This window comes from Viridibacillus sp. FSL R5-0888, assembly GCF_038009105.1.
GTDB classification, from domain to species: Bacteria; Bacillota; Bacilli; order Bacillales_A; family Planococcaceae; genus Viridibacillus; species Viridibacillus arenosi.
This window is the reverse complement of record NZ_JBBPAU010000001.1, coordinates 1-57,671: the sequence shown is the minus strand read 5'-3', so window position 1 is coordinate 57,671 and position 57,671 is coordinate 1. Positions and strand designations below refer to the sequence as shown.

Sequence of the window (57,671 nt, the reverse complement as noted above, 5' to 3'; positions counted from 1 at the left end):
TCTGTTAAAATATCTGTGTAGCTGTAAGAAACTCGCTCAAAAGCGTTTTCATCTTGATCAAGATCAACTACAAATACTGCGCGATATGTTTCACGTAATATTCCAGCGCGCTCAACCGTTTTCTTGCGACCACCGTTTGCTTTTAATTGCAAACGTCTACCCAAATGACAATCTAACGACTTCTTAATGTCGGCTAAAGTTTTTGGCATTTTCGCTTACACCTCACTATAAACCATTATACACGAGGACATTTAATTCGTCAAGTTAAATAAATTATTTTATCAATCCATCATAGTGATGTCAATTGTTTTTTATTCGAAAATCTATATTTTTTTTACGAGTGTGCTAAGAATGTAACAGAAACGTTTATTGACGGAAGGTAGGATAAAGTGCATCTGCCAATTGACCAAACTCAATAATAGATAAAGTTTCGCCTCGGCGCGTTGGGTCAATACCACATTCAGCTAGTGCCGCTAGAATTTGTTCTTTCTTTTCTTTACCTCTTGGCAACTGAGATTGTAAGTTATTTAAAATTGTTTTACGACGTTGTGCAAAGGAACTTCTTGATACTTCAAATAAGAATTCTTCGTCAATTACATGCACTGGTGGCTCTGCATGTCGAGTTAGCCGAATAACGGCTGAATCTACATTTGGCTGTGGCATGAAGACAGTTTTTGGTACAGTCATCACTACTTCAGCCTTCATGTAATATTGGATAGCTATTGAAAGTGAGCCATAAGCTTTTGTACCAGGTTTGGCAGAAATACGATCTGCTACTTCTTTTTGCATCATTACTACCATACCGCGTATAGGTAATTTCTCCATTAATAATTTTAGTAAAATAGGAGTCGTTACATAATAAGGTAAATTTGCAACTACCATGATGTCTTTATACTTCGCAAATTCCGAACTTAACTCCTCAGCTACATTCGCTTTTAAAATATCCGAATGAACAACTTTTACATTATCATATGGGCTTAATGTGTCTTCTAGAACAGGTAATAAACGTTGATCGATCTCAAATGATACAACTTGCCCTGCAGAGCGAGCTAAATGCTCCGTTAAGGCACCTATACCTGGACCAACCTCAATCGCCACACTATCTTCTGTTAAATCGGCATAACTTACTATGTTACGAAGAATATTAGGGTCAATTAAAAAATTTTGCCCTAAACTTTTTTTGAATGAAAAACCATATTTCTTTAAAATCTCTTGCGTGCGTAAAGGTGTTGCAATATCTTTATGCATTTTGTTCCTCCTGATTTATCTGTGCAATCGCTTCACCGAATTGCTCTAAAGTTATTTGAAACATTTGTAATCGCTTGTGCAATTGTTTACCGTTTGTTGAACCTATATTTAATAACTCACCTAAACGTTCTCTACGTACTTTCGCATTAGGATGTGATAGTAGCTGAGCTACGATTAAATCATCTAATGTGATAATCTGCACATCCTCTGATGCCACTCTAGGTGTATATACGTTTGAGAGGGCATAACGGATATCTTCATCTTTTGCATGTTCTATACCAAGACTTTTACCGTTTTTAGCAATTGTTTTCTTTTTCGGTAAAAACGCATGTTTTACATCTGGCACTCTTTCTTCAATAATAGCTCGAATACGTCTCCCTGGGTAATCTGGATCCGTAAAGACAATGACACCTCGTTTTACTTGGGCATGTTGAATTCGTCGTAGAACTTCCTCTGAAATAGCAGAACCGTTCGTTTCGATTGTATCTGCATGAACAGCTCGTTTAATTGCTGTTGTATCGTCTTTTCCTTCTACCACAATAAATTCTTTTATTTCCACGGATACTTTATCCTCTTTTCTAAAATGTCCTTTGACCATTTTACTGCTATATTACTTATATTGTACAGTAGCTTAAGCAAGAAGGCTCGTTTTCAATCAGTATGACTGCTCCCTATAAAAAAAGCTTTCCTTACAACTGTAAGGAAAGCTTTTCATATCTATATGTTAAACGAGATGTATTAGTTTAATACTTTTATTTTAACTCTTTTGCGTCCCCAATTATAAACAGATTGCTTATTTGAAATAAAGACATCGATTTTGTTTCCTTTAATCGCGCCGCCAGTATCCCCAGCAACCGCATAACCATAATCTTCTACCCAAACTTTAGAACCTAATTTAATAACCCTTGGATCAACCGCAATTACTTTTAAATTTGGATTCTTTCGTAAGTCGATACCAGTAGCTGTTTTACCCGAACAACCATTACAAAAAGCAGTGTAAGCTGTAGCTGTTACATACATAGTTCGACCACTAGACGGCTCATCTGAACGAGATGGTGTCTTAGATTTTGAAACTTTTTTAATTGATGTTAAATATTTTGATGAAACATAACCCGTTTTACTTTTATATTTCACCTTATACCAAGAGCCCTTTTTACCTTTGTACGTCACTTTTTTACCTTTTGGAATTGTCAGAAGCACTTTATATTTTGTGCTTGCACCTTTTCGTAAATTAAGACGACCTTTAGTTTTATAGGTTTTGGCTTTGCTAACTTGTGTAATTTTCTTGTTGCTAACGTCAGTTGTGGAGCCTTTAGAGCCTTCCACCACATCGGTGACTTTTTGTACTCGAACATCATCAAAAGCCGTTGTGTTAGGTGTTTTAGCTAGCGCCTTAGTGTCTGGTTGAGCGCGTTCTATCTCGCCTGACTCAACTATTGGTTGCTTTAAAAAGTCAGCGACCGTAGTCGAAGTGGATCCTGCTATCTTGTTGCTACCATCACCTTGGATGGTTAAATTTAATGCCTGTTCATACGAATTTGTATTATTATTTTTAAAATTCGTATTCACTGAGGTTTGTATTTTATCATTGTCAGATGTTTTAACTCCAACAATATTGTTTTGTGCTGTAACTTCTTGATAATCACCGTTTACCACGGCTGTGTTTGTACTTTCGAATAAATTCGAAGCTACGAAAGCAATTACTAGTGCGATTGATAATACCATCATCACTGCTTGCTTATTCCTCAATGATCTTGAAAACAGGTTTTTCATGGAATTTTTTGTCATGAAAAACGCCTCCTTATCACTCGTTGGATTATATAGACCTTCTTTTTAGCTGTCAACACCTAAGGTTTTTACCTAATTTTGACAACCAGGCAAGTTTTCCTATCCGAAGTAAGGGAGGCGACCTTGCATTTTATTTCGTAATTTTATAAAAACGGTGGGCATTGGCAGTTGTTGCCGATGCTACTTCATCTACCGATATTTCCTTTAGGCGCGCTATTTCTTCCGCAACTAACGGTACTAAAGATGGCTCATTTCTTTTACCTCGATGTGGATGAGGTGCCAAGTAAGGAGCATCTGTTTCAATCATCAAATACTCAAGCGGAATTTCTGTTGCAACTTCTTTTGGTTTTTTTGCATTTTTAAACGTAACAGGGCCACCTAGGCTGATCATGAAGTTCATGTTGATGCACTCTTTTGCAATCTCTACGCTACCGCTATAACAGTGCATAACTCCACCAGTAATTTCCGCATGTTCTTCTTTCAAAATCCGTACACAATCTTCTGTTGCATCACGATTATGAATGACAATTGGTAAATCTAACTTTTGTGCCAACCGAATTTGTTTACGCAATAATTCCTGTTGGATTTCTTTTGGAGATTTATCCCAATAATAATCAAGTCCTGTTTCACCGATTGCTACTACCTTTGGATGAGCTGCTAATTCCTCAATCCATTGTAAATCCGCTTCTGTGCAGTCAATTGCATCGACGGGATGCCAACCTATTGCTGCATACAAAAATGGATATTCATCAATCAATTTCATCGCTTTTTCAATTGTTGGTCTGTCGAAACCTACGACAACCATTTCTTTTACATCAGCGTCTAATGCGCGTTGGATCACTTCTTGCAAATCCTCTTCGTATTGGTCAGCATTTAAATGCACGTGTGTATCGATAAACATCGTCATTCTCCTCACAGTAATTTATTTTAGACAAAGAACAGATTTCAGAGTTGTCATTCATATTACATTTTAATTACAAAGACCCCTCTAATTATTTCACAACCATATAAAGGGATATTTATAGGTGCAAAAAAACAAAATATGATATTTTTATACTAAGGTCACATTCACAAAATACAATTCAGCAAAAAAATATCATATCCATAAATAGAACCAAGAGCCTACTATGTCATGTAGTAGGCTCTTGGTTTTTTTATACAAACTTAAGAAAAAACGCGATTTTTGAGGAATTCTAAACTTCTCCCATCATCAACAATGATTCTATAGTTGTTATTATATATTTATTTTACTTTTGCGCCGTTTTCTAGTTTTTCATCGACAGTCGCTAAAGTTAAAACACCATCTTTACTTCCTGCCAAAACCATACCTTGAGAAAGTTCGCCACGAAGTTTTACTGGTTTTAAGTTAGCAACAACAATTACTTTACGACCAATTAATTCTTCTGGTTTATAATACTCAGCAATACCTGATACAACTTGGCGTTGCTCATATCCTAGCTCTAATTGTAATTTTAATAATTTATCAGCTTTTGGCATTTTATCGCATGCAATGACGGTTGCAACACGAAGATCCACTTTCATGAAATCTTCAAAAGAAATTTCAGGAACATCTTCTTCTTTTTTAGCTAATGCATCTTTTTTAGGCTCCTCAGTAGGCTTAACTGAACCTTGCATTTGTTCGCGAATATAGCCAACTTCTACCTCATTATCTAGACGAGGGAAAATTGGCACACCTTTTTCAATGACTTTTTTACCAGATGGTATTGCACCAAATGTATCTAGCGTATCCCAAGCCAATAATTCTTCCCCTAATCCAAGCTGTTCCATAATCTGTTTTGGTGCAATTGTCATAAATGGTTGAATCATAACAGCAATTTGTCGTAAGCTTTCTGCTAAATTAGCCATTACTGTTGCTAATTGACCTTTTAACGCTTCATCTTTAGCTAAAACCCACGGTGCTGTTTCATCAATATATTTGTTTGTTCGTGAAACCAATGCCCATACGTCTGAAAGAACTACACTAAATTGCATTTTTTCCATGTTTTCTTCATATTTCATTTTTGTATCCGTAGCTTGTGCGATTAGTGCTGCATCAAATTCTGTTGGTTCTAAACCTTCAGTCGGTATATGTCCATCGAAATACTTGTTCATCATAGAAATGGTACGGTTTAATAAATTACCAAGGTCGTTTGCAAGATCAAAGTTTGTACGTTCGACAAATGATTCTGGTGAGAATACCCCATCCGATCCAAATGGTAACTCACGTAATAAGAAGTAACGTGTTGCATCTAATCCATAACGCTCAACTAACATCTCAGGATATACAACATTACCTTTAGATTTAGACATTTTACCATCTTTCATCATAATAAAACCGTGTGCAAATACTTTTTTAGGTAATGGTAAATCTAGAGCCATTAAGAAGATTGGCCAATAAATTGTATGGAAACGTACTATATCCTTACCAACTACATGTACATCTGCTGGCCAGTATTTCTTAAATAATGTATCCTCATCAGATAAATAGCCTAACGTTGTAATATAATTTGTTAAGGCATCTACCCAAACATAAATAACATGCTTTGGATCTCCAGGAACTTTAATTCCCCAGTCAAAAGATGTACGCGAAACAGATAGGTCTTCTAAACCAGGTTTGATAAAGTTATTGATCATTTCATTTTTACGAGACTCTGGTTCGATAAATTCAGCATTATCTTCGTAATATTTCAAAAGGCGATCAGCGTATTTCTTCATATTAAAGAAGTAAGATTCTTCTTTTACCTTATGAACAGGGCGACCGCAATCAGGACAGTTACCATTGTCCAATTGTGACTCAGTAAAGAATGATTCACACGGTGTACAATACCAACCTTCATATTCCCCTTTGTAAATATCACCGTTGTCTAAGAATTTTTGGAAAATCTTTTCGACAGCGTCTGTATGACGTTTTTTAGTTGTCTGGATAAAATCATCATAAGAGATGTCCATTAACTTCCAAACAGCTTTTGCTGATTCAGCAATTTCATTCACATATTGCTGTGGTTCTTTGCCAGCCTCAGCTGCTTTTTCTTGAATTTTTTGACCATGCTCGTCCATACCCGTTTGGAAACGTACGTCATATCCTCTCAAACGTTTATAGCGTGCAATCGTATCAGAAGCTACAGTTGTATATGCAGTTCCAATATGAAATTTACCACTAGGGTAATAAATAGGTGTTGTTATATAGAATGTTTTCTTTTGATTGTCCACGAAAACTTCCTCCAGTGTTCTACAGTATACTTTCTATTCTAACCAAGTACGAAAAACCTTTCAATCAAAGTTTATTAAATGGCTTTTTGACGAAAAATGTCGAATATTACTTTTCGAATTCGAGATACTTAAATATAGCAAAAAACTCATGCATTTTAAGCATTTTCGAGGAAATTAATCAAATTCGTATGTAAATTCTACTTAAAGAACGGAATATTTTTGAAATAAAATATCATTTTTCAAACAAAAATAATTGACGTTTATGGCATTAGTTGGTATGATAGTCAACAGACACAGAATATATGTCGAATTTTGACGAAAAATCATAATAATATAGGAGGAATTCTTGTCATGAAATCTACTGGTATCGTCCGCAAAGTTGATGAATTAGGTCGCGTGGTTATTCCTATCGAACTTCGCCGTACTCTAGGCATTGCTGAAAAAGACGCTCTTGAAATCTACGTTGATGATGATAAAATCATCTTAAAAAAATACTTACCTAATATGACTTGCGCTGTAACAGGCGAAGTGTCTGATGATAACTTCCGTCTTGCTGGTGGTAGCTTAATCCTAAGCCCTGAAGGCGCTGAAATCCTTGTAAAAGAAATCCAATCTAAATTAACTAAATAATTTAGAGGATTTAATTATATTCGAGTAACAAGTTATACAATAACAAATAGATTATTACCTATCTTGTTTTTCAAATGTGATTTCATATATAGAAAACATCCGAAATATTCGCAATTTCGGATGTTTTTTTTATTTACAGACCTTATTATTCCACATGATAGGCTTGGTACACATCTCGCTTTGCAAGACCTCTTACTTTTGCCACTTCTTTAATAGCATCTTTAGAAGATAGTTGCTGTTCTTCTATTAACTTATTTATGTGATCGACAACAGTCAACTCATCCCACCAAGCTGCTTCCTCTTCTTCATCAGCATTTACATTACCTTCTAAAACAATACAAAATTCTCCTCGAATTTCACTCTCAATTGCCCACTCTAATGCTTCATCAACTGTGCCTCTTAAAAACTCTTCAAATTTCTTCGTCAATTCGCGTGCTAAAACAATCTGACGATTACCAAGAATTGTTTGCATATCCTTTAATGTATCTTTCAAACGGTGTGGAGCTTCATAAAATAGAATCGTCTCTGGTCTCTTACTTAATTTTTCTAAAGCTTCTTTACGCTCCTTCTTTTGACGACTTAAAAATCCATAGAAGAAAAATGGTTGAGGGATTAAGCCCGATGCTATTAAAGCGGTGATAGCCGCGTTAGCACCTGGAATCGGCACTACCGCAAAGTCTTCTTCAATTGCCTTTGCAGCAATATCTGCACCTGGATCTGAAATACATGGTAGTCCTGCATCACTTACTAATGCTACTGTTTTACCTTCACGTAAATAATTAAGAAGCTTTTCACCACCATACTCTTTGTTATGATCGTGGTAACTAACAAGTGGTGTATCAATTTCAAAGTAGTTACAAAGTTTTTTAGTATTACGCGTATCTTCTGCTGCGATGACATCAGCTTCTTTTAGAATACGAATAGCTCGCATAGTCATGTCCTCTAAATTACCAATAGGTGTAGCGACTAAGTATAAGCAACTCTTATTTTCATGCATGGTACTTTTTTGTGATTTCACAATTCTTCGCTCCTTATATGATTGATCTTCTGTTTACGTGTTAATTGTTTAAATGCGTATTCAGCTCGCATCGCCTCTTGCTTTGTCTCATATTCTTCAAAATAAATGCAACGTACAGGTAAACGTGCTCTTGTATACTTGGCACCTTTTCCTTGGTTATGCACGCCGAGTCGATGTTCTAAATCATTTGTGTAACCTGTATAGTAAGTTCCATCACCACATTCTAGTACATACATGAGATGCTTATTGTTCTTTTCCATATAGCATCTCTCTCACTTCATCTGTATATTCACCATCTTCTCCATATACATAAAGTGGGGGCAAAATCTTTAAATCTGGCTTGCCATCTTTAATTCCTTCTATTAACAATGTATTCGCTTCTTTACCAGCTTTAGGATAAACAAAGCGAATACGTTTTGGCTCCAATCGATTTGCACGCATTGCCGTTATAATATCAAGTAGACGACTCGGACGATGAACAAACGCTGCCTTTCCACCTTGCTTTAACAATTTACTTGCAGAAAAAATCATTTGATCTAATGTTAAGTGGATTTCATGTCTAGCAATCGCGACATGCTCCTTCAAGTTTTTATCACTCGCTTCATGCGCAGGGAAATACGGTGGATTACATGTCACGACATCATACTTTTCCGCGCCAAGTACAGATGCAATTGTCTTCACATCACCTTGCATAATCTCAATTTGTTGTTCTAATTTATTATAATGAACACTTCTCTGAGCCATATCAACAAGACGATTTTGCAATTCTACTCCAGTAATATGCCCTTTTGTTCGAGCACTCAAGAACAACGGAATAGCTCCATTACCAGCGCATAAATCAACAAGCTTTCCCCTTTGATAAGGTACATTTACAAACTTTGCAAGTAATACTGCATCAAGAGAAAACGAAAACACCGACGGACTCTGAATAATGCGTAACTCTTCTGCTAAAAGATAATCGAGCCTCTCATCTTCTTTCAACCACTGTTCCATATAATTACCTCCAACATAGCAAAAGACTGACCTCCACTTTTTGAGAAAATGGAATCAGTCTTTGTTTAGCCGTTTTGTTTATTTAAAAATGATAGGCAGAATAAACAATCCTCGCCCTTACGTGATCCTCCGAAATGGACATGACATACATGGTATCCTTCATGATAAAGACGTGCCAAGTTATCATAACCCTCACCGACATCAATGATTTCTACTTTTTTCGCTGTAACGTCTTTGATAACCTTCCCCTCAGGTTTAGAAGAGAGTACTTCCTCTAGACGAGTGCGAAGATGACGATTCTCCATTTGGAGTGTTTGATGCTCTTCCATCATGAGTGCAACGAATTTCTTCAGTGCCTCAAATTGTTTTTGCATCGATTCTAGCTGTTGTTCGAACTCCATAACAGTATCTAAGAAATTACGGTCCTCCACTCAAGCCACCTCATTATTTCCACTATTGGACAGAACTTTTTTCGTGTTGTAAAATTTCTTCCAATGTATAATCCAAAATACGTTGTTGCTCAGAAAGCTCTACTTGTAGTACGCGCTCTAATATATTCATACCTACTACTTTTCCACTACCATCTGGTGTTGTAATTACAGCACCAATATCAGGCATTTGCTCCCTTGCTTCTTCATACTCGTCGTTTTCATATTTCAAGCAACACATTAAACGTCCACATAACCCTGAAATTTTAGAAGGGTTAAGCGATAAGTTTTGATCTTTCGCCATTTTTATAGAAACTGGCTCAAAATCACCTAAAAATGTAGAACAACATAACATTCTTCCACATGGACCTATACCACCAAGCATCTTCGCCTCATCTCTCACTCCAATTTGGCGAAGTTCGATTCGTGTGCGGAAAATAGCAGCTAAGTCTTTTACTAACTCTCTGAAATCTACTCGACCCTCCGCAGTAAAATAAAAAATAATTTTATTACGGTCAAATGTATATTCAACATCAACTAATTTCATTTCTAGTTCATGTTCTGAAATTTTTTCTGTTGCTGATTCAAAAGCACGTTTAGATTCTATAGCATTTTCGTCAACCTGGAATCGATCGCTTTCATCGGCTGGACGTACAACTTGCTTTAACGGTAGTACAACATCACTTTCGCCTACTTGTTTCATTGGAACAACAACTTTGCCATACTCAATGCCACGCGCAGTTTCGACAATTACATATTGACCCTTACTTAATAAAAATTCTCCAGGATCAAAATAATATATTTTACCCGCTTTTTTAAAGCGGACACCAACTACATTATACAAAGGATTTTCCCTCCTGCAGATTCAGCATAAGCTGCTCCATCATCAGCGTTCGGTTCATGTTGCGCTGTAATTGCTGACGAGCTTGTAATATCGCTTGTAACTGCGTCGATAAACGAGCATATGTCGTCTGCAATGCAACTTTCTTCCAATACGATAACCAATCTGGATACGTACACACTGCTTCGGGATTTGCTTTAATCGCAACAATGTCACGAAATGCAAATAGCAGTAAATCTAATGCCAACTCCATTTGCTCTTTCTCTTTAAATAGTGGCAGCCAATCTTCATGTACTGATAACATAGATTCATGCACATTAGTAAAGGTTGCCTCAACCAATTTTAACACTGTTTTTCGGGCCTGCGCAAACTCATCATCTTTTGATAGAGAAAAAGCTTCCTCTAAATCGCTTGTCACCATGCTAACCGTAGCAGCCATTGAAACCGTAATTCCCTCTGCTACAAGCTCTTTAATCATAGCGTCTTTTGATATTCCTTGAAACTTTATATGTTGGCAACGTGAACGAATAGTCGACAACATAGCATTTATATTATCTGTAATGAAGATTGCCGTCACAATACCTTCAGGCTCTTCGAGAAATTTCAATAATTTATTGGCAGATTGCGGATTCAGACGGTCGGCTTCATGAACGACATATACTTTTCGCCCTGCTTCTAAGCCTGTCTTATTCATTTCATGTAACAAGGCCTCGATGGCTGCTACTTTAATAAATTGACCATCAGGGTATATTTGGTGGAAATTTGGGTGATTTCCTGATTTTATACGCTGACAATTTCGACATGTTTCACATGGAACATTTTTTCGAGGTTCCTCACAAAACATTAATTGCACAAAGAAATGCATTATAGCTTCAGTTCCAGAGCCTTTTCCACCTTCAAATATGTAAGCATGACCAAGTCTTTTTTTATCGAAAATTGTTTGGAGCTGCTTCATCACTACGGGTTGTAATTTTAGTAGCTCTTCAGCTGTCTGCACCATCATTCATCACCTTTTCATTGTTTGAAAAAATCCCGTGCTCCGGGGTTCCGAAAGGCACGGGGTTTATTTACGTATATAAGTTGATTAACAACCCTTTAATTTCGCCTATTTTACTTAATAATTCAACGGAGTCTTTCTCCTGATTTAAAATGTCCTCTGTCAATTCGATAAGCTTTTCATCAATTGTTGATACAACCTTCAATCGTCGACCTTCACCAAAACGATTCCATGTATGCGATTGTTTAAGCTCCATACCGTAATCAACTGCCTCTTTTAAGAAGCGTTTTACAAGCATTTTAAATTTAGCTAAGTCACGTAAATTACGAGATTTGGCAATGCGATCGCCAGCTGTTGAAATATCACCTAATAGTCTTGTTAGTTGCTCTGTTTGCAATCGCTGCCCCTGCTTCACTACTACGTCACCAAAACGCGTTACGGGTTGATGATTTTGTAGCGGCTGACGTGATTGATCTAAGCCAGTTCGTAAGTCTTGATTAATTTTCAATTACCAGTCGCCTCCATTATTAGAAATGGTGGAACTGTTCAATCGGTAATACGAAAACGGTAGCTCCCCCAACCTCAACTTCTACAGGATATGGAATATACGAATCTGCATTCCCACCCATCGGTGATATTGGTGCTACCATTTGTTCACGAGCACGACAATTATCACGAATGATATCTAAAGCTTTTGGAACCAATGAATCTTCAGTACCTATAAGGAATGTTGTATTTCCTGAGCGTAGGAATCCTCCAGTACTTGCCAATTTTGTTGCACGAAACTCATTTTTCGTCAAAGCGTTTGAAAGACGGTTACTATCCTGATCTTGTACAACTGCTACAACTAATTTCATCGGCACTCACCCCTTAATTAAATAGGTTCTTTAAATAATTATAACACAAACAAGCTAATTTCTTCATTTTCTTTATAATTCATTTTTCAAAATTTCCCAAACATTCTCAACTACTTCATCTAAACTTTTACTTGCATCTACTATACGAAAACGTTCTGGATTTTGATCTGCTAATAATTTATAGGCTTCACAAACCTTTGTATGGAAAGCTAGGCTCTCTACATCTAAACGGTTAATTTCACGGTCACTATGCGCATTAATTCGTGCAAGTCCCGCCTCTGGCTCTAAATCAAATAATATCGTTAAATCAGGCATTCTATCCCCAATAGCAAACTCATTGATAGAACGAACCCCTTCCATTCCAAGACCTCTGGCATGTCCCTGATAAGCTAATGATGAATCAATAAAGCGGTCACATAAGACCGGGATACCTAAAGCTAAAGCTGGTTCTACCTTTTCCGCAAAATGCTGGCTGCGAGCAGCTGCATATAATAGAGCCTCCGTCCGTGCATCCATTGCTGTATGGGCAGGGTTTAATATGATATCGCGAATCTTTTCAGCTATTTCGTTGCCCCCTGGTTCACGTGTTGCAACGAACTCTTTCCCCTCCCTTTGTAGCCTTTCAACAACCATTTTCAATACAGTAGTTTTCCCTGCTCCCTCTGGTCCTTCAAATGTTATAAATAAATTTTTCTTCATTATTATATGTTCCTCCGATAACGGATTAGTTTCGATTTACTCTATTATACAATATCTATTCTTAAAACCCGTCACTCATGCTTAATTTCATTAATCAAAAAGTCCAATTGCATACTAAATAGTTTTTAATTACCCTATTTCAAATTATTTAACCCTACTACCTTTTACAATAATTGATATCCTGTATTTTAAAATACTTATAAATTACTACTCAATTTGAGGAGATGAAAATCTCTTACTTGATACTAGAATTAATATCAATCGATTAATCCATAATGCAGCCAGCGGGTTATTTAATGATTAAAATATTCTAATAACCATATATACATATATATAAAGTATTAAATCAACCAATTGAATTAAACAAAAGTTAATCGATTGGATAAACAGAGAAAACAACTACAGAAAAGCTCATTTTAACCATAAACGTCTAAGATCACTTAGGCTTTTATATATTTGATGTATTTTATTTTCAAAATCAATAAAAAAGCACAACTGATTAAATCAGCTGTGCTTTGATGTGCCTAGCAACGTCCTACTCTCACAGGGGGAAACCCCCAACTACCATCGGCGCTAAAGAGCTTAACTTCCGTGTTCGGCATGGGAACGGGTGTGACCTCTTTGCCATCATCACTAGACTATATTAGAGAACTTGTTCTCTCAAAACTGGATAAATTACATTGAAGTTCGTTAAGTAAAATTTGGTTAAGTCCTCGATCTATTAGTATTCGTCAGCTCCGTATGTCGCCACACTTCCACCTCGAACCTATCTACCTCATCGTCTTTGAGGGATCTTACTTACTTGCGTAATGGGAAATCTCATCTTGAGGGGGGCTTCATGCTTAGATGCTTTCAGCACTTATCCCGTCCACACATAGCTACCCAGCGATGCCCTTGGCAGAACAACTGGTACACCAGCGGTGTGTCCATCCCGGTCCTCTCGTACTAAGGACAGCTCCTCTCAAATTTCCTACGCCCACGACGGATAGGGACCGAACTGTCTCACGACGTTCTGAACCCAGCTCGCGTACCGCTTTAATGGGCGAACAGCCCAACCCTTGGGACCGACTACAGCCCCAGGATGCGATGAGCCGACATCGAGGTGCCAAACCTCCCCGTCGATGTGGACTCTTGGGGGAGATAAGCCTGTTATCCCCGGGGTAGCTTTTATCCGTTGAGCGATGGCCCTTCCATGCGGAACCACCGGATCACTAAGCCCGTCTTTCGACCCTGCTCGACTTGTAGGTCTCGCAGTCAAGCTCCCTTATGCCTTTACACTCTACGAATGATTTCCAACCATTCTGAGGGAACCTTTGGGCGCCTCCGTTACTCTTTAGGAGGCGACCGCCCCAGTCAAACTGCCCGCCTGACACTGTCTCCTACCCCGCTAAGGGGCATGGGTTAGAAGTTCAATACATCTAGGGTAGTATCCCACCAACGCCTCCTCCGAAGCTGGCGCTCCGGAATCTCTGGCTCCTACCTATCCTGTACAAGATGTATCAAAATTCAATATCAGGCTACAGTAAAGCTCCACGGGGTCTTTCCGTCCTGTCGCGGGTAACCTGCATCTTCACAGGTACTATAATTTCACCGAGTCTCTCGTTGAGACAGTGCCCAGATCGTTACGCCTTTCGTGCGGGTCGGAACTTACCCGACAAGGAATTTCGCTACCTTAGGACCGTTATAGTTACGGCCGCCGTTTACTGGGGCTTCAATTCGCACCTTCGCTTGCGCTAAGCACTCCTCTTAACCTTCCAGCACCGGGCAGGCGTCAGCCCCTATACGTCACCTTACGGTTTTGCAGAGACCTGTGTTTTTGCTAAACAGTCGCCTGGGCCTATTCACTGCGGCTCTCTCGGGCTTTCACCCTACTAGAGCACCCCTTCTCCCGAAGTTACGGGGTCATTTTGCCGAGTTCCTTAACGAGAGTTCTCTCGCACACCTTAGGATTCTCTCCTCGACTACCTGTGTCGGTTTGCGGTACGGGCACCTTTTACCTCGCTAGAGGCTTTTCTTGGCAGTGTGAAATCAGGAACTCCGGACATACGTCCTCGTCATCACAGCTCAACGTTATAGAAATGGGATTTGCCTCATTTCACGCCTCACTGCTTGAACATGCATAACCAACAGCATGCTTACCCTATCCTACTGCGTCCCCCCATTGCTCAAATGGTAAATAGGTGGTACAGGAATATCAACCTGTTGTCCATCGCCTACGCCTATCGGCCTCGGCTTAGGTCCCGACTAACCCTGAGCGGACGAGCCTTCCTCAGGAAACCTTAGTCATTCGGTGGACGGGATTCTCACCCGTCTTTCGCTACTCATACCGGCATTCTCACTTCTAAGCGCTCCACCAGTCCTTCCGGTCTGACTTCACAGCACTTAGAACGCTCTCCTACCACGGACATCTAAGATGTCCATCCACAGCTTCGGTGAATTGTTTAGCCCCGATACATTTTCGGCGCAGCGTCACTCGACCAGTGAGCTATTACGCACTCTTTAAATGATGGCTGCTTCTGAGCCAACATCCTGGTTGTCTAAGCAACGTCACATCCTTTTCCACTTAACAATTACTTTGGGACCTTAGCTGGTGGTCTGGGCTGTTTCCCTCTTGACTACGGATCTTATCACTCGCAGTCTGACTCCCGTGCATAAATCACTGGCATTCGGAGTTTGTCTGAATTCGGTAATCCGGGATGGACCCCTAGTTCAAACAGTGCTCTACCTCCAGGATTCTTTATCACGAGGCTAGCCCTAAAGCTATTTCGGAGAGAACCAGCTATCTCCAGGTTCGATTGGAATTTCTCCGCTACCCACACCTCATCCCCGCACTTTTCAACGTACGTGGGTTCGGGCCTCCAGTAAGTGTTACCTTACCTTCACCCTGGACATGGGTAGATCACCTGGTTTCGGGTCTACAACCACATACTCATTCGCCCTATTCAGACTCGCTTTCGCTGCGGCTCCGTCTTCTAAAACTTAACCTCGCATGTAATCGTAACTCGCCGGTTCATTCTACAAAAGGCACGCTATCACCCATTAACGGGCTCTAACTACTTGTAGGCACATGGTTTCAGGATCTATTTCACTCCCCTTCCGGGGTGCTTTTCACCTTTCCCTCACGGTACTGGTTCACTATCGGTCACTAGGTAGTATTTAGCCTTGGGAGATGGTCCTCCCAGATTCCGACGGAATTTCACGTGTTCCGCCGTACTCAGGATACACTCAAGAGAGAATGAACTTTCAACTACAGGGCTGTTACCTGCTCTGGCGGGCCTTTCCAGACCGCTTCGTTTAACTCATTCCTTTGTAACTCCATATAGAGTGTCCTACAACCCCAAGAGGCAAGCCTCTTGGTTTGGGCTATTCCCGTTTCGCTCGCCGCTACTCAGGGAATCGATTTTTCTTTCTCTTCCTCCAGGTACTTAGATGTTTCAGTTCCCTGGGTCTGCCATCAAGACGCTATGTATTCACGTCAAGATACTGCTCCATTACGAACAGTGGGTTCCCCCATTCGGAAATCTCCGGATCAAAGCTCACTTACAGCTCCCCGAAGCATATCGGTGTTAGTGCCGTCCTTCTTCGGCTCCTAGTGCCAAGGCATCCGCCATGCGCCCTTAATAACTTAACCTAAAAGTTAGTTATTAAGCCTAAAAAACTTAATAATAAAAAATGTGTTACTTAATTTGCTTCAATGTCGTTTTATCCAGTTTTCAAAGAACAAGGTTTTGAAGATCATTTTACAATGAGCCTTCAAAACTGAACGCAAGACGTTAATCGACAGATCCAAGATCTGTTTCCGTAATTATCCTTAGAAAGGAGGTGATCCAGCCGCACCTTCCGATACGGCTACCTTGTTACGACTTCACCCCAATCATCTATCCCACCTTCGGCGGCTGGCTCCATAAAGGTTACCTCACCGACTTCGGGTGTTACAAACTCTCGTGGTGTGACGGGCGGTGTGTACAAGGCCCGGGAACGTATTCACCGTGGCATGCTGATCCACGATTACTAGCGATTCCGGCTTCATGTAGGCGAGTTGCAGCCTACAATCCGAACTGAGAACGATTTTATGAGATTAGCATACCCTCGCGAGTTAGCGACTCTTTGTATCGTCCATTGTAGCACGTGTGTAGCCCAGGTCATAAGGGGCATGATGATTTGACGTCATCCCCACCTTCCTCCGGTTTGTCACCGGCAGTCACCTTAGAGTGCCCAACTAAATGATGGCAACTAAGATCAAGGGTTGCGCTCGTTGCGGGACTTAACCCAACATCTCACGACACGAGCTGACGACAACCATGCACCACCTGTCACCAATGTCCCCGAAGGGAAAACTCTATCTCTAGAGCGGTCATTGGGATGTCAAGACCTGGTAAGGTTCTTCGCGTTGCTTCGAATTAAACCACATGCTCCACCGCTTGTGCGGGCCCCCGTCAATTCCTTTGAGTTTCAACCTTGCGGCCGTACTCCCCAGGCGGAGTGCTTAATGCGTTAGCTGCAGCACTAAGGGGCGGAAACCCCCTAACACTTAGCACTCATCGTTTACGGCGTGGACTACCAGGGTATCTAATCCTGTTTGCTCCCCACGCTTTCGCGCCTCAGTGTCAGTTACAGACCAGAAAGTCGCCTTCGCCACTGGTGTTCCTCCAAATCTCTACGCATTTCACCGCTACACTTGGAATTCCACTTTCCTCTTCTGCACTCAAGTCTCCCAGTTTCCAATGACCCTCCACGGTTGAGCCGTGGGCTTTCACATCAGACTTAAGAAACCACCTGCGCGCGCTTTACGCCCAATAAATCCGGACAACGCTTGCCACCTACGTATTACCGCGGCTGCTGGCACGTAGTTAGCCGTGGCTTTCTAATAAGGTACCGTCAAGGTACGTTCAGTTACTAACGTACTTGTTCTTCCCTTACAACAGAGTTTTACGATCCGAAAACCTTCATCACTCACGCGGCGTTGCTCCATCAGACTTTCGTCCATTGTGGAAGATTCCCTACTGCTGCCTCCCGTAGGAGTTTGGGCCGTGTCTCAGTCCCAATGTGGCCGATCACCCTCTCAGGTCGGCTATGCATCGTTGCCTTGGTAGGCCATTACCCCACCAACTAGCTAATGCACCGCGGGCCCATCTAGTAGTGACAGCCGAAACCGCCTTTCAGCATTTTGCCATGTGACAAAATGGATTATTCGGTATTAGCCCCGGTTTCCCGGAGTTATCCCAATCTACTAGGTAGGTTGCCCACGTGTTACTCACCCGTCCGCCGCTAAATCAGAAGAAGCAAGCTTCTTCATCATTCGCTCGACTTGCATGTATTAGGCACGCCGCCAGCGTTCGTCCTGAGCCAGGATCAAACTCTCCATAAAAGTAGTTTGAAAGCTCATTAGCTTTGCTAGCGTATCATCCGAAGATGATATCTATTTTTTGTTTTGATCCACCAACAGAGTTGATGTTCAAAAACATTTATTGATTAACGTCTTGCATGTTCAGTTTTCAAGGTTCATTGTATTCGGTCGATGTCTAGTCGACTTTTAATATTATATCAGGATAACATTTCGTTGTCAATAACTTTTAAAAAATTTCTTTTTTAGTTATCGTCCTGACAAGTTGCTTAGTTTTAGTAGCAACCTTTATATTATATCAACTTCACTTCTCGTTGTCAACAACTTTTTAAGATTGTTTTTTTAGTTGATCTGTTACTTAAATTAGCAACTTAACTAATATAACACGCTTTATAAGCGTGCGCAAGTGTTTTTCAAAAAAAGTTATAGTAGATTGAAATTGCTAATACAGAGGCTACTCCTGGTATACCTAATAGTGCAACCAACAAGCTAGAGAAAAAGTTAATAGGAACAAACAATCCTGCAAAACCTAATAAATAGTGTAGTGCGAACAGTAGTACAAAAGAAAATGCTATACGAAACCAAAAAATTGATAGCCACTCAATTGCTTTACCCCAATGCTTTCTTGTTCTCATTAATAGGAAGAAAAAAAACAACACCCCTACGAAACCAACAATCGGTTTCCACATCATATATATCCCACTCCTTTTATGATAGTAGTGAAATATATGATTGGGATGCTGTTTTTAATTCATTTTCTTAATAAGATTTTTCGAATACGCGCTTCTTTAAATAGATAGAAGTGTTTACTTTCAGCAATTTTACGCTGCGCGATTGTATCTAGATCATAATCATCTAGTAAACCTTCAATCTCTTGCGTCTGCTGCCAGTCTTCTTTGGTTTCTCTCATTAGAACCACTAACTTCTCATCAAATTCTTGACGTAGCTTTTGTTTACGAAAAAACATCATGTTCGCCCCTTACTTTACAGTTCACGTCTTCCTTCTAACGCTTTTGATAAAGTTACTTCATCAGCATATTCCAAATCGCCACCTACAGGTAAACCGTGAGCTATACGAGTTGTACGTATACCCGATGGTTTTACTAGGCGCGAAATGTACATTGCAGTAGCTTCACCTTCTATAGTAGGGTTTGTAGCTAAAATTAATTCCTGTACTTGATCATCTTGTAATCTTTTCAACAATGTAGGTACATTAATATCTTCCGGGCCAATACCGTCCATTGGCGAGATTGCACCATGAAGCACGTGATATAAGCCGTGATAGTCACGCATTTTTTCCATGGCTATCACATCTTTAGGATCTTGAACAACACAGATCGTTGAAGCATCACGCTGTTTATCCTGACAAATATGACATGGATCCACATCAGTAATATGACCACAAACTGAACAATAAGTTAAGTTACGTTTAGCATCAACTAATGCTTTTGCAAATGATAGGACAGTATCTTCCTTCATTGTTAACACAAAAAACGCCAGTCGAGCCGCGGTTTTCGGCCCGATACCTGGCAATTTCATAAAACTATCAATTAATTTTGATATCGGTTCAGGATAATGCATATCAATTCCTCCTAGAACATGCCGGGAAGGTTCATACCTTTCGTGAATTGTCCCATTGTAGCATTTGTAGTTTCGTCTACTTTTTTAATCGCTTCGTTTGTAGCAATGATAATTAGATCTTGTAACATTTCGATATCTTCTGGATCTACTACTGATTCATCAAGAATTACGTCAGTCACTTTCTTCTCACCAGATATAACTACTTTCACCATACCACCACCAGCTACACCTTCAAATACCTGAACAGCTAGTTCTTCTTGAGCTTCCATCATTTTCTTTTGCATTTTTTGCATTTGTTTCATCATGTTATTCATATTTCCCATACCACGCATATTAGTTTCCTCCTCAAAATAATTAAAATTCACTCTTCTAGTATTTCTACAAAACCTTTACCAAAAAGCTCCTCTGCTTTTGCGACAAGCGGATCCTCTGAAGGAATTCGCTCCTCTACAAAAAGAGGTTCTGTCATTTCGTTTACATTATCTGCAGGTGTTTCTTCTAATGAATGCACCTGTTTGTCCAGACCATGCTGACGAATGAAGTCTGCACGTATTTTCAGCCAATTATCCTCGGGCACTACTACGATTTCATAGGCCACACCTGTTAATGGTTGTAAGATTGTAGACATCGCTGAAAATGTACCATTATTAGTACCTATCGTGCAATAAACTCCCTGCTTTAATTTTAACACAAACGCATTAGAAGATGCTGCCACAGGTTCAGCGTCTTCCAAAAGTGCTGATTGCGATTTTTGAAGTTGATTTAGCACATCAGACCACGCTGATTTTATCATTTGCAAATCTTTTTTCGTTGCTACTTTAAGTACCTCTTGGATACGACCAACATTAATTTTCATACCACTATCCACTTTTGGTCGTTGTCGTTGTTGAGCAGGTGCTGCATTACGTTGCTGTTGGCCACCTTGTTGAAGTTGCAGAACAATTTGTTCTAAAGAGGCAATTTTCGATTCAAGGTCTGCAACGTTAGGTGATTCGCCGGTAGATTGCGTCATCATTGGACTATTTTCTTGAATAGTGGCTTGAGTGATGGGTTGACCTGGAGCGAATTGCGCCATTTTCAGTAAAGCAGTCTCTAAGTAAATTTTGGAATGATGTGAAAAACGCATTTCTTGTTGCGTCTTCGAAAGGATATCAACATATCCATATAACGTATCCGTTGTAAATTGGTTGGCTAAAGTTTTGAACTTTTCATCTGACGAGGCAAGCTCAAGTAGATCCTCTAAATCAGGGGCTGTTTGAATTAGTAATAGGTCACGGAAAAATGTGATGAGATCTTCTGATAGACGCACCGCATCTTTTCCTTCACTTATTAATTTTTCTAAAAGCGCTAATACTTGTGCAATATCTTTATCTCCTAATGCTTTTGCTAAATCATAGAAGACTTCCTGACTTATAGACCCTGTCACGAATAGAGCATCCTCTAGCGTTAACTTGTCTCCACTGAAAGATACAACTTGATCCAACATACTCAATGCGTCTCGCATACCTCCGGCAGCAGATTGAGCGATGACCTTCAACGCTTGCTCATCATATTGTAGTTCTATATCTTCTAAAACGATTTTCATACGTTCCAATAAATCAATAGAAGAAAGTCGTTTAAAATCGAATCTTTGACAACGTGAAATAATAGTCGCTGGCAGCTTATGCGGCTCCGTCGTTGCCAATATAAATACAACATGCGCAGGCGGTTCTTCTAAAGTTTTAAGTAGAGCATTAAATGCACTTGTAGATAACATATGGACTTCATCGATGATATACACCTTAAATCGGGCACTTGCAGGTGCAAAACGTACTTTTTCAATAATCTCACGCATTTCCTCCACGCGAGAGTTAGATGCAGCATCAAATTCAATGACATCAGGATGTGACCCATTTGTGATACTAATGCACGTTGCACATGTATTACACGGTTCTTCAGTTGGTGCATGCTCACAATTTAATGCTTTTGCAAATATTTTCGCTGTACTTGTTTTCCCTGTACCACGAGGTCCAGAGAATAAATAAGCATGCGTAGTTTTATTGGCAAGGAGAGCATTTTGGAGGGTCCGTTTAACATGCGACTGTCCTGACATTTCTCTGAATGATTGCGGGCGATACACACGATAAAAAGCTTGATACGTCAACGTTTCCCTCTCCTTTTTTGCCGATTAGTTGAATGTATTTATTATACCATAAGAGCGCTGATTAAAGCCGCCGATACCTTTAGATAAAATAAAAAACTCATTCGCCGAAAACGACGAATGAGTTTGAAATTTGCACGATAAATGCCGTGCACCTTCCTTCGACAGCCGTACATAAGCGTTACTTTTGTCGTTAGCTCTGATTAGGCAACCCTACGGCACATGCGATAAGCCGCTTAATGCTGCTTCCTTCCGGACCTGACATGGTTCGCGGGTACGCATTGCGTAGGACCCAATCGTCAACACTACGTGCAAAAGGCAGACCAAACATACGGACAGCCTTAGAAAAGGACTTCAGTCTCGCTAGAGCGGATTGCGAGTTATAGGACACCGCTACCTTCCCACCTAGCACGGCATCTATTAGTATACGAAGAATAATGAAAAAAATCAATATAAAAGCATGAAACGAAATATTACAATTAACAAAAGAATAGTCCTAAGATCGATTAATATCTTATTTCAAGCGATTTTTCACCTTCTAATTAAAATACTTTTCACTTTAAAAAATTCTGTAAAATAGACCTTTTAAATATTAATTTAATTTTTTTATTAAAAAGTGTTGACGAGATATTTAATACATGATAAAGTATTACTTGTCAGAAAGACAACAACATACTTTCTTCGGAGGAATACCCAAGTCTGGCTGAAGGGATCGGTCTTGAAAACCGACAGGCGGGTCATACCGCGCGGGGGTTCGAATCCCTCTTCCTCCTCCATTTTATTTTTAAAAACACGCGCATAATATTGAGATTGTATTCGTTGCTAAAGTGACGAATTTTTTCTCTAATACATATAGTCAGAAATTTTAGAAACAAACATTTATGTTTGTTTCTTTTTTTATTTATCAAATTGATTAATAAATAGTAAGAGCTCTTCAGGCGAACTTACAACACCGATTTTCCTCTGCTGACTTTTTAACATGAAGCCTTCATCCACAGTATGTTGTAAATGTGCTTGAAGAAAATCATAATAAGAATTGATGTTATATAAGCATACAGCTTTCGAATGCTGGCCTACTTGAGAAAGTGTTAGTACATCAAAAAACTCATCCATTGTCCCCGCGCCACCTGGCAATGCGATAAAGGCATCTGCTAACTCCCCCATTTTAGCCTTACGCTCATACATAGTATCTACAAAAACCAATTCTGATAACCCCTGATGTGTAACCTCTTTCCATTGCATAAAAGTAGGCATAACACCAATTACTTCTCCTCCATGAGCTAATACCTCATCTGCCACTTTACCCATTAGACCTACAATTGATCCTCCATAAACAACCCCAACACCATGTATAGCCAAAAACTTACCGAGCTCTATAGCTTTCTCAGCATATATAGAATTCCTCCCCATCTTAGATCCACAGTAAATTGCTACCCTCATAAAGTGCACCCCCTCTTATTTAAAAATATAAAATAATGCACCTATATATGATTATATTCCTCCATTTCTTATAGTAATTTTAAACATATTATTTATTGCTATAAAAAAGACTGTCATTGAAATGACAGTCTTTTTTAACCGATTATTTACGACGTAAATGTGATGTCTGCTCCATAAAGTGACTAATACGTTCCACAATTACTTCTACTGTATCTGGATTTTTCATCAAATCGTAGTCGTTGATATCTAAACGTAATACCGGACATGCATTAAAACTGTCGATCCAGTTTTCATAACGTCCGTGCATTTCATACCAATAATCCTTTGGTGTTTGTTGTTCCATCGGACGACCACGTTCTTCTATACGCGATAAAATATCTTCAATTGGCCCTTCCAAGTAAATTAGCAAATCTGGATGTGGAAAATAAGGTGTCATAACCATTGCATCGAATAAGTTTTTATATGTTTCATAATCAATTTTACTCATCGTGCCTTTTTCTTCATGCATTTTAGCAAAAATTCCTGTGTCCTCATAGATTGAACGATCTTGAATAAAGCCACCACCATATTCAAAAATACGTTTTTGCTCTTTGAAACGTTCTGCTAAGAAATATATTTGTAAATGGAAGCTCCATTTTTCGAAATCATCGTAGAACTTGTCCAAGTATGGATTCGAATCGACCTTTTCAAATGACGTACGGAAATTTAATGCATTTGCTAACGCCTTTGTCATTGTCGATTTGCCGACACCTACTGTTCCCGCGATTGTAATAACTGCATTAGCAGGAATGCCGTATTTTTCTCTTAAATTCATGACTCGAAACTCCCTTTTTCTAATGTTTCTTCAACAGTTCTTAAGATTTTTTGTAAATCTGATGGATTTTTCACAAAATCAATTTCATCGCCATTTATTCGTAATACCGGAATATCTGGATTTTGTTTTTCAAATCGTTCAATAAATACATGATAATCCGTCACGAGCTGCTCCATATAGTCTCTTGAAATCATTTTTTCAAATTCGCGACCTCTCATGGCAATTCGTTTCATCAAAGTATCGACGCTTGCATGCAGATAAACCACTACATTTGGACATGGCATGTCTGCAGTTAATATCCGATATATTTCTTCATACTTGTGAAATTCAGACTCTTTTAATGTTCTTTTAGCAAAGATTAAATTTTTAAAAATGTGATAATCTGCAACTACAGCTTTCTCATGCGATAGTATATGATTCTTTATATCTGTTAATTGTTTATAGCGATTACATAAGAAAAACATCTCTGTTTGGAAACTCCACTCATCAATGTCTTCATAAAATTTATTTAAAAACGGATTTTCGTCCACGATTTCTTTCAATAAGTGAAACTGAAAAGTCTCAGCAACTATTTTAGAAAGTGACGTTTTTCCGACGCCAATTGGCCCCTCAACCGTGATAAACGGTACAGGCATCAGAAGTCCCCCTTCATCGTCTTTTTTAGTCAGTGCTTATCATTTTATCATAGTAATAAGAAAAGCAGAAGTGACTCGTTAAGTACAGGTGATTTTATAAAAAGTAACTTATACCCTAAATTTTAATATCATCAATGTGTGCAAAAAAACCCCCAGTATCAACTGAAGGTTTAAATATTACCGTTTTTTCACGTGGAACATTTCTTGTAAAAGTGCCCAGTTTTGAGGGAAGGCAAAACCCATATGCCAATAACTTATACCCCTTAACTTTAATTCCTTCAGCAAATTGAACTTCGCTTCAATAGAACGTGCATCTTCAAACCACACCACATGCTCTACCCCATCACTCCAATAATGGAAGAATGGCGCTTCAGCTATTGGATCATACGAAATCGCCGCATTTTGGTTTCTTGCCAGAGCAACAGCCTGTTGAGGGCTCAATCCTCTTGCGGGCGGATTTCCTGTTTTATATGGTAATGTCCAATCATATCCATATAAATTTTGTCCCATCATTACTTTATCAGCAGGTATTTCGGTTATAGTATATTCTAACACCTGGCGTACTGGACCAATTGGTGATACCGCCATTGGCGGACCTCCGCTATATCCCCATTCATATGTCATAATGACAACAAAATCAACCGCTTCACCTATCCCTTTATAGTCGTGCCCTTGATACCACTTTCCTGGCTGATTTGCACTTGTTTTGGGAGGGACTGCTGCCGAAATCGTTAATCCTTGAGCATGAGCTCTTTGTCTGAACCTGTTCAAAAAATCAACGTAACGTCCCTTATCCTCAGCTAACAAATACTCAAAATCTAAATGAATATCTTTTGCCCCTTTATTAGAGGCCTCTTTTAAAGCTGCTCCAATGATTAAGTCTTGTAATGTAGTATCGTTTAAAATAGTATGTGCTAATGTATCACTAAAAGCGTTATTTTCTATATTTGTTAATACGATGGCTGTTGCCGTCTGATTTGCATTCGCTATCTCTGGTATACTTCCCCAATCTAGCGGTGTAAGAGTGCCATCACGTCGTACTTCATATGAAAATGGCATCATATAAGTTAATAGTGGTGCACGTCTTCTCAGCTGAGCTATTAAACTTTCTGGAATTTCAGCTGTATACCATTCGACATAACCGTTAGTATCGATTGTAGGGCGATTTGGATTTGGCGTTTCAGGTAATACAAGCGCTTGCCCAACAACTAGAACATCTGGATCTGGAATTTCATTAAGCGCAACAATCGTCGCGACTGTCGTATTATGCGCCCTCGCGATATTATATATGTTATCGCCTTGCTTCACTACATAAATCAAGTGCAACCTCCTCTAGCATTATTTCTCCAGTAATATATGCGAATTGGGTTTAAACCGTGCTACACTATTTTGCAAGGAGCGATGAATCTATGGACGTATTAAAAAAAGATCTATACTTTATGCAATTGGCCATCGAAGAGGCAAAAAAGGCTGCATCACTAGGAGAGGTACCAATTGGGGCCATCATTGTCTACAAGGATGAAGTCATCGCCAGTGCACACAATTTACGCGAAACTTCACAGAATGCAGTTACCCACGCTGAACTCATGGCAATTCAACAAGCTTGCAACAAAATTGGTAGTTGGCGATTAGAAGAAACAACTCTCTATGTTACTTTAGAGCCTTGCCCTATGTGCGCAGGAGCGATTTTACAATCCAGAGTGCCACGCGTCGTTTATGGAGCTAGAGACAGTAAAGCGGGTTGTGTAGATTCACTCTATCATTTACTTAATGACTCACGGTTCAATCATAAGTGTGAAGTGACAGAGGGCATTTTAACAGCTGAATGTGGCCAATTATTAAGCGATTTCTTCAATAGTTTACGTAGTAAGAAAAAAGCTGAACGAGCAACTCCTGTCTCTAAAGTTATACCATTTTCCAAATTAAAATCAGACGTTGAAAATTTCTTATTCGAGTCGTTACAAGGAAAGGTCGAACTTCAATCTGCCACACATAATCAATCCCGTGATGATATACCACACATTTGGTTAACTCTAAATAAAGACCCTATTTTTAATGTAGATGATTTAGCATTTATTAACGGACAAATTCAAGGAAAGTATTGTTCTGAACTACTCTCTAAAGAATTACAAATAGCTGAACAAAATAAAATTGCTAGCTTACATTTATATGAAGCATTTACTCAATACCCTCATTTATCAATTGTAGATGCACTAGCTTCAACAAACCCAATTATCCGTGCATACTCATTACTTGATCGTCGTGTAGGGAAACGTAAATTAAAAAACATGACTGCACCACAGTCTTCATTTGAAAGAAAGTTTTATCATATCCGTTGTGAGGCAGAAGGTATTCACTATTAGATTCAAGGGAGATAACCTATGCAATTTAGCAAAATCAAAAAAAAATACGAAAGCTTTCTTTGTAAAAAGTTGCAAGGTCGCGTGAAGATTTATGCAACAACATATCGCAAAGCACATGATAACCCAGCAAGTGTTTGGCTTACATTAGATAAACAAAAAATTTTAAATGCAGATGATTTAAGTTTTATCGTTCCGAGGAACATACTGTATGCGCAACTAAAAGAACAACATATGCTAAAACCAATACCATATAATAGAGACTTCAATGTAATGTTAGGATTCCCTGAAAGACGAGCATTAGAGGATGCCTATGATTTAGCTGAAGAAACTTTAATGGAACGAGGAAATTTCGAAAGCTTTTACTTGTATGAAGCAATCATGTACTATATGCAATTATCCATTGAAGAATCATTACTATCAGAAAATGTACTCATTCAAGCCTTTGCAATGTTTGATTACCGTTTAGGAAAACGCAGATTACAAAATTTAAACATGACTGGAGTTCATCCTACTATTCAGCAATTTTATCAAATTCGCTGTGAAGCAGAGAGCATTATAAATAAAACAAAAAAAGGCTAATGCAGGAGAGCCCCCTAGCATTAGCCTTTTCGTTTATAAATTATTTAGTTGGTGCTTGAATTACTTCTTTACCGCCCATATACGGACGTAAAACTTCAGGAATAACTACAGAACCATCTGCTTGTTGATAGTTTTCAAGAAGTGCTGCAACTGTACGCCCAATTGCTAGACCACTACCATTTAATGTGTGCACATATTCAGGTTTTGCCCCTGTTTCACGACGGAAACGGATATTGGCACGACGCGCTTGGAAATCTTCAAAGTTAGAGCAAGAAGAGATTTCACGGTAAGTACCTTGAGCTGGAATCCATACTTCTAAATCGTATTTTTTCGCAGCAGTAAAGCCTAAATCTGATGTGCACATTTTTAATTTACGATATGGTAGACCTAAAAGTTGAAGAACCTTTTCAGCGTGGCCTGTTAATTTTTCCAATTCATCATAAGAATCTTCTGGTTTTACGAAACGCACAAGTTCTACTTTATTAAATTGGTGTTGGCGAATTAAACCACGCGTATCACGGCCAGCAGATCCCGCTTCAGAACGGAAAGAAGCACTATAAGCTGAAAAGCCTTTCGGTAAAATATCAGCATCTAAAATTTCATCACGGAAGAAGTTTGTTACCGGTACTTCTGCTGTTGGGATTAAGAAGTAATCTGTATCCGCTAATTTGAAGACGTCTTCTTCAAATTTTGGAAGCTGACCCGTACCTGTTAAACTATCACGATTAACGATTACAGGTGGTAACATCTCTTCATAGCCATGTTCTTCAGAATGTAAATCCATCATGAAACTCATTAAAGCACGTTCTAAACGAGCACCTAGACCACGGTAAAATACGAAACGGCTACCTGTTGTTTTTGCAGCACTTTCAAAATCGATGATGTTCAAATCTGTACCTAGATCCCAGTGTGCTTTAACCTCAAAATCAAACTCAGGAATGTCGCCCCATTTAGCTACTTCCACATTATCATCTTCCGTGTCTCCAACTGGTACACTTTCATGTGGAATATTTGGTAAACGCATCATCATATCTTGGAATTTACCTTCCACCTCACGAAGCTCTGTATCCAATGCTTTAATGTCATCGCCGACTTTACGCATATGTGCGATTTCAGCATCCGCATTTTCTTTATTACGTTTCTTTTGAGCAATTTGTTCAGAAACTTGGTTGCGCTCAGCTTTCAATACTTCTGTTTTTGCGATTAAATCACGGCGTTGTTGATCAAGAGTTTCAAATTGATCAAAGGTTCCTAAATCTTCATTACGGTGAGATAGCTTTTCTTTAATTTCCGTATAATTATCACGGATTCGTTTAATATCTAACATATGTCCATTCCTCCAGTTTTGTAAATTCGATAATAGAAATGTATCAAGGTAATCTTACAAAACAATACTTTAGGTCTAGGATATACTAAAAATAAGCAACAAAAAAGCCCTCATCCCCATGAAAGGGACGAGAGCATACCCGCGTTGCCACCCTAATTGATTGCACCTAAATGCAATCCACTTGTTTCATAACGGCTTGTTGGCCGGCCACAGCCTACTAAAGATTCAGCTGAGCAACTCCAGGACGGATTCACAAGGTTTTTTATCGACTTACACCAACCGTCGACTCTCTATAAAAAAAACTTACTTGCTACTACTTCCTATCATCGTGTTTAATTTGAATTTTATCCATACTTTACAATAGATTTCACCGTTTTGCAAGTGTGGTCAAAACACTTTTCTCAACCATCTGCACAAAGTATGCCATGATTCGTTGATCCTCTGTCAATTCCGGATGAAATGAACAGCCTAAAAACTGTCCATCTTTCGCTAAAACAACGCGTCCATTACACTGTGCTAATACTTCAACATTCGATCCCACTGATACAATATGAGGTGCACGTATAAATACTGCCGGGAAGTTTTCACCAATATTTTTTATAGAAAGGGGTATTTCAAAGCTATCAATCTGTCTACCAAATGAATTACGTTCAACAATAACATCCATTACGCCAATATGGGGCGTTTGCTGGCCAATGACATTTTTCGCTAATAATATTAATCCTGCACAAGTACCAAATATTGGTTTACCATCGTCAGCAAATTGACGAAGGGGTTTCATCATGCTGTAACGGTCAATTAGCTTCCTCATCGTTGTACTTTCACCACCCGGTAGTACAAGACCTTCTAGCTCCTTTAATTGTTCTGCATTCTTTACAACAATTGGAACAGCACCAGCTGCTTCTATAGCTTGAACATGCTCACGTACAGCACCTTGCAAACCTAAAACACCGATTTTCATCATCTTACCAGCCTCGATCTTGCATACGATCTTGTGGATTTAAGCGGGAGATTTCGATACCTTTCATCGGAACCCCAAGTTCCTTCGAAATTTCAGCGATTAATTTATAATCCTTGTAATGAGTTGTTGCTTCTACAATGGCTTTTGCAAACTTGGCAGGATTTTCAGATTTGAAGATACCTGAGCCTACAAAAACACCATCTGCTCCAAGCTCCATCATTAATGCTGCATCAGCGGGAGTTGCTACTCCACCAGCAGCAAAATTTACAACCGGTAATCGACCTAAACGGTTGATTTCTAATAAAAGTTCATAAGGTGCACCTAAAATTTTTGCCTCTGTCATTAGTTCATCTGGTGTCATGTTTGCAACTTTACGTACCTGTGCATTCACTTGACGTATATGGCGAACAGCTTCAACTATATTACCCGTTCCTGGCTCACCCTTTGTACGAAGCATCGTTGCCCCTTCAGCAATACGACGTGTTGCTTCACCTAAATCGCGACATCCACAAACAAAGGGCACTTTATAATCGCTTTTTAGCAAATGATATTCTTCATCTGCTGGTGTTAACACCTCACTTTCATCTATGTAATCTACGCCCATTGCTTCTAAAACACGAGCTTCTACAATATGGCCAATTCGCGCTTTTGCCATTACAGGTATTGATACGGCTGACATCACTTCTTCCACAATTCGAGGATCTGCCATACGCGCTACTCCACCAGCAGCTCGGATATCAGACGGTACACGCTCCAGAGCCATAACAGCAACTGCGCCCGCCTCCTCAGCAATTTTTGCTTGCTCAGCATTAATTACATCCATAATTACGCCACCCTTTTGCATTTCTGCCATTCCACGTTTTACTCGAACTGTACCTGTTAGATTTGTCATTTCCATCGCCTCCATTTTCTTGTATGATGTTAGTATAATGAAAATTGACCATATAAAAAGATTCAGTTTACACGTAAATCATATGGTCAGAAGAGGTGATATGATGGATATGCTTATGTTTCAGCTAGAAAGAAACTCTATTAAACCTATGTACGAACAGCTTTACGAAGGCATTAAGAAGGGCATTACAGAAGGTACAATACCAACTGAATCTAAACTCCCTTCAAAAAGAAAATTAGCTGAATTTTTAAATATTAGTCAAACAACAATTGAACTCGCCTATGCACAATTGCTAGCAGAAGGCTTTATTGCCTCAATGCCTCGCGTCGGATATTTTGTAGAAGCTGTTGAAGAACTTGCTTATGTAGAAAAAGATATTCAACATCCAGCGATTCCACCTTCCTTATCCCGAGAAACATTTAAAATAGATTTTAACCCGGGACAAATTGATACAGAATCATTCCCATTCCATCTATGGAGGAAATATGCGAAGGAAGCAATTGATGAGCAATCTCAAGATCTATTACTAATTGGCTCGCCCCAAGGAGAGCAAGAATTACGCGAGGAAATTGCAACGTATTTATATCAATCAAGAGGTGTTATATGCGCACCCAATCAAATTGTAATTGGCTCTGGAACAGAACAACTTATGCCTATGATTATTCGCCTCCTAGGAGCCTCTTCTCGCTTTGGAATTGAAAATCCAGGTTATCCTTTAACCCATCACATATTTAAGCAAACAGATCGTCCTGCTATACCGATAAATGTAGATGATGAAGGTCTATTGGTCAATGATTTGGAGAACTCTAAGGCTAACGTTGTCTATGTCACGCCTTCGCATCAATTTCCGACTGGCGCAGTATTATCTGCCCCGCGTAGAGCACAGCTTTTAAACTGGGCTTCTCAAAAGGATGATCGTTATATCATCGAAGACGATTATGATAGTGAATTTCGTTATATTGGGAAACCAATTGCTGCATTACAGGGAATGGATAAAAGTGACAGTGTGATTTACATAAGTACCTTTTCTAAATCACTCATGCCTTCGCTACGTATTGCCTATTTTGTACTACCTCCAAATTTAGTAGAAGTGTACAACCAGGCATTTAATTACTATACATCGACAGTACCTCGCTTTGAACAGCATATTCTCGCACAATTCATGCGAGATGGCCATTTTGCGAAGCATTTAAATCGAATGCGTAAAATCTATCGTAAAAAATTAGAAAAGCTTACAATAGCTCTAGAACCATTTTCACCAACAGTTAAAATTTCAGGTGAACAAGCAGGTATGCATATCGTACTAACAATTTCTCACACAAAAAATGCAACAGAATTGAAAGACTTGGCTCAAGAAAAAGGTATTCGTATTATACCTATTCAGGAATATATGATGGATACAATTCTAAATGGAAAATCGGCACAGTTTCTCCTTGGTTTTGGGGGAATCAAAGATGAAGAAATTAATCAATCTGTGCAACAATTAATGGATGCTTGGGGAATTAAGGCATAATAAAAAGGCAATCGTCGTGATTGCCTTTTTTATATTAGAATATTTTATTCCATAAATCTGAGAAGAAGTTACCAATACCTTTGAAAGCTCGGGAAATCCAGCCAGACTTCTCAACAGTATTTGTAGTGACTACCTCTGCATTATTTACTTCTCCATCGATAAATCCATAATCTTTACCTTCGGTTTTTTCGATTTCAACATGTCCAACAACAGCACCTTTTTTAACAGGTGCGTCTAGTTCTTTTTTATCTAGTACTAATTTTGGTTTATATAAATCTCTATCTGAAGTTTTTACCATAATTGAAATTGCTTCTTTTGTAGCAATATTCACTTTATCTTCTTTACCATCAATTACAGGTATCGATTTTTGTCCTTTAAACGTATAGTTGGCCGGGACAATTTCTTCTGTAGTAAATTGATTGAAACCATAGTCGAATAATGCGCGTGTTGCATCAAAACGAGCTTTATATGTTCCTTCACCTTTAGCATCTACAGCATCTAAAACAACTGCAATTAGACGTGTTCCGTTGCGTGTTGCAGTACCTGTGAAACAGTAACCAGCAAAATCAGTTGTACCCGTTTTTAATCCATCTACACCTTCATATTCAAATACAAGACCCGGTAGCATGAAATTCCAGTTAGACATTTTAATTGCATCATCTGTACCTTCACGGAATGTTTTTTTCGTAATGCTTGAAGTTTTCAATACATCAGGGTGATCTTTTAATAAATGATAAGCTAATTTAGCAACAGATTTTGCGGGCATCTTATTCTCAGCAGTTTTACCAGTACCTGCTGGTTCCATACCGTCTAGTTGTGCATTATTTAAGCCTGTTGAGTTAACGAAAGTATAATTCTTCAAACCCATTTTTTTTGCTTTTTTATTCATCATGTTCACAAATTCTGTTTCTGAGCCAGCAATTGTTTCTGCAATTGCAATAGTCGCTCCATTTGCTGAGTAAATTGCCATTGCTTCATATAATTCACGAATTGTATATTCACCGTCAGCACGTAGAGGCACGTTACTAAGTGCACGATTTTGGGAAATTTTATATGCATACTCTGATACTTTATATTTTTGATCCCAAGTAATTTTACCATCATTAATTGCATCTAATAATAGATATTCGGTCATCATTTTTGACATACTAGCAATTCCTAAAGACTTGTCCGCATTCTTTTGGTATAAAATTTTACCTGAGTCTGCATCGATTAAAATGGCACCTTTAACGCGCAAATTCAGCTCGTCTTCTGCATTCGCTGCCTTAGGTATTGTTACAAACATACTTAACAGCAAAGCAGAAACCATGATTAATCGTAACCATGTGTTTTTTCTTGATGTTTTCACCATAATACCTCCATATGTGTTCATATTACTCCTCTTACTCCGCTCATTTTAACATAGATTCAGGGCTCGCAACTACGGTGTATAAAAAAACACCCTTTCTACATCTAGTTTTGACGTAGAAAGGATGGGAAAGTCTCGAAATTATGAGATTGAGTAGTTTGGTGATTCTTTCGTGATCTGAACATCATGTGGATGACTTTCACGTAAACCCGCACCAGTCATACGAACGAACTGTGCATTTTCGCGTAGATCACGAAGATCTTTCGTTCCACAATACCCCATACCTGAGCGAATACCTCCAACTAATTGGTGGATTGTATCTGCTAGAGGTCCTTTGTAAGGAAGACGTCCTTCAATACCTTCTGGAACAAGTTTCTTTGCATCTTCTTGGAAGTAGCGATCTTTTGAACCTTTTTCCATAGCTCCTACTGAACCCATGCCACGATATACTTTAAAGCGACGGCCTTGGAAGATTTCAGTTTCCCCTGGAGATTCAGAAGTACCTGCAAGCAAGCTACCTAGCATTACTACATGTCCACCAGCAGCTAAAGCTTTAATAATATCACCTGAGTATTTAATACCGCCATCAGCAATAATTGTTTTACCTTGTTTACGAGCTTCTGCCGCGCAATCATAAATTGCTGTAATTTGAGGTACACCAACACCTGCTACAACACGAGTTGTACAAATTGAACCAGGTCCAATCCCTACTTTAACTACATCAGCGCCAGCTTCGTAAAGAGCTTTTGTAGCCTCACCTGTTGCAACGTTACCAGCGATAATATCTAATTCTGGGAATGCTGCGCGTATATCTCGTACTACTTCTAAAACACCTTGTGAGTGACCATGTGCTGTATCAATTACAATTACATCTACTTGTGCATCTACTAACTTTTGTACACGAACCATAGAATCTTTCGTAACACCAACTGCAGCACCTACAAGTAAACGACCTAAATGGTCTTTAGCAGCGTTCGGGAATTCCATAACTTTTTCTATATCTTTAATTGTGATTAAGCCTTTTAAGACGCCTTCATCATCAACGATTGGTAATTTCTCGATTTTATATTGTTGAAGTATTTTTTCTGCATCATCTAAAGTTGTTCCAACAGGAGCTGTAACTAGATCTTCTTTAGTCATAACTTCTTCAATTTTTTGGGAGTAATCTTGTACAAAGCGTAAATCACGGTTTGTAATAATTCCTACTAATTTAAGGTCTTTATCGTTATTTACAATTGGAACACCGGAAATACGGTATTTACCCATTAAATGTTCTGCATCAAATACTTGATGAGTTGGTGTTAGGAAAAACGGATTTGTAATAACTCCATTTTCAGAGCGTTTTACTTTCTCTACTTGATCCGCTTGCTCTTCAATGCTCATATTTTTGTGGATGATACCAATACCACCTTGACGAGCCATAGAAATTGCCATTGGTGCCTCAGTTACTGTATCCATTCCAGCACTAATAATAGGGATATTCAATTTAATTTTTGGTGTTAAATTAACTGATAAACTTACATCTTTCGGTAATACTTCAGAATGTGCTGGTACAAGTAATACATCATCAAACGTTAAACCTTCTTTGGCAAATTTCGTTTCCCACATTTCGGTAACTCCTCCTGTTTTGTAAAAGAATATTAATTGTAAGATTAACAACGTGACTATTCACTTGTCAAGGACTCTGCGATAAATAAGATTATTTAGAATTGTTCACTTCAATACAGATTTTAAGTCATTTTCAATTTTAGTAGGTGAAGTTTGAGGTGCATAACGAGCTACAACCTTCCCCTCTTTATTTATTAAGAACTTAGTGAAATTCCATTTAATTCCCTCTGTTAGTAAACCTTTTTTCTCTGAAACTAAGTGTTTGAATAGTGGATCAGCATTATCACCCTTTACATCCACTTTTGCAAACATTGGAAAGTTTACTCCATAATTCTTTTGGCAAAATTGCATTGTTTCATCGATATCTGCAAACTCTTGATTATTAAATTGATCACAAGGAAAACCTAAAATTTCAAATCCTTGATGGTTATATTTTTCATACATTGCTTGTAATTCTTTAAATTGTGGTGTAAAACCACATTTACTTGCTGTATTGACAATTAACAACGGTTTACCAGTAAAATCACTTAAATTTTTTTGCTCTCCATCTACCTTTTTAACCGTAAAATTATAGACTACTGTCATGTTCCATACCTCCTGTTAGAATAAATTCTGCCATTCTATTTGATTGTACTTCTTTTAACCATATGTTCTATTTAATATTTGTACAAGAAAAACGAATTCAAATAGAGTATTTATATATAAATCGAGATAGATACATAGGGTTCCTGAATATTCTTTTCATTCTACGTTTAGGTAATGTATTTTAATGGAATATAAACCTTCTAAATTAAGTACAACATTATACTTAATTATAAATATAAGTAATAAAAAAAACACAACTGATTAAATCAGCTGTGCTTTGATGTGCCTAGCAACGTCCTACTCTCACAGGGGGAAACCCCCAACTACCATCGGCGCTAAAGAGCTTAACTTCCGTGTTCGGCATGGGAACGGGTGTGACCTCTTTGCCATCATCACTAGACTATATTAGAGAACTTGTTCTCTCAAAACTGGATAAATTACATTGAAGTTCGTTAAGTAAAATTTGGTTAAGTCCTCGATCTATTAGTATTCGTCAGCTCCGTATGTCGCCACACTTCCACCTCGAACCTATCTACCTCATCGTCTTTGAGGGATCTTACTTACTTGCGTAATGGGAAATCTCATCTTGAGGGGGGCTTCATGCTTAGATGCTTTCAGCACTTATCCCGTCCACACATAGCTACCCAGCGATGCCCTTGGCAGAACAACTGGTACACCAGCGGTGTGTCCATCCCGGTCCTCTCGTACTAAGGACAGCTCCTCTCAAATTTCCTACGCCCACGACGGATAGGGACCGAACTGTCTCACGACGTTCTGAACCCAGCTCGCGTACCGCTTTAATGGGCGAACAGCCCAACCCTTGGGACCGACTACAGCCCCAGGATGCGATGAGCCGACATCGAGGTGCCAAACCTCCCCGTCGATGTGGACTCTTGGGGGAGATAAGCCTGTTATCCCCGGGGTAGCTTTTATCCGTTGAGCGATGGCCCTTCCATGCGGAACCACCGGATCACTAAGCCCGTCTTTCGACCCTGCTCGACTTGTAGGTCTCGCAGTCAAGCTCCCTTATGCCTTTACACTCTACGAATGATTTCCAACCATTCTGAGGGAACCTTTGGGCGCCTCCGTTACTCTTTAGGAGGCGACCGCCCCAGTCAAACTGCCCGCCTGACACTGTCTCCTACCCCGCTAAGGGGCATGGGTTAGAAGTTCAATACATCTAGGGTAGTATCCCACCAACGCCTCCTCCGAAGCTGGCGCTCCGGAATCTCTGGCTCCTACCTATCCTGTACAAGATGTATCAAAATTCAATATCAGGCTACAGTAAAGCTCCACGGGGTCTTTCCGTCCTGTCGCGGGTAACCTGCATCTTCACAGGTACTATAATTTCACCGAGTCTCTCGTTGAGACAGTGCCCAGATCGTTACGCCTTTCGTGCGGGTCGGAACTTACCCGACAAGGAATTTCGCTACCTTAGGACCGTTATAGTTACGGCCGCCGTTTACTGGGGCTTCAATTCGCACCTTCGCTTGCGCTAAGCACTCCTCTTAACCTTCCAGCACCGGGCAGGCGTCAGCCCCTATACGTCACCTTACGGTTTTGCAGAGACCTGTGTTTTTGCTAAACAGTCGCCTGGGCCTATTCACTGCGGCTCTCTCGGGCTTTCACCCTACTAGAGCACCCCTTCTCCCGAAGTTACGGGGTCATTTTGCCGAGTTCCTTAACGAGAGTTCTCTCGCACACCTTAGGATTCTCTCCTCGACTACCTGTGTCGGTTTGCGGTACGGGCACCTTTTACCTCGCTAGAGGCTTTTCTTGGCAGTGTGAAATCAGGAACTCCGGACATACGTCCTCGTCATCACAGCTCAACGTTATAGAAATGGGATTTGCCTCATTTCACGCCTCACTGCTTGAACATGCATAACCAACAGCATGCTTACCCTATCCTACTGCGTCCCCCCATTGCTCAAATGGTAAATAGGTGGTACAGGAATATCAACCTGTTGTCCATCGCCTACGCCTATCGGCCTCGGCTTAGGTCCCGACTAACCCTGAGCGGACGAGCCTTCCTCAGGAAACCTTAGTCATTCGGTGGACGGGATTCTCACCCGTCTTTCGCTACTCATACCGGCATTCTCACTTCTAAGCGCTCCACCAGTCCTTCCGGTCTGACTTCACAGCACTTAGAACGCTCTCCTACCACGGACATCTAAGATGTCCATCCACAGCTTCGGTGAATTGTTTAGCCCCGATACATTTTCGGCGCAGCGTCACTCGACCAGTGAGCTATTACGCACTCTTTAAATGATGGCTGCTTCTGAGCCAACATCCTGGTTGTCTAAGCAACGTCACATCCTTTTCCACTTAACAATTACTTTGGGACCTTAGCTGGTGGTCTGGGCTGTTTCCCTCTTGACTACGGATCTTATCACTCGCAGTCTGACTCCCGTGCATAAATCACTGGCATTCGGAGTTTGTCTGAATTCGGTAATCCGGGATGGACCCCTAGTTCAAACAGTGCTCTACCTCCAGGATTCTTTATCACGAGGCTAGCCCTAAAGCTATTTCGGAGAGAACCAGCTATCTCCAGGTTCGATTGGAATTTCTCCGCTACCCACACCTCATCCCCGCACTTTTCAACGTACGTGGGTTCGGGCCTCCAGTAAGTGTTACCTTACCTTCACCCTGGACATGGGTAGATCACCTGGTTTCGGGTCTACAACCACATACTCATTCGCCCTATTCAGACTCGCTTTCGCTGCGGCTCCGTCTTCTAAAACTTAACCTCGCATGTAATCGTAACTCGCCGGTTCATTCTACAAAAGGCACGCTATCACCCATTAACGGGCTCTAACTACTTGTAGGCACATGGTTTCAGGATCTATTTCACTCCCCTTCCGGGGTGCTTTTCACCTTTCCCTCACGGTACTGGTTCACTATCGGTCACTAGGTAGTATTTAGCCTTGGGAGATGGTCCTCCCAGATTCCGACGGAATTTCACGTGTTCCGCCGTACTCAGGATACACTCAAGAGAGAATGAACTTTCAACTACAGGGCTGTTACCTGCTCTGGCGGGCCTTTCCAGACCGCTTCGTTTAACTCATTCCTTTGTAACTCCATATAGAGTGTCCTACAACCCCAAGAGGCAAGCCTCTTGGTTTGGGCTATTCCCGTTTCGCTCGCCGCTACTCAGGGAATCGATTTTTCTTTCTCTTCCTCCAGGTACTTAGATGTTTCAGTTCCCTGGGTCTGCCATCAAGACGCTATGTATTCACGTCAAGATACTGCTCCATTACGAACAGTGGGTTCCCCCATTCGGAAATCTCCGGATCAAAGCTCACTTACAGCTCCCCGAAGCATATCGGTGTTAGTGCCGTCCTTCTTCGGCTCCTAGTGCCAAGGCATCCGCCATGCGCCCTTAATAACTTAACCTAAAAGTTAGTTATTAAGCCTAAAAAACTTAATAATAAAAAATGTGTTACTTAATTTGCTTCAATGTCGTTTTATCCAGTTTTCAAAGAACAAGGTTTTGAAGATCATTTTACAATGAGCCTTCAAAACTGAACGCAAGACGTTAATCGACAGATCCAAGATCTGTTTCCGTAATTATCCTTAGAAAGGAGGTGATCCAGCCGCACCTTCCGATACGGCTACCTTGTTACGACTTCACCCCAATCATCTATCCCACCTTCGGCGGCTGGCTCCATAAAGGTTACCTCACCGACTTCGGGTGTTACAAACTCTCGTGGTGTGACGGGCGGTGTGTACAAGGCCCGGGAACGTATTCACCGTGGCATGCTGATCCACGATTACTAGCGATTCCGGCTTCATGTAGGCGAGTTGCAGCCTACAATCCGAACTGAGAACGATTTTATGAGATTAGCATACCCTCGCGAGTTAGCGACTCTTTGTATCGTCCATTGTAGCACGTGTGTAGCCCAGGTCATAAGGGGCATGATGATTTGACGTCATCCCCACCTTCCTCCGGTTTGTCACCGGCAGTCACCTTAGAGTGCCCAACTAAATGATGGCAACTAAGATCAAGGGTTGCGCTCGTTGCGGGACTTAACCCAACATCTCACGACACGAGCTGACGACAACCATGCACCACCTGTCACCAATGTCCCCGAAGGGAAAACTCTATCTCTAGAGCGGTCATTGGGATGTCAAGACCTGGTAAGGTTCTTCGCGTTGCTTCGAATTAAACCACATGCTCCACCGCTTGTGCGGGCCCCCGTCAATTCCTTTGAGTTTCAACCTTGCGGCCGTACTCCCCAGGCGGAGTGCTTAATGCGTTAGCTGCAGCACTAAGGGGCGGAAACCCCCTAACACTTAGCACTCATCGTTTACGGCGTGGACTACCAGGGTATCTAATCCTGTTTGCTCCCCACGCTTTCGCGCCTCAGTGTCAGTTACAGACCAGAAAGTCGCCTTCGCCACTGGTGTTCCTCCAAATCTCTACGCATTTCACCGCTACACTTGGAATTCCACTTTCCTCTTCTGCACTCAAGTCTCCCAGTTTCCAATGACCCTCCACGGTTGAGCCGTGGGCTTTCACATCAGACTTAAGAAACCACCTGCGCGCGCTTTACGCCCAATAAATCCGGACAACGCTTGCCACCTACGTATTACCGCGGCTGCTGGCACGTAGTTAGCCGTGGCTTTCTAATAAGGTACCGTCAAGGTACGTTCAGTTACTAACGTACTTGTTCTTCCCTTACAACAGAGTTTTACGATCCGAAAACCTTCATCACTCACGCGGCGTTGCTCCATCAGACTTTCGTCCATTGTGGAAGATTCCCTACTGCTGCCTCCCGTAGGAGTTTGGGCCGTGTCTCAGTCCCAATGTGGCCGATCACCCTCTCAGGTCGGCTATGCATCGTTGCCTTGGTAGGCCGTTACCCCACCAACTAGCTAATGCACCGCGGGCCCATCTAGTAGTGACAGCCGAAACCGCCTTTCAGCATTTTGCCATGTGACAAAATGGATTATTCGGTATTAGCCCCGGTTTCCCGGAGTTATCCCAATCTACTAGGTAGGTTGCCCACGTGTTACTCACCCGTCCGCCGCTAAATCAGAAGAAGCAAGCTTCTTCATCATTCGCTCGACTTGCATGTATTAGGCACGCCGCCAGCGTTCGTCCTGAGCCAGGATCAAACTCTCCATAAAAGTAGTTTGAAAGCTCATTAGCTTTGCTAGCGTATCATCCGAAGATGATATCTATTTTTGTTTTGATCCACCAACAGAGTTGATGTTCAAAAACATTTATTGATTAACGTCTTGCATGTTCAGTTTTCAAGGTTCATTTTATCGTGTTGTTTTGACGACTTATAAATCTTAACATTTATATCTTCAACTGTCAACCGCTTTTTAAAAAGTTTTATTTGAAAGTAAAGTTATTAAGTTTTGTTAAGTACGTCTTAGCGACAAGTAATATAATATAACACTTTCGATATAACTGTCAACACTTTTTAATAAAAAATGAAATTCTATCCCTAAAATATAAAACTACTTATCTTTCTAAAGAGTTTCTTCCTATAGAACGACTTAATTAAGGGATAGAATTAATAAAGCTATTCGACGATTAATCTTTCGATATATAATATACGATTCCTTGATAAGTCTATAATTTCTGATGTATCTATTAACTTTACAACTGGACGAGTAGGGGTATCCTTATTTACAAAAACAATTGTTGCTAATGCAAAATTAGATAATTCTACTTTTGTTCCTAACGGTAAATCAGCTATACAGCTAAACAATGTGTGGACAACTTCAATATTAAATTTACCGAATTGCGATTCGCGAATCATTTCTAATACTTTAAATGATGATTCCTTTTCTCTGTATACTCGTTCGCATGTCATAGCATGAAAAACATCAGCTACTGCAATAATATGAGAGTACACAGCAATGGAATTACCTTTCTCACCTAATGGATAACCACTACCATCTAATCGCTCATGATGCTGATATATAGCAATTTTCATATCAGATTTTAAAAGAGGAATATCTTTCACTAATTGTGCACTATAAAAGGGATGTTCTTGAATTTCTTTAAGTTCTAGCTCAGTTAAAGCCCCTGCTTTTTCAAGAATCTTTTTATTTACTTTTGCCATACCGCAATCAGCTAAAGCAGCTGCACTGGCAATTTGAATAATATCACCTTTTGTTAAGCCCATCTTATGCGCAATTACAGCCGAGATTAAACTCAGTGCAACTGAATGATGATAAATATAGTTTTTAGAATCTGAAAGTTCATTCAACGAAAAAATAAGTGCACGATCTCTTAATACATAATCTATTAACGGAAGTATAATAGTACGAACCTTTACAATATCAACTTTACTGCCCGCCTGCCATTTAAAAAATTCGGCTTTAAATTCCGCAACACTCTTTCCATATTGGCTAGCAAATGGTGTCATACTTTCTACTACCACTTCATCTTCCTTAACATTATCAGGAACTACCGTAATTTCCTTTTCTTTTTTTTCAATGATTGATGTAGTGAGCACTGGAATTTTTGGAATTTGGAAAGCCTGAAATACAATTAAATGCTCTCTAGTAATTTTAGTATCTTTATATACAATAGGATATTGTGTATTTGCCATTATATCTTCGGCCACAATACTACCCAATCGCAAATCAGCCACTTTCACTAATGTAGCGCTCATATGCACGCACTCCTTTAAAAGATAATTAATTTGTCCTAGTATATATTGTATCTAAAACTTACTTTAATTGTAATATAAATATTCAGTCCTTTTATCAAATTAATTAAATTTTTGTTAGAACAAAAAAACTCCGAGCATTGCACATATAGTGCAGTTGCTCGGAGTTTCTTTAATTTGATTACATACTTTGTTATTTAATTGGCTCTTCAGCAGTAAGTTCCAATTGGTTTAAATCAGATTCGTTAACCCAGTCTTTATTGTAGTTTTTCACACGTTTGTTAACTGGCATGATTTCTGTGCGGTAGTAAATTGGGAATACTGGCGCTTGTTCAGCCATGTAGACTTGCCAATCCTTAAATGCCTTTGCACGGTATTCTGGATCAATTGCTTCTTCAGAATCAATATTAGCTAGTAATTTATCTAACTCTGGAGAAGTGAAACGACTATAACTGTAAGATGCATCACGCGCATAAATACCTGATGGAGATGGGTTAGTACCAGTACCCCACGCAGCCATATATACGTCAATATCTTTGTCATCAGCTTTTACTTTATCGTAGAAACTGTTGAATTCGATTAAACGACCTGTTGTTAAAACAACATTTAAACCAGCATCTTTCCAATTTTGCAAGTAAAATTGCATCATAGCTTCATCTTTATCATCGCCAGCCATACCAGCAAGTTTGATTTCAAGTTTTTTACCGTTTTTATCTTCTCGTAATCCATCACCATCAACATCTTTATATCCTGCATCATCTAATAATTTTTTTGCTTTTTCAGGATCATATTTGAATCCTTCTAATGAATCGTCATAGAATGCAGAGAATACTGGTGGAATCAATGAGTTAGAACGTGTACGTAAGCCACCATAATATTCTTCAGCTACTTGCTCAACATCCATTGCATATGCAAATGCTTGGCGTAGACTAACATCTCCCATTTTAGCGTTTGGATCTGTTACGTTTTCACCTTTTTTAGTGTCAAACTTACCAAGTTTAAAACCAACATAAGAGTAAGCCAATTCTTTACGACCTAGTACTGTTAAGTTTTCTAAATCTTTAACTGCATCATAATTCGTTGATCTATACGATGTAGCGATGTCATACTTACCAGCTTTTAGACCTTCTGCAATTTGAGTTGAAGGAACAGTTGTTAAAACAACTTTATCAATTTTAGGTTGGCCATTCCAGTAATGTTCGTTAGCTAAGAATTGTACTGATTCACCATTTACAATTTTATCAAATTTAAATGCACCAAGAGTAACTGGTGTTTTACGGATTTTATCCGATTTGATTAATTCTTTGATTGCTACGTCTTTTAAGTAATGTTTTGGTGCTGCATAGCCCCATAAACCGTCACCACCATTATAAATAGCTGGTGATAATTTTTTGAATGTAATTTCTAAAGTTAAATCATCAATTTTTTTCAAACCTGAGATAGTTTTTGCTTTACCTGCATGGTACTCTGTAGCACCAATAATATTTTTGAAATCCCCATCATAACGAACACCAGTGTAATCTTTGTGACCAATGATCTCATATGGGTAAATAACGTCGTCTATAGTTAAAGGTTCACCATCAGACCATTTTACGCCTTCACGAATTTTAACCGTTACTTTTTTGTTATCAGCGTCTACTTTTAATGAAGCGATACCTTCATCACTGATTAAGAAATCTTCTTTTGTCTTAAAGATTGAATTACTTGCAAAGGCCATAATTTCACTGTCATATGCATCTTCGTATAATTCCGCTGAGAAAATCCCTTTGAACGGTGAATCATTTACAAGAGCGACTTGTAAAGTACCACCTTTGATTGCCTCGTCATTGTTTTCTACAGCTACTGGGAATGCGCTTGTATCTATTTTTTCTTCATCTTTCGGCTTATCCCCGCCACCGCTAGATTCATTTTTCTTGTCTTTGTCTCCGCCACATGCTGCTAAAACTAACACTAAAGCTAATAGCATAGAAACTAAAAACCAATTCTTTTTCTTCATCTTTTTTCCTCCTTTATCATCCTAATCTCTGCCTTGCATCTGCTGAACGACGTAAAGCCTGTCCAACATAATTTATTCCTAACATCAATACTAAAATTAGTAATGCTGCAGGTAACCAAACCCATAACTTCGTAGACAATACTTCGGGATTTGCTGCGTAACTAACAAGAGTTCCTAAACTTGGTGTTGATGGTGGTAAACCGAAGCCAAGGAAGGATAATCCTGTTTCAATGCCGACATTTCCTGCAAAGTTCAATGTCAATTCAACAATAATAAGAGAACTTATATTCGGCATGATTTCTTTGAAAATAATAGTTGAATTACGAGTTCCCATTGTCTTAGAAGCACTAACATAATCTCTTCTGCTTTCTGATAGGGATTTACTACGTATAAGTCTTGCAGTACCTATCCATAAGAAGAGACTCATTATCAATATAAAAGTCGTTACAGTATATTTAGGAATAATTGTAACGAACACGATAATAATCATAGTCGTTGGCAGTGTCAAAAAGAAGTCAATAATACGCATAAATATATTATCGATAAGCCCACCAAAGTAGCCTGTTACTAAACCTATAACAACACCGGCAACTCCAGTGATAATCGTAATAATAATTGCAATTGTAATTGAGTTTCTAGCCCCAATAATTAATTGCCCTAAAATGGATCGCCCACCATGGTCTGCTCCAAGTATAAAGCCGTCACCTGGTTCCGCATATTTACCTCTTATGCTAATACGCATTAATTCCTCTTGATCAATGAAAAATGAGGCTACGTAAATGCCTACAATGATTAACCCTAATAAAATTAAAGAGAACATTGCTAGTTTATCTTTTTTAAACTCCCTTAATATGACTTGGAATCCAGTCGGTGGAGAGCTAATTGTATCTTTTGTCGTGATTGCAGTACTTTCTGTTTGCTGTGTCATCTCTATTCACCTCTCCTTTGTCATTAAGATTCATCATTCTATCCGAATTCTTGGATCAACAATACTCATAATAATATCGGACAGTAGACTACCTAATAATGTTAAGAAGCCGAATAGCATGACAAGCGTTGTAATTACGCTATAATCACGCGATGCAATAGATGAAATAAATAACTGCCCCATCCCCGGGTAGCCAAAGATTGTTTCGATAAATACTGATCCGCCCAATAATCCTGTAATAGTAAATCCGAAGAAGGCAGCGATTGGTAATAATGAGTTTCTAAAAATATGTTTAGTATAAACTTTCGAAATCGGAAGACCTTTACTTCGTGCTGTCTTAACATAATCCATTGATTTCGAATCGATTATTTCCGAACGTAAGTATTGAATTACTCCAGTAGTAGCTAGTAATGCATAAGTGATAGCTGGCAAAAGCATATGATACACTTTGCTCCAGAAATAGCCCCAAGTACCAGGATCGTGAGAAACATCCACCGTTCCGCTAGTTGGGAAAATTGGAATATGATACCCAAACATAAATAAGAAAATCAACGATAATACAAATGTAGGAATCGCATAACTAATAAAGCTATATAAAACAATTCCCTTATCTAACAACGAATCCTGATAGCGTCCAGCCAAAATACCTAACGGAATGGCAATAGCATATAGTAAAACAACACTTAATAACGATAGCCAAAATGTATTTAAAGCACGCTCACCAATAAGTGATGAAACCGCTACTTTAAATGTATAGCTATCACCAAAGTCACCTTGGAAAGCATTTGTAATCCAATTGTAGTATTGGACATACCAAGGATCATAGAATCCAGCTTTTATCCTTAACTCTTCTATTACGTTTGGATCTGTTTCTGGTGTTATTAACCCTGTAAACGGATCACCAGGCATAAACTTCGCCATGACAAAGATAAGTAGACTAAGGACAAATAACTGTGGAATCATAACTAAAAATCGTCTTAATACTGTTTTCCACATTTCAATTGCCTCCTTTTTCTTGCGTATTCATGGCAACCGAATGCGTACTACTTAATTGTTTTAGAGCATAGACTTTGCCATTTTCATCATAATACTTATGTTGTTCCGTTTGATAAAGTGCTTCTACTCCTTGACGCTCTGCTTTGCGTGCAATACGAGTAGAAGGTTCAATATTAGGTATTGCTGATAATAAGCGCTGTGTATATATATGTTGAGGATTTTTATAAACATCCTCACGACGACCAGTTTCAACAAAGCGCCCCTTATACATAATTGAGATATGATCACACATATGTTTTACAACACCTAAATCATGCGAGATAAATAGATAACTCAAGCCATATTCCTGTTGAATATCCTTCATAAAGTTTAATACTTGAGCCTGTACTGATAAATCAAGCGCCGAAACAGGTTCATCTGCAATAATCATTTTTGGATTACAAGCAACTGCTCGTGCAATACCAATACGCTGCTTTTGTCCTCCTGAAAATTCATGCGGATATTTATATTTAGCGTCCTCTGGCATCCCTACAATTGCTAGCAATTCATTAATCCGTTTATTTTCCTCTTGATCACTTAACTTCAAAAAATTCCGAATTGGCTCAGCAATTATATCTTTAATACGTTTTCTTGGATTCATACTAGAATGTGAATCTTGGAAAATCATCTGTATATCTCTGTTATATGGTGAAGTTCTTTCGCGACGTTGATTAGTAACATTTTCTCCTTCATAAATAATGCTACCCGATGTAATTTTCTCAAGTCCGATAATTGCTTTCCCTGTGGTTGATTTACCAGAACCAGATTCACCAACTAGACCATATGTTTTACCTTTTTCAAATTCCATGCTAACACCATCAACTGCATAAACATGATCAACAACTGTATTGAAAAAGCCACCACGAATTGGGTAATGTACACATAAATCTTTTATTTGCATAAAACTCATCTTAGTTGTCCCCCTTCTGCACCTTCGAAATCAAAGTGTTTCCAGCAAGTACATCTTACAAGGTGACCAGGGGAAACTTCATGTAATACTGGGTCTTCCTCATGTGTATCTGCAGCAAGCCACGGAATTCGAGATGAAAAACGGCATCCTTGACGCGGTAAATTTTTAAGTGATGGTACTAAACCTTTAATTACTTGAAGTTTCTCATTTTCGCTATTCATCTGCGGAATTGAGTTAAGTAGTGATCTTGTATAAGGATGCTTAGGGTTATTAAATAACTCCTCTACTGGCGCTTCTTCAATAATTTGACCTGCATACATAACCGCAACACGATCTGCAACTTCTGCAACAACTCCAAGGTCATGTGTAATTAATATAATCCCACTCTTTGTCTCTGCTTGTAATTCTTTCAATAAATCTAGTATTTGTGCTTGAATCGTAACATCCAGCGCAGTTGTTGGCTCATCTGCTACGATAATAGCTGGTTTACAAGCAATGGCAATGGCAATCATGACACGTTGACGCATTCCCCCTGATAATTGGTGTGGAAACTGATTTGCTACTCTTGCAGGATTAGGTATTCCAACTTGATTTAACAGTTCAAGAACACGTTCTGCTCTCTGCTCTTTTGTAAACTTCGTATGGTAAACTAAAGATTCTGAAATCTGTTCACCGATTCGCATTAAAGGATTTAATGCAGATAATGGATCCTGGAATATCATCCCTATATCATTACCACGAATATCATTAAACTTATCTTCTGAAAGTCCCGCAAGGTTTAAATCTTTATAAAGAATCTCACCTGTGACTTTGGTATTGTTTGCAACGTGTAATCCAAGAATGGAAGTAGCAAGTGTACTTTTACCACAACCCGATTCTCCAACAATTGCTAAAATCTCATTTTTATTTAAGTTAATAGAAATATCATCTACAGCATTATAATATGTATCCTTTATTCGAAAACCGGTGTGTAAATTCCTGATGGTTAATAAATTCTCTGAGCTAGCCAAAATGTATCTCCTTTCAAAATCTCGTAATGTAGATAGAATATTAAGAAAATAATAACAGTGTATTGAGCGAAAATATATACATAAAATTAAATAATATGTAAATTACTTTAAAAAACTCATACAAATGTTATATATTGATTTACATTTTACACACTCATTCCAATTTTAGTCAATCTATTTAATTATTTTTTCTCAATATAGTATAAAAATATGAAAATTCAATCTATTTGTAATGTAAAGCGCTTAACAGCGTCTATTAATCTATTACTTTAAAGTAAGAAAGTATTTAAATAAAATATTTTAATATAATATACAATTTTCTATAGTATTATATTTATTCCTAGAGTGATAACACTTTTTGTCGTTTTTTGTAGAATTATAAATAAAATTTCCTAGAAAAACCCTATAATATTTGGTTTTTTTGTTTATCATGTCACCTCGTCAATTGTTCTTTCCTAAAGCCACAAAAATTACAGTTAATTTCCAATTTTAATTTCACTCTGTCTAATAAAGTTATGAAAATAATAATAAAAAAAGAACCTCGATTAGCTTTAATCGAGGTTCTTCGTATTAATAAATACAATTATTCTGTATCTGTTGGTTCAGAACTTGCATCAGTTTCTTCTACTGTTACTTCTCCTAATCCAGCAGATTCTACATTTTCATCTAACTCTTCATCTTCTTCAGATTCTTTTGCAACTTTTGCAACTGTTGCAACAAGCTCTTCATCGCCTAGACGAATTAGACGTACACCTTGTGTGCTACGTCCTGTTACAGAGATATCATTAATATCCATACGAATCAACATACCGTTAATTGTAATAAGCATTAAGTCTTCTGAACCATCCACTGTTTTCACAGCAGATAAGGGACCGTTCTTATCTGTAATTTGACAAGTTTTAATACCTACACCACCACGAGATTGAATTCTATATTCTTCTTCTGGCGTGCGTTTTCCGTAACCTTTTTCTGTTACAACTAAAATTTCTTGTCCTGGCTCAATCATTTCCATTCCGACAACATAGTCATCATCTTTTAAGCGGATACCACGAACCCCTGCAGCTGTACGCCCCATTGATCGGATGTCTTCTTCATTAAATCGTACAAGCATACCATTACGTGTACCAATGATGATTTCTTTTTTCCCATCTGTAAGACGGACAGAAATTAATTCATCATCTTCACGTAGAGATATAGCTATTAAACCATTGTTACGAATATTAGCAAAGTATGATACAGGAGTACGTTTCGTTACACCAGTACGTGTTGTGAAGATAAAGTAAGCATCATCTTCAAACGAAGGAACGCGTATCATTGCTGTTACTTGTTCATCCTTATCAACACTTAATAAGTTAACAATTGGTAAACCTTTGGCTGTACGACCATACTCAGGGATTTCATAGCCTTTTGCACGGAATGCCTTACCCTTAGATGTAAAGAATACAATTGTATCATGCGTAGACGTATTCATTAGATGTTCAACAAAGTCATCATCATTTGTACCCATCCCTTGAACGCCACGACCTCCACGTTTTTGACTTCGATATGTGTTCGCAGGTAAACGTTTGATATAGCCATTGTGAGTAAGAGTAATAACTGAATTCTCACGAGGAATTAAATCTTCGTCTTCAATCATTTCCATACCGCCAGCAGTGATTTCAGTACGACGTTTATCATTGAAACGTTCTTTCACTTCAAGTAATTCGTCATGAATGATTTTGCGAATTTTACCTTCGTCTGCAAGAATTTCACGTAATTTAGCAATTAAAGCTTGTAATTCTTGATATTCACCTTCAATTTTCTCACGTTCTAAACCTGTTAAGCGTTGTAAACGCATATCTAAAATCGCTTGTGCTTGACGTTCACTTAGGCTGAATTTTTCCATTAGGCCACTTTTTGCTTCGTCACCTGTCTGTGAGCTGCGAATTAAGTGAATAATCTCATCAATATGATCAAGTGCAATACGTAAACCTTCTAAAATATGTGCACGATCTTCAGCTTTTTTCAGTTCGAATTGCGTACGTCTGCGAATTACTACTTTTTGGTGTTCTAAGTAATGATAAAGAGATTCTTTCAAACTCAAAACTTTTGGTTGTCCATCTACTAACGCAAGCATGTTAATACCGAAACTCGACTGCATCGCTGTTTGTTTATATAAGTTATTCAATACAACATTAGAATTTGCATCTTTGCGAATATCGATAGCTACACGCATACCGTTACGGTCAGACTCATCATTAATATTTGTAATACCATCAATTTTCTTATCTCGTACTAACTCTGCAATTTTTTCGATTAATTTCGCTTTATTTACCTGGAAAGGAAGTTCGTGAATAACAATTGTATCTTTACCATTTGATTTTTGTTCTATTTCAACTTTAGCACGAATAATAATAGAACCACGGCCGGTTTCATAGGCACGGCGGATTCCGCTTCGGCCTAAGATTGTACCACCTGTAGGAAAGTCTGGTCCTGGAATAATTTCCATTAGCTCTTCAGTTGTAATTGCTGGATTATCAGAGATTGCTAAAACACCATCAATAACCTCACCTAATTGATGAGGAGGAATGTTAGTTGCCATACCAACAGCAATACCTGAAGCACCGTTGACAAGTAAGTTTGGATAACGTGCCGGTAACACGATTGGCTCTTTTTCATTGCCATCATAGTTATCTTGGTAATCAATAGTGTCTTTATTAATATCACGCAGCATTTCCATTGCGATTTTAGACATACGGGATTCCGTATAACGCATGGCAGCGGCTCCATCACCATCGACAGAACCGAAGTTACCATGACCATCAACTAACATATATCGATAGCTAAAATCTTGCGCCATACGTACCATTGCATCATAAATAGATGAGTCACCATGAGGATGGTACTTACCCATTACGTCACCAACGATACGTGCGGATTTTTTATATGGCTTATCAGAAGTACTACCTAACTCTTGCATACCGTACAAAATACGACGATGTACTGGTTTTAAACCATCGCGGACATCTGGTAAAGCACGAGAGACGATAACACTCATTGCATAACTTAAAAATGAAGTCTTAATTTCTTTACTTATGTTAATCCCCTTAACACCAGGATTATTAATTTCTGACAAAGTGCTTACCTCCCTTCACTAGCTCGTTAAATATCTAGATTTTTCACGTAAACAGCATTTTCCTCGATAAATTGACGACGCGGTTCTACTTCGTCCCCCATCAATTGTTCAAATGTGCGGTCCGCTTCTATTGCGTCATCTAGTTCAACTTGCAGTAATGTACGATGTTCTGGATCCATTGTCGTATCCCATAATTGCTCGGCATTCATTTCTCCAAGTCCTTTATAACGCTGAATACCTGGCTTTGGTAAATTTGGAAGACGCTCTAAAATTTCTTGAAGTTCTTCATCACTATAGCAATATTCAATATGTTTCCCTTGTTTTACTTGGTACAAAGGGGGCTGTGCAATATAGATATATCCCGCTTCAATTATCGGTCGCAGGAATCGGAAGAAGAATGTTAATAATAGCGTTCGAATATGTGCTCCATCGACGTCTGCATCGGTCATGATAACAATTTTATGATAACGTGCTTTTTTTAGTTCGAAATCTTCGCCGATACCAGTACCTATCGCTGTAATCATTGCTCGAATTTCAGCATTGGATAGAATTCTATCAAGACGTGCTTTTTCAACGTTTAAAATTTTACCACGCAAAGGTAATATTGCCTGGAAATGACGATCACGACCAGACTTAGCAGAACCACCGGCAGAGTCACCCTCTACGATATAAATTTCACTCTCATCAGGATGGCGAGAAGAACAATCAGCTAATTTACCTGGTAAGCTAGAAACTTCTAAAGCGGATTTACGTCGAGTAAATTCACGTGCCTTTTTAGCTGCAACGCGTGCACGAGCCGCCATTAAACCCTTATCAACAATTGTTCTAGAAACTGCAGGATTTTCTAATAAAAATCGCTCAAAACGTTCTGAGAACAATGAGTTTGTAATTGTACTAACTTCAGAGTTACCTAATTTTGTTTTCGTTTGCCCCTCAAATTGAGGATCAGGGTGTTTAATCGATACAATAGCAACTAAACCTTCACGTACATCTTCACCTGAAAGATTCGCATCTGCATCTTTAATTAGATTATTTTTACGCGCATAATCGTTAATAACTCGTGTTAAAGCTGTTTTAAATCCAGATTCATGCGTACCGCCTTCATACGTATTGATATTGTTAGCAAACGAGAAAATATTAGAGGCAAATCCAGCATTATACTGCATAGCAATTTCAACTGAAATGCCATCTTTTTCGCCCTTTAAATCAATTGCTTCATGAAGAGGTTCTTTCTTTTCGTTAATATGTTCAACATACGATTTAATACCACCTTCATAGTGGTATGTATTTGAACGTACTTCTTCACCACGTTCATCAGCAATCGTAATACTAATACCACGATTTAAGTAAGCTAGCTCGCGTATACGGTGCGCTAATATATCAAATTCATAAACTGTTGTTTCTTTGAAAATTTCAGGATCAGCTTTAAAGCGTGTTGTTGTTCCTGTTTCTTCAGATTCGCCAATAACTTGAAGTGGCTGATCTGTTTTACCACGACTAAAACTCAAGAAATGTATATGACCATCACGTTTTACATACACTTCAGTTGAAACTGATAATGCGTTTACTACAGATGCACCAACACCATGTAAACCACCAGATACTTTGTATCCGCCACCACCAAATTTACCTCCGGCATGTAGCACTGTCATGATAACTTCAACAGCTGGTTTTCCCATTTTTTCTTGATTGCTTACAGGTATACCACGGCCATTATCGTCAACACGAATCCAGTTATCTTTTTCGATTGTTACTTTAATTTCATCACAATATCCAGCTAAGGCTTCATCGATACTGTTATCTACAATCTCCCACACCAAATGGTGAAGACCTTTAGAACTTGTAGTACCAATATACATACCCGGGCGTTTACGAACTGCTTCTAAACCTTCTAATACTTGTATCTGATCTGCATCATATGCAGCAGGCTGTTTATTTTCTTCCATTGCCATTTGTTCCACCTACTCTTTCATGACATCAGTATGCGTTTTAAATTATTTTACTAACCACTGACCTGTATTAATACTAGGTTTCTTCTACCTCAACAGAACCTTGTTTCACATGAAACATTGCTGCTTCTCGGATTGTATCATGGTCAATTCCTTCAACACTTGTTGTTGTCACAAAGGTCTGAACTTCACCTTGAATAGTATTCAGTAAGTGTGACTGACGGTAATCATCTAACTCTGAAAGAACATCATCTAGTAACAAAATTGGCGCTTCCCCAACTTCTTGTTTAATAAGTTCAATTTCAGCTAATTTGAGTGATAGAGCCGTCGTACGTTGCTGACCTTGAGATCCATATGTTTGTACATCATAGTCATTCACAAGAAACTGCAAATCATCTCTATGTGGTCCAATTAATGTGACACCGCGTTCAAGCTCTCGTGGCAAGGCATCTTGTAACTTCTTCTCTAAGAAATTCGCCATTTCAGCAGTTGTCCAATGCGGGTCCATACCACTTACTGGACGATAACGAATTTGTAATCTCTCTAAATTTCGAGAGATACCAAAATGAATTGGTTCTGCCCACTCCTGGAGTAAATCCATAAATTGAAATCTTTTATGAATAACTTTTACTGCAGCTTGAATATATTGTTCGGTATATACTTCAAACATTACATCTTGCAATGCCGATTTTCCTTGGTTTTTTTTCAATAAGTGATTCCGTTGCTTTAATAGCTTTTGAAATGTTAATAGATCATGTAAATATACTGGAGAAATTTGCCCGATTTCCATATCGAGAAAACGTCTTCTGATTTGGGGACTGCCTTTTACTACAGTTAAATCTTCCGGGGCAAACATCACGACATTCATCTGTCCAATATAATCACTTAAACGGCTTTGTTCTAAATGGTTAACCCTTGCTTTTTTTCCTTTTTTAGAAAGGGTTAATTCCAAAGGTAGATGACCATATTTTTTTTGAACGTCACCTTCTATTTTACCATAATCTTCGCTCCACCGTATCAATTCTTTCTCATTCGAGGTACGATGCGATTTTGCCATCGATAAAACATATATAGATTCCATAACATTTGTTTTTCCTTGTGCATTTTCTCCTAAGAAAACATTGATTTTCGGAGAAAATGACAAGTCTAACGATTCATAATTACGGTAATTCGTCAGCTTTAACCGATCTATATACATGTTATTCTCCGTTCGTTGGACCAGTTATCTGAAATCTCCCTGTCCCAGGAATGTTCACAGTATCGCCAACATATAATTTACGTCCACGGCGATTATCTACTTCCCCGTTTACATAGACATCATTCTCTTGCAAGAACCATTTAGCCATTCCACCTGAGCTAATAGCATCTGTTATTTTTAATAATTGGCCAAGCGTTACAAATTCAGTATCAATAGCAATTTCATTCACAGTTAATTTCATCCTCTTCTATTTTTCTCTATCCCTATATTTTACCGAACTTTTGTTCATAAGTAAAAAGGATAGTCATCGAAACGACTATCCTTTAGTAAAATCAGTTATTTATGACCAGGTCATAAATAATCTTGGGAAATAATTTGTGTCTATCGTTATATCGAAATAGTTATTTTTAGTAAGTACGAACAGGTAAAATCAATTGTAATATAGCATCGTCATGTACAGAGCGAATAATAAATGGTCTCATAGCACCTGTAAATTGAATAACAACATCTTGGCCATCAATTGCTTTTAATGCATCCATCATATATTTTGCACTGAAAGAAATTTTCAATTCTTCCCCTACAAGTGAACTAACTTGAATTTGTTCTTCTACTTTTCCTACCTCAGGTGAATTCGAAGAAATTTCAATCGTGTCATCTTGCATAGTTGTAAAACGTACTACATTGTTACGATCTTCACGTGCAAGTAAAGAAGCACGGTCAATGGCTTGAAGTAAAGAGCGACCATTTACAGTCACATCTGTTTTATATTCTTCAGGAATTAGACGAGATGTATCAGGATAATTCCCTTCTAGTAAGCGTGAGAAGAATAAAACATCATTTGTTTTGAATAAAACTTGTTGGTTTGTCATAACAATATCTACAGGAGTAGTTGCATCGTTCAATATTTTACTTAATTCAGTCAAACTTTTTCCAGGTACAACAACACTAGATTGTTCACTTGGTAAATGTTCTAAAGTAACTTTTCGACGAGCAAGACGATGGCTATCAGTTGCAACACATACAAGCTCTCCGTCTTTAATTTGCCAATGAACACCTGTTAATACTGGACGACTTTCACTTGTTGATACTGCAAATACTGTTTCGCGAATAATTGATTTTAATAGATCAGCAGGAACAGTAAATTGATTATCTTCACTCAACTCTGGTAATAAAGGATATTCAGTTGAATCTAAACCAATTAGGTGAAAGTCAGATTTACCTGAACGAATACGTGTTTGGAATTTTTCTGATACTTCAAATTCAACGTCATTAGTAGGTAACTTACGTACAATCTCATTGAACATTTTTGCTTGCAACACAATTGAACCTGGTTTTTCAACATTGATTAATTGTTCGCCATTTTCTTCAACAGGTATATACGTTTGGATTGTAATATCTGCATCACTACCAGTTAAACGCATTCCTTCTTCGCTTACATCAATTTTTATTCCTGTCAAAATAGGGATTGTTGTTTTTGAACTAACTGCCTTCATGACATCATTTAGTCCATCCAATAAACGATCTCGCATGATATCAAATTTCATAAAATTATACCTCACTTATATATATTATTATTTATTAAAAGATTAATAGATATAGTAGTAGGGCCTGTGGATTTGTGGATAAGTCCAATTTAACGAATAAAATCAGCCTATCCGTGTGTAGACAGGCTGTGTATAAGTATGTTGTTAACTTTCCGGGTTATCCACAGGTTTTTACTTACCTAGCATACTCTTTATCTGTTTAATATCTTGCTGTAATTTCTGATCTTCTTTAAACATGGTTGAGATTTTCTCATGTGCATGGATGACCGTTGTATGATCACGACCACCAAATTCTTCACCAATTTTAGGTAATGAAAAATCGGTCAACTCGCGTGATAAATACATAGCAATTTGACGTGGAAATGCAATTGATTTTGTACGTTTTTTTGCAGTAAAATCTTCTAATTTCACATGAAAGTGTTCTCCAACAGCCTTTTGAATATCTAAAATTGTTACCATTCTAGGTACGGAGTTAGGAATAATATCCTTTAATGCTTGTGCAGCTAATTCAGCCGTAATATCTTGATTTACAAGCGATGAGTAAGCAACTACGCGGATTAAAGCACCTTCTAATTCACGAATATTAGAGTCAATTTGGTTTGCAATATATAGCATAACCTCATTTGGAATATCTAATCCATCAGCCTTTGCTTTTTTTCGTAATATTGCAATTCTCGTTTCTAAATCAGGTGGAGCGATATCCGTTATTAGACCCCATTCAAAGCGTGAGCGTAAGCGGTCTTCCAAAGTTGGAATCTCTTTTGGAGGTCGATCACTAGAGATAACTATTTGTTTCGATTCTTCGTGCAAAGTATTAAATGTATGGAAAAATTCTTCCTGAGTTGATTCTTTTCCAGCTAGGAATTGAATATCATCAATTAGTAGGACATCTACACTGCGATACTTATTACGAAATTCTACAGCTTTGTTGTCGCGGATAGAGTTAATGAACTCATTTGTAAATTTTTCAGATGACAAATAAACCACCTTAGCATTAGGGTTATGTTCCAATACATAGTGGCCAATTGCGTGCATTAAATGGGTTTTTCCTAAACCTACTCCCCCATATATAAATAATGGGTTATATGCTTTTGCTGGTGCTTCTGCAACGGCTAGCGAAGCAGCATGTGCGAAGCGGTTACCAGATCCAATAACGAATGTATCAAATGTGTTTTTTAAGTTCAGCATACCAGGAGAGAAATCTGGACGATCATCTTGTTTTTCTTGAACACGTGGCGATGGAATATCAAAATCATCAAAGCCTGGGTCTTGTTGAACCACAAAACGGATATGCAAATCTTTTCCTGTTAATTCTGCCAAAATAGAAGCAATTAGCTGTACATAGTGATTTTCCAACCATTCACGCCCAAATGAATTTGGCGCTGCAATAGTTACGGTATCACCCTTGTATGAAAGTAGCTTCGTGGATTTAAGCCAAGTTTCAAAGCTTGGTTTTGAGATCTTTTGTTTAACTTGTGAGAGCACTTTGTCCCATAACTCTTCTAAATGTTCCAA

46 protein-coding genes, 1 tRNA gene, 6 rRNA genes, 1 other RNA gene, 1 pseudogene and 1 other annotated feature (1 of these 56 running past the window's edge) are annotated in these 57,671 nt (G+C 38.8%); of the genes and pseudogenes, 6 read left to right on the top strand and 49 right to left on the bottom strand.

Annotated features, from left to right (window positions below):
* From veg to metG, 6 genes are all read right to left on the bottom strand, one after another.
* Positions 1 to 209: the 5' portion of a biofilm formation stimulator Veg gene (gene veg, locus MKY02_RS00270; protein ID WP_038179237.1), read on the bottom strand. 55 nt of this gene lie to the left of the window's left edge; 209 of the gene's 264 nt are visible here — the first part of the coding sequence; its start codon is at positions 207 to 209; its stop codon lies beyond the left edge, outside the window.
* Positions 210 to 366: 157 nt separating this feature from the next.
* Positions 367 to 1,248 (bottom strand): 16S rRNA (adenine(1518)-N(6)/adenine(1519)-N(6))-dimethyltransferase RsmA, encoded by an 882-nt coding sequence (rsmA, locus tag MKY02_RS00265; RefSeq protein ID WP_038179235.1) that lies wholly within the window; start codon positions 1,246 to 1,248, stop codon positions 367 to 369.
* Positions 1,241 to 1,807 carry a ribonuclease M5 gene (gene rnmV / locus MKY02_RS00260; protein ID WP_038179234.1) on the bottom strand — a complete coding sequence of 189 codons (567 nt, stop codon included), beginning with the start codon at positions 1,805 to 1,807 and terminating at the stop codon, positions 1,241 to 1,243. Before rnmV ends, rsmA begins: the two co-directional genes overlap by 8 nt.
* 179 nt (positions 1,808 to 1,986) lie before the next feature.
* Positions 1,987 to 3,036, bottom strand: coding sequence for a 3D domain-containing protein (locus MKY02_RS00255; RefSeq protein ID WP_051448546.1), 1,050 nt, complete (start codon positions 3,034 to 3,036; stop codon positions 1,987 to 1,989).
* Positions 3,037 to 3,166: 130 nt separating this feature from the next.
* Positions 3,167 to 3,937, bottom strand: a complete 771-nt coding sequence (locus tag MKY02_RS00250) for a TatD family hydrolase (RefSeq protein ID WP_038179232.1) — start codon at positions 3,935 to 3,937, stop codon at positions 3,167 to 3,169.
* 341 nt (positions 3,938 to 4,278) lie between these two features.
* On the bottom strand, positions 4,279 to 6,246 hold the full coding sequence (gene metG, locus MKY02_RS00245; protein WP_340710445.1) for a methionine--tRNA ligase: 1,968 nt from the start codon (positions 6,244 to 6,246) through the stop codon (positions 4,279 to 4,281).
* A 351-nt stretch (positions 6,247 to 6,597) separates the two neighbouring features.
* Between metG and MKY02_RS00240 the strand changes: the two genes are divergently transcribed.
* The gene (locus MKY02_RS00240; RefSeq protein ID WP_038179230.1) at positions 6,598 to 6,876 is read left to right on the top strand and encodes an AbrB/MazE/SpoVT family DNA-binding domain-containing protein; all 279 of its coding nucleotides are present in this window, start codon (positions 6,598 to 6,600) and stop codon (positions 6,874 to 6,876) included.
* Positions 6,877 to 7,021: 145 nt separating this feature from the next.
* On the opposite strand, the gene rsmI is transcribed toward MKY02_RS00240, so the two are convergent.
* The 18 genes from rsmI to ffs form a co-directional block, all read right to left on the bottom strand.
* Entirely contained in the window at positions 7,022 to 7,894 is an 873-nt protein-coding gene (rsmI, locus tag MKY02_RS00235; protein ID WP_038179229.1) for a 16S rRNA (cytidine(1402)-2'-O)-methyltransferase, read from the bottom strand.
* Positions 7,891 to 8,154 carry a GIY-YIG nuclease family protein gene (locus tag MKY02_RS00230; RefSeq protein WP_038179228.1) on the bottom strand — a complete coding sequence of 88 codons (264 nt, stop codon included), beginning with the start codon at positions 8,152 to 8,154 and terminating at the stop codon, positions 7,891 to 7,893. The genes rsmI and MKY02_RS00230 overlap by 4 nt, the downstream gene beginning before the upstream one ends.
* Entirely contained in the window at positions 8,138 to 8,887 is a 750-nt protein-coding gene (locus MKY02_RS00225) for a tRNA1(Val) (adenine(37)-N6)-methyltransferase (RefSeq protein WP_038179227.1), read from the bottom strand. Before MKY02_RS00225 ends, MKY02_RS00230 begins: the two co-directional genes overlap by 17 nt.
* Before the next feature lie 65 nt (positions 8,888 to 8,952).
* Positions 8,953 to 9,318: a DNA replication initiation control protein YabA gene (gene yabA / locus MKY02_RS00220; RefSeq protein WP_038179226.1), complete on the bottom strand. Its 366-nt coding sequence runs from the start codon at positions 9,316 to 9,318 to the stop codon at positions 8,953 to 8,955.
* Between the two features lie 22 nt (positions 9,319 to 9,340).
* Complete coding sequence (locus MKY02_RS00215; RefSeq protein ID WP_038179225.1) at positions 9,341 to 10,159, bottom strand: PSP1 domain-containing protein; 819 nt, start codon at positions 10,157 to 10,159, stop codon at positions 9,341 to 9,343.
* Complete coding sequence (gene holB / locus MKY02_RS00210) at positions 10,152 to 11,156, bottom strand: DNA polymerase III subunit delta' (RefSeq protein WP_076035405.1); 1,005 nt, start codon at positions 11,154 to 11,156, stop codon at positions 10,152 to 10,154. Before holB ends, MKY02_RS00215 begins: the two co-directional genes overlap by 8 nt.
* A gap of 67 nt (positions 11,157 to 11,223) precedes the next feature.
* Positions 11,224 to 11,661, bottom strand: coding sequence for a YaaR family protein (locus MKY02_RS00205; protein ID WP_038179223.1), 438 nt, complete (start codon positions 11,659 to 11,661; stop codon positions 11,224 to 11,226).
* Between the two features lie 19 nt (positions 11,662 to 11,680).
* Complete coding sequence (locus MKY02_RS00200) at positions 11,681 to 12,010, bottom strand: cyclic-di-AMP receptor (RefSeq protein WP_038179221.1); 330 nt, start codon at positions 12,008 to 12,010, stop codon at positions 11,681 to 11,683.
* A gap of 72 nt (positions 12,011 to 12,082) precedes the next feature.
* Positions 12,083 to 12,709: a dTMP kinase gene (gene tmk / locus MKY02_RS00195; protein WP_038179219.1), complete on the bottom strand. Its 627-nt coding sequence runs from the start codon at positions 12,707 to 12,709 to the stop codon at positions 12,083 to 12,085.
* 522 nt (positions 12,710 to 13,231) lie between these two features.
* Positions 13,232 to 13,347: ribosomal RNA gene (rrf, locus tag MKY02_RS00190) — 5S ribosomal RNA — on the bottom strand.
* 63 nt (positions 13,348 to 13,410) lie between these two features.
* Positions 13,411 to 16,340 (bottom strand): 23S ribosomal RNA (locus MKY02_RS00185).
* A gap of 184 nt (positions 16,341 to 16,524) precedes the next feature.
* Positions 16,525 to 18,077, bottom strand: a 16S ribosomal RNA gene (locus tag MKY02_RS00180).
* Together the 16S, 23S and 5S rRNA genes form the textbook arrangement of a ribosomal RNA operon.
* 389 nt (positions 18,078 to 18,466) lie before the next feature.
* Positions 18,467 to 18,745: a pro-sigmaK processing inhibitor BofA family protein gene (locus MKY02_RS00175; RefSeq protein ID WP_038181008.1), complete on the bottom strand. Its 279-nt coding sequence runs from the start codon at positions 18,743 to 18,745 to the stop codon at positions 18,467 to 18,469.
* Positions 18,746 to 18,804: 59 nt separating this feature from the next.
* Entirely contained in the window at positions 18,805 to 19,020 is a 216-nt protein-coding gene (locus MKY02_RS00170) for a YaaL family protein (protein WP_081730036.1), read from the bottom strand.
* A gap of 17 nt (positions 19,021 to 19,037) precedes the next feature.
* A complete protein-coding gene (gene recR / locus MKY02_RS00165) occupies positions 19,038 to 19,634 on the bottom strand; it encodes a recombination mediator RecR (protein ID WP_038181014.1) in 597 nt (198 codons plus the stop codon).
* Positions 19,635 to 19,645: 11 nt separating this feature from the next.
* Positions 19,646 to 19,966 (bottom strand): YbaB/EbfC family nucleoid-associated protein, encoded by a 321-nt coding sequence (locus tag MKY02_RS00160; RefSeq protein ID WP_038181016.1) that lies wholly within the window; start codon positions 19,964 to 19,966, stop codon positions 19,646 to 19,648.
* 29 nt (positions 19,967 to 19,995) lie between these two features.
* Complete coding sequence (gene dnaX, locus MKY02_RS00155) at positions 19,996 to 21,777, bottom strand: DNA polymerase III subunit gamma/tau (RefSeq protein ID WP_076035511.1); 1,782 nt, start codon at positions 21,775 to 21,777, stop codon at positions 19,996 to 19,998.
* Positions 21,778 to 21,921: 144 nt separating this feature from the next.
* Positions 21,922 to 22,188: signal recognition particle sRNA large type (ffs, locus tag MKY02_RS00150), an RNA gene on the bottom strand.
* Positions 22,189 to 22,457: 269 nt separating this feature from the next.
* On the opposite strand from ffs, the gene MKY02_RS00145 reads away from it, so the two are divergent.
* Positions 22,458 to 22,550 (top strand) — tRNA-Ser (locus MKY02_RS00145).
* 121 nt (positions 22,551 to 22,671) lie between these two features.
* Here the strand turns inward: MKY02_RS00145 and MKY02_RS00140 are convergent.
* From MKY02_RS00140 to MKY02_RS00125, 4 genes are all read right to left on the bottom strand, one after another.
* Positions 22,672 to 23,214, bottom strand: a complete 543-nt coding sequence (locus MKY02_RS00140) for an LOG family protein (RefSeq protein WP_340710443.1) — start codon at positions 23,212 to 23,214, stop codon at positions 22,672 to 22,674.
* A 142-nt stretch (positions 23,215 to 23,356) separates the two neighbouring features.
* The gene (locus tag MKY02_RS00135) at positions 23,357 to 24,028 is read right to left on the bottom strand and encodes a deoxynucleoside kinase (protein ID WP_038181019.1); all 672 of its coding nucleotides are present in this window, start codon (positions 24,026 to 24,028) and stop codon (positions 23,357 to 23,359) included.
* On the bottom strand, positions 24,025 to 24,663 hold the full coding sequence (locus MKY02_RS00130; protein WP_038181021.1) for a deoxynucleoside kinase: 639 nt from the start codon (positions 24,661 to 24,663) through the stop codon (positions 24,025 to 24,027). Before MKY02_RS00130 ends, MKY02_RS00135 begins: the two co-directional genes overlap by 4 nt.
* Before the next feature lie 177 nt (positions 24,664 to 24,840).
* Positions 24,841 to 25,983, bottom strand: a complete 1,143-nt coding sequence (locus MKY02_RS00125; RefSeq protein ID WP_038181023.1) for a glycosyl hydrolase family 18 protein — start codon at positions 25,981 to 25,983, stop codon at positions 24,841 to 24,843.
* 89 nt (positions 25,984 to 26,072) lie between these two features.
* On the opposite strand from MKY02_RS00125, the pseudogene tadA reads away from it, so the two are divergent.
* The 3 genes and pseudogenes from tadA to MKY02_RS00115 form a co-directional block, all read left to right on the top strand.
* A pseudogene (tadA, locus tag MKY02_RS00120) lies at positions 26,073 to 26,549 on the top strand (tRNA adenosine(34) deaminase TadA); the annotation flags it as partial.
* Positions 26,550 to 26,570: 21 nt separating this feature from the next.
* Positions 26,571 to 27,026 (top strand): SF0329 family protein, encoded by a 456-nt coding sequence (locus MKY02_RS21970; protein WP_445329617.1) that lies wholly within the window; start codon positions 26,571 to 26,573, stop codon positions 27,024 to 27,026.
* Between the two features lie 18 nt (positions 27,027 to 27,044).
* Positions 27,045 to 27,605, top strand: a complete 561-nt coding sequence (locus MKY02_RS00115; protein ID WP_340710442.1) for an SF0329 family protein — start codon at positions 27,045 to 27,047, stop codon at positions 27,603 to 27,605.
* 40 nt (positions 27,606 to 27,645) lie between these two features.
* Here the strand turns inward: MKY02_RS00115 and serS are convergent, their stop codons facing one another.
* The 3 genes from serS to pdxS form a co-directional block, all read right to left on the bottom strand.
* Positions 27,646 to 28,932, bottom strand: coding sequence for a serine--tRNA ligase (gene serS, locus MKY02_RS00110; RefSeq protein WP_076035513.1), 1,287 nt, complete (start codon positions 28,930 to 28,932; stop codon positions 27,646 to 27,648).
* A gap of 120 nt (positions 28,933 to 29,052) precedes the next feature.
* Positions 29,053 to 29,268: a binding site (T-box leader), on the bottom strand.
* 31 nt (positions 29,269 to 29,299) lie between these two features.
* Positions 29,300 to 29,893, bottom strand: coding sequence for a pyridoxal 5'-phosphate synthase glutaminase subunit PdxT (gene pdxT / locus MKY02_RS00105; RefSeq protein WP_076035514.1), 594 nt, complete (start codon positions 29,891 to 29,893; stop codon positions 29,300 to 29,302).
* A 4-nt stretch (positions 29,894 to 29,897) separates the two neighbouring features.
* Positions 29,898 to 30,785, bottom strand: coding sequence for a pyridoxal 5'-phosphate synthase lyase subunit PdxS (gene pdxS, locus MKY02_RS00100; RefSeq protein WP_038181033.1), 888 nt, complete (start codon positions 30,783 to 30,785; stop codon positions 29,898 to 29,900).
* Between the two features lie 103 nt (positions 30,786 to 30,888).
* On the opposite strand from pdxS, the gene pdxR reads away from it, so the two are divergent.
* On the top strand, positions 30,889 to 32,298 hold the full coding sequence (gene pdxR, locus MKY02_RS00095; protein WP_076035515.1) for a MocR-like pyridoxine biosynthesis transcription factor PdxR: 1,410 nt from the start codon (positions 30,889 to 30,891) through the stop codon (positions 32,296 to 32,298).
* 34 nt (positions 32,299 to 32,332) lie between these two features.
* On the opposite strand, the gene MKY02_RS00090 is transcribed toward pdxR, so the two are convergent.
* The 18 genes from MKY02_RS00090 to dnaA form a co-directional block, all read right to left on the bottom strand.
* Positions 32,333 to 33,670, bottom strand: coding sequence for a D-alanyl-D-alanine carboxypeptidase family protein (locus MKY02_RS00090; RefSeq protein WP_280521834.1), 1,338 nt, complete (start codon positions 33,668 to 33,670; stop codon positions 32,333 to 32,335).
* A 117-nt stretch (positions 33,671 to 33,787) separates the two neighbouring features.
* Entirely contained in the window at positions 33,788 to 35,254 is a 1,467-nt protein-coding gene (guaB, locus tag MKY02_RS00085; protein WP_038181040.1) for an IMP dehydrogenase, read from the bottom strand.
* 105 nt (positions 35,255 to 35,359) lie between these two features.
* Positions 35,360 to 35,839 carry a glutathione peroxidase gene (locus MKY02_RS00080; RefSeq protein WP_038181043.1) on the bottom strand — a complete coding sequence of 160 codons (480 nt, stop codon included), beginning with the start codon at positions 35,837 to 35,839 and terminating at the stop codon, positions 35,360 to 35,362.
* Between the two features lie 284 nt (positions 35,840 to 36,123).
* Positions 36,124 to 36,239 (bottom strand): 5S ribosomal RNA (gene rrf / locus MKY02_RS00075).
* A gap of 63 nt (positions 36,240 to 36,302) precedes the next feature.
* Positions 36,303 to 39,232: ribosomal RNA gene (locus MKY02_RS00070) — 23S ribosomal RNA — on the bottom strand.
* Positions 39,233 to 39,416: 184 nt separating this feature from the next.
* Positions 39,417 to 40,969: ribosomal RNA gene (locus MKY02_RS00065) — 16S ribosomal RNA — on the bottom strand.
* A 404-nt stretch (positions 40,970 to 41,373) separates the two neighbouring features.
* Positions 41,374 to 42,474, bottom strand: a complete 1,101-nt coding sequence (locus tag MKY02_RS00060) for an HD-GYP domain-containing protein (protein ID WP_038178742.1) — start codon at positions 42,472 to 42,474, stop codon at positions 41,374 to 41,376.
* Between the two features lie 190 nt (positions 42,475 to 42,664).
* The gene (locus MKY02_RS00055) at positions 42,665 to 44,467 is read right to left on the bottom strand and encodes an oligopeptide ABC transporter substrate-binding protein (protein ID WP_038178744.1); all 1,803 of its coding nucleotides are present in this window, start codon (positions 44,465 to 44,467) and stop codon (positions 42,665 to 42,667) included.
* A gap of 16 nt (positions 44,468 to 44,483) precedes the next feature.
* Positions 44,484 to 45,395, bottom strand: a complete 912-nt coding sequence (locus tag MKY02_RS00050; protein ID WP_038178746.1) for an ABC transporter permease — start codon at positions 45,393 to 45,395, stop codon at positions 44,484 to 44,486.
* 33 nt (positions 45,396 to 45,428) lie between these two features.
* On the bottom strand, positions 45,429 to 46,391 hold the full coding sequence (gene opp4B, locus MKY02_RS00045; protein WP_038178748.1) for an oligopeptide ABC transporter permease: 963 nt from the start codon (positions 46,389 to 46,391) through the stop codon (positions 45,429 to 45,431).
* A gap of 1 nt (position 46,392) precedes the next feature.
* Positions 46,393 to 47,340: an ATP-binding cassette domain-containing protein gene (locus MKY02_RS00040; protein WP_038178750.1), complete on the bottom strand. Its 948-nt coding sequence runs from the start codon at positions 47,338 to 47,340 to the stop codon at positions 46,393 to 46,395.
* Positions 47,337 to 48,350 (bottom strand): ABC transporter ATP-binding protein, encoded by a 1,014-nt coding sequence (locus MKY02_RS00035; RefSeq protein WP_038178751.1) that lies wholly within the window; start codon positions 48,348 to 48,350, stop codon positions 47,337 to 47,339. The genes MKY02_RS00040 and MKY02_RS00035 overlap by 4 nt, the downstream gene beginning before the upstream one ends.
* A gap of 583 nt (positions 48,351 to 48,933) precedes the next feature.
* The gene (gene gyrA / locus MKY02_RS00030; RefSeq protein WP_038178753.1) at positions 48,934 to 51,465 is read right to left on the bottom strand and encodes a DNA gyrase subunit A; all 2,532 of its coding nucleotides are present in this window, start codon (positions 51,463 to 51,465) and stop codon (positions 48,934 to 48,936) included.
* Between the two features lie 26 nt (positions 51,466 to 51,491).
* Positions 51,492 to 53,417: a DNA topoisomerase (ATP-hydrolyzing) subunit B gene (gene gyrB / locus MKY02_RS00025; protein ID WP_179078269.1), complete on the bottom strand. Its 1,926-nt coding sequence runs from the start codon at positions 53,415 to 53,417 to the stop codon at positions 51,492 to 51,494.
* Positions 53,418 to 53,490: 73 nt separating this feature from the next.
* Complete coding sequence (gene recF / locus MKY02_RS00020) at positions 53,491 to 54,612, bottom strand: DNA replication/repair protein RecF (protein WP_038178755.1); 1,122 nt, start codon at positions 54,610 to 54,612, stop codon at positions 53,491 to 53,493.
* A 1-nt stretch (position 54,613) separates the two neighbouring features.
* On the bottom strand, positions 54,614 to 54,841 hold the full coding sequence (gene yaaA / locus MKY02_RS00015) for a S4 domain-containing protein YaaA (RefSeq protein WP_038179148.1): 228 nt from the start codon (positions 54,839 to 54,841) through the stop codon (positions 54,614 to 54,616).
* A 178-nt stretch (positions 54,842 to 55,019) separates the two neighbouring features.
* On the bottom strand, positions 55,020 to 56,156 hold the full coding sequence (gene dnaN, locus MKY02_RS00010) for a DNA polymerase III subunit beta (RefSeq protein WP_038178757.1): 1,137 nt from the start codon (positions 56,154 to 56,156) through the stop codon (positions 55,020 to 55,022).
* A 171-nt stretch (positions 56,157 to 56,327) separates the two neighbouring features.
* Positions 56,328 to 57,671, bottom strand: a 1,344-nt coding sequence (gene dnaA / locus MKY02_RS00005; RefSeq protein ID WP_445329600.1) for a chromosomal replication initiator protein DnaA, incomplete at its 5' end; no start/stop codon positions are given.

What these genes read in the sequence shown, in the direction of transcription:
- rsmA (WP_038179235.1), bottom strand. Translation starts at nt 1,248, where the DNA reads ATGCATAAAGATATTGCAACACCTTTACGCACGCAAGAGATTTTAAAG.
- MKY02_RS00255 (WP_051448546.1), bottom strand. Translation starts at nt 3,036, where the DNA reads ATGACAAAAAATTCCATGAAAAACCTGTTTTCAAGATCATTGAGGAAT.
- MKY02_RS00250 (WP_038179232.1), bottom strand. Translation starts at nt 3,937, where the DNA reads ATGTTTATCGATACACACGTGCATTTAAATGCTGACCAATACGAAGAG.
- MKY02_RS00240 (WP_038179230.1), top strand. Translation starts at nt 6,598, where the DNA reads ATGAAATCTACTGGTATCGTCCGCAAAGTTGATGAATTAGGTCGCGTG.
- MKY02_RS00230 (WP_038179228.1), bottom strand. Translation starts at nt 8,154, where the DNA reads ATGGAAAAGAACAATAAGCATCTCATGTATGTACTAGAATGTGGTGAT.
- MKY02_RS00225 (WP_038179227.1), bottom strand. Translation starts at nt 8,887, where the DNA reads ATGGAACAGTGGTTGAAAGAAGATGAGAGGCTCGATTATCTTTTAGCA.
- holB (WP_076035405.1), bottom strand. Translation starts at nt 11,156, where the DNA reads ATGGTGCAGACAGCTGAAGAGCTACTAAAATTACAACCCGTAGTGATG.
- MKY02_RS00200 (WP_038179221.1), bottom strand. Translation starts at nt 12,010, where the DNA reads ATGAAATTAGTTGTAGCAGTTGTACAAGATCAGGATAGTAACCGTCTT.
- tmk (WP_038179219.1), bottom strand. Translation starts at nt 12,709, where the DNA reads ATGAAGAAAAATTTATTTATAACATTTGAAGGACCAGAGGGAGCAGGG.
- MKY02_RS00175 (WP_038181008.1), bottom strand. Translation starts at nt 18,745, where the DNA reads ATGATGTGGAAACCGATTGTTGGTTTCGTAGGGGTGTTGTTTTTTTTC.
- MKY02_RS00170 (WP_081730036.1), bottom strand. Translation starts at nt 19,020, where the DNA reads ATGTTTTTTCGTAAACAAAAGCTACGTCAAGAATTTGATGAGAAGTTA.
- recR (WP_038181014.1), bottom strand. Translation starts at nt 19,634, where the DNA reads ATGCATTATCCTGAACCGATATCAAAATTAATTGATAGTTTTATGAAA.
- MKY02_RS00160 (WP_038181016.1), bottom strand. Translation starts at nt 19,966, where the DNA reads ATGCGTGGTATGGGAAATATGAATAACATGATGAAACAAATGCAAAAA.
- MKY02_RS00140 (WP_340710443.1), bottom strand. Translation starts at nt 23,214, where the DNA reads ATGAGGGTAGCAATTTACTGTGGATCTAAGATGGGGAGGAATTCTATA.
- MKY02_RS00135 (WP_038181019.1), bottom strand. Translation starts at nt 24,028, where the DNA reads ATGAATTTAAGAGAAAAATACGGCATTCCTGCTAATGCAGTTATTACA.
- MKY02_RS00130 (WP_038181021.1), bottom strand. Translation starts at nt 24,663, where the DNA reads ATGCCTGTACCGTTTATCACGGTTGAGGGGCCAATTGGCGTCGGAAAA.
- MKY02_RS00115 (WP_340710442.1), top strand. Translation starts at nt 27,045, where the DNA reads ATGCAATTTAGCAAAATCAAAAAAAAATACGAAAGCTTTCTTTGTAAA.
- serS (WP_076035513.1), bottom strand. Translation starts at nt 28,932, where the DNA reads ATGTTAGATATTAAACGAATCCGTGATAATTATACGGAAATTAAAGAA.
- pdxT (WP_076035514.1), bottom strand. Translation starts at nt 29,893, where the DNA reads ATGAAAATCGGTGTTTTAGGTTTGCAAGGTGCTGTACGTGAGCATGTT.
- pdxS (WP_038181033.1), bottom strand. Translation starts at nt 30,785, where the DNA reads ATGACAAATCTAACAGGTACAGTTCGAGTAAAACGTGGAATGGCAGAA.
- pdxR (WP_076035515.1), top strand. Translation starts at nt 30,889, where the DNA reads ATGGATATGCTTATGTTTCAGCTAGAAAGAAACTCTATTAAACCTATG.
- MKY02_RS00090 (WP_280521834.1), bottom strand. Translation starts at nt 33,670, where the DNA reads ATGAACACATATGGAGGTATTATGGTGAAAACATCAAGAAAAAACACA.
- guaB (WP_038181040.1), bottom strand. Translation starts at nt 35,254, where the DNA reads ATGTGGGAAACGAAATTTGCCAAAGAAGGTTTAACGTTTGATGATGTA.
- MKY02_RS00080 (WP_038181043.1), bottom strand. Translation starts at nt 35,839, where the DNA reads ATGACAGTAGTCTATAATTTTACGGTTAAAAAGGTAGATGGAGAGCAA.
- MKY02_RS00060 (WP_038178742.1), bottom strand. Translation starts at nt 42,474, where the DNA reads ATGAGCGCTACATTAGTGAAAGTGGCTGATTTGCGATTGGGTAGTATT.
- MKY02_RS00055 (WP_038178744.1), bottom strand. Translation starts at nt 44,467, where the DNA reads ATGAAGAAAAAGAATTGGTTTTTAGTTTCTATGCTATTAGCTTTAGTG.
- MKY02_RS00050 (WP_038178746.1), bottom strand. Translation starts at nt 45,395, where the DNA reads ATGACACAGCAAACAGAAAGTACTGCAATCACGACAAAAGATACAATT.
- opp4B (WP_038178748.1), bottom strand. Translation starts at nt 46,391, where the DNA reads ATGTGGAAAACAGTATTAAGACGATTTTTAGTTATGATTCCACAGTTA.
- MKY02_RS00040 (WP_038178750.1), bottom strand. Translation starts at nt 47,340, where the DNA reads ATGAGTTTTATGCAAATAAAAGATTTATGTGTACATTACCCAATTCGT.
- gyrB (WP_179078269.1), bottom strand. Translation starts at nt 53,417, where the DNA reads ATGGCAATGGAAGAAAATAAACAGCCTGCTGCATATGATGCAGATCAG.
- recF (WP_038178755.1), bottom strand. Translation starts at nt 54,612, where the DNA reads ATGTATATAGATCGGTTAAAGCTGACGAATTACCGTAATTATGAATCG.
- dnaN (WP_038178757.1), bottom strand. Translation starts at nt 56,156, where the DNA reads ATGAAATTTGATATCATGCGAGATCGTTTATTGGATGGACTAAATGAT.